The sequence below is a fragment of the Rhizobium rhizogenes NBRC 13257 genome, from assembly GCF_000696095.1.
Taxonomy (GTDB): Bacteria; Pseudomonadota; Alphaproteobacteria; order Rhizobiales; family Rhizobiaceae; genus Rhizobium; species Rhizobium rhizogenes.
Genome location: NZ_BAYX01000014.1, coordinates 113,982 through 170,146 on the forward strand (window position 1 = coordinate 113,982; position 56,165 = coordinate 170,146).

Here is a 56,165-nt window from a genome sequence, read left to right on the forward strand (position 1 = left end):
CAGGGCCTTGATGACCATGTCGTTGACAGAGAGCTTGTAGGCCGGAACGCCGTCCTTTGACTTCGGAGCGGCATCATTGAGCTGCGTGCGCAGCGCCAGCAATGCATCCAGCTCGCAATCGACAGTGACGTAGAAATGCGGGATGGTCTGCTTAGATTCCTGCAGGCGCTTGGCAATGGTCTTGCGCATGCCGTCATGCGGCACGAGTTCGTAGGAACCGGGCTCGAACAGCTTGAGAACGGCATCGTCCGACTGGCCCTTTGCCAAAGCGGGTGCCGGGGCAGCTGCAGGCTGGGCAGCCGGAGCGGCCTTGGCAACACCACCGCCGGCAGCAGCGGCTTCGATGTCCTTCTTGATCACCCGGCCGTGCGGGCCGGAGCCGACAAGCGCGGTCAGATCAATGCCGGCGTCCTTGGCAAGGCGACGGGCAAGCGGCGATGCGAAGGTGCGCTGACCATCCGTCGCTACCGGAGCCGATGCCACGGCAGGAGCGGCCGAGGCCACCGGAGCAGGCGTTGCCGCAGGAGCGACAGCAACAGGCGCAGCTTCTGCCTTTGGCGCCGCGGCCGGAGCCGCACCAGCGCCGGAAGCAGCCGCTGCAACATCCTCGCCTTCGCCGGCCAGAACCGCGATCAGCGCGTTGACCTTGACGCCTTCGGTCCCGGCGGGAACGAGGATCTTGGCAACTGTACCTTCATCCACGGCTTCGACTTCCATCGTCGCCTTGTCGGTCTCGATCTCGGCGATGACGTCACCGGACTTGACCTTGTCGCCTTCCTTGACCAGCCACTTGGCGAGGTTGCCCTCTTCCATGGTTGGTGAGAGGGCAGGCATGGTGATGTTGATAGGCATCGAAAAGCCCTCCCCTTATTTGTAGCAAACGGCTTTCACCGCATCGACCACTTCGCCGACATTCGGAAGCGCCAGCTTCTCGAGGTTGGCGGCGTAGGGCATGGGAACATCCTTGCCGGCAATCGTCAGGATCGGCGCATCGAGATAGTCGAAGGCCTGCTGCATGACGCGGGTCGCGATTTCCGTGCCGACGGAGGACTGCGGATAGCCTTCCTCGACGGTCACCAGACGGCCGGTCTTCTTGACGGATTCGATAACCGTCGGCAGGTCCATCGGGCGGATGGTGCGCAGATCGATCAGCTCGACATCGATGCCCAGGGCTTCCAGCTCGGCAACCGCCTTGATGGAATAGGACATGCCGATACCGAAGGAGACGATCGTCACGTCCTTGCCTGTCCGATGAATACGAGCCTTGCCGATCGGCAGAACGAAATTGTCGAGCTTCGGCACGTCGAAGTGCTGGCCGTAGAGAATTTCGTTTTCAAGGAAGACAACCGGGTTCGGATCGCGGATCGCCGCCTTCAGCAGGCCCTTGGCGTCGGCTGCCGAATAGGGCATCACGACCTTGAGACCGGGAATCTGGCTATACCATGCAGAATAATCCTGGCTGTGCTGAGCGCCGACGCGGGCTGCAGCACCATTCGGGCCGCGGAACACGATCGGAGCGCCCATCTGGCCGCCGGACATGTAGAGCGTCTTGGCAGCAGAGTTGATGATCTGGTCGATCGCCTGCATGGCGAAGTTGAAGGTCATGAACTCGATAATCGGACGAAGACCGGCCATGGCAGCGCCGACGCCGACACCGGCAAAGCCGTGTTCGGTGATCGGGGTATCGATGACGCGGCGAGGACCGAACTCCTGCAGCAGGCCCTGGGTGATCTTGTAGGCACCCTGGTATTCGGCGACTTCTTCACCCATGACGAAGACGTCTGGGTTGTCGCGCATTTCTTCGGCCATGGCGTCACGCAGTGCTTCGCGCACCGTCATCGACACCATTTCCGTGCCGGCCGGGATTTCCGGATCAGCAGGAGCAGCGGCCTTCGGCTGTGCCGGAACGGGCGCCGGAGCAGCAGCTGCTGCCGGTGCTTCGGTCTTGACCGGTTCGACAGCCGGAGCAGCCTTGGCGCTGGAGATGTCGGACGCGGATTCACCGTCCTGCAGCAGGATGGCGATCTTGGCGTTGACCTTGACGCCTTCGGTGCCGGCTTCGACCAGCAGCTTGCCGATGATGCCTTCGTCAACGGCTTCCACTTCCATGGTGGCCTTGTCGGTTTCGATTTCCGCAATGACGTCGCCGGATGTGACCTTGTCACCTTCCTGCTTCAGCCATTTGGAAAGAGTGCCCTCTTCCATCGTCGGAGAAAGGGCGGGCATGAGAATATCGATGGGCATGGTTCTTCCCTCCCCGATTTAGAGCAGAATGTCGGTGTAGAGCTCGGATGCATCCGGCTCCGGATCGGCCTGGGCGAAATCGGCACTGTCGGCGACGATGTCGCGGACGTCCTTGTCGATCACCTTCAGGTCGTCTTCCGACGCCCAACCCTTGTCCAGAAGACGGACACGAACCTGCTCAATCGGATCATGCTCGGAGCGCATCTTCTGCACTTCGTCCTTGGAGCGATACTTGGCCGGATCCGACATGGAATGGCCGCGGTAACGGTAGGTCAGCATTTCCAGGATGATCGGACCCTTGCCGGAACGGCAATATTCGACCGCTTCGTCTGCGGCTGCCTTGACGGCGCGAACGTCCATGGCATCAACCTGGATGCCGGGGATACCGAAGGAGGCGCCGCGCTTGGAGAAGTCGGGCTGCGCGGTGGCGCGCGCCGTCGACGTACCCATGGCGTAGCGGTTGTTCTCGATCACGTAGATCACCGGCAGCTTCCAGAGCTGCGCCATGTTGAAGCTTTCGTAGACCTGGCCCTGGTTGGCAGCGCCGTCGCCGAAATAGGCGACGCTGACGCTGTCATTGCCGCGATACCAGTTGGCAAAGCCGAGACCGGTGCCGAGCGAGACCTGCGCGCCGACGATGCCGTGGCCGCCGTAAAAATTCTTTTCCTTGGAGAACATGTGCATGGAGCCGCCCTTCCCTCGGGAATAGCCGCCCTTGCGTCCGGTGAGCTCGGCCATGACGCCACGGGCGCTCATGCCGGCTGCCAGCATGTGACCGTGGTCACGATAGCCGGTGATAACCTGGTCGCCATCCTTCAGGGCCATTTGCATGCCGACAACGACAGCTTCCTGGCCGATATAAAGGTGACAGAAACCGCCGATGAAGCCCATACCGTAGAGCTGGCCAGCCTTCTCTTCGAAGCGGCGGATCAGCAGCATCTCACGATAGGCACTCAGTTCCGCATCGCGGTCAAACTCTGCGATTGCGCCGCCATTGGTTTCTTTGGCAGGCCTCGATGCTGTCTTCCGGCTGGAAACGGACGCGGATTTGCGTGGCGCCATTCAACCCTCCCTGTGTGAGTAGCCTCGTTTTATAGTGTGGCGTAACATAGGGAAGATTGCCCGCCACAGCAATGCTATAATTGCATGGCTCATATTCATCGTAAGTCATTGTTATAACTTCGAAAAACTTAATTAACCTAAATTCGGTTAATTGCGGCTATTTGTTGAAAATGACGATCTCGTCAGCCCGAGAATAAGTCAGCTGATAGCGCGCATACTGATCAAGCATATCCTTGTCCAGCGAGCCATCGCTCAGCAGCGCCACGGCCTTTTCGAGGTGCTCGCGCTTGGCAACGAGATCGGCAAGCTCCTTGCCGCGATCGATCCGACGCTGCTCGAAAACCTCGGTGGCCTTCAGACCGTAATCGCCATGAATACAGTGATAGCCGAAATAGCTGACAAAGGCGATCGTGATGGCGGGAAGGACGAAACGACCGAATCTTCTCTTCTTATGATATTTTGTCCACATACTCGCCCGCTCGAAACGCCCTACGGAGTATGATCTCGAACCTTTGGTCCGCGCAGCGAAAATGCGAAGCGGTTTCCGGATAAGATCATGCCAAATCAAACATCTATCGCGACTCTATCCGGTAGAGATTAACCATCCGTTGACTCTAACGTTTCGCCAACGAAAAACCGCGCCCGAAGGCGCGGTTCAAGACGTCATAGGCTTTCAAGGTGGCCCGGATCATTGTCCGGGCCAAACCCTAATCAGCCGCGAAGAATGGAGCTGCCGGCATATTTTGCCTGCGGGCCGAGGCCTTCTTCGATGCGGATCAGCTGGTTGTACTTGGCAAGACGATCGGAGCGCGACAGCGAGCCGGTCTTGATCTGACCGCAGTTGGTGGCAACTGCCAGATCGGCGATGGTCGAGTCTTCGGTTTCGCCGGAACGGTGCGACATGACGGCCGTGTAGTTAGCCTTGTGCGCGGTTTCGACAGCGTCCAGCGTTTCCGTCAGCGTGCCGATCTGGTTGACCTTGACGAGGATCGAGTTGGCAACACCCATGCGGATGCCGTCGCGAAGACGAGCCGAATTGGTGACGAACAGGTCGTCGCCAACGAGCTGCGTCTTCTTGCCGATCAGATCGGTGAGTGCCTTCCAACCTTCCCAGTCGTCTTCAGCCATGCCGTCTTCGATCGAAACGATCGGGTACTTGGCGGCGAGTTCGGCAAGGTATTCAGCCATGGCGCCGGGTTCAAGCGTGCGGCCTTCGCCTTCCAGCACGTATTTTCCGTCCTTGAAGAACTCGGTCGAAGCGCAATCGAGGCCAAGAGCAACCTCTTCGCCTGGCTTGTAGCCGGCCTTTTCGATCGACTTCATGATGAAGTCGAGGGCAGCAGGAGCGCTGGAAAGGCCAGGTGCGAAACCGCCTTCGTCACCAACATTGGTGTTGTGGCCCTGGGATGCCAGTTCCTTCTTGAGGACGTGGAAGATTTCCGAGCCAATACGCACGGCGTCGCGGAAGGTTTCTGCGCCGATCGGCAGGATCATGAATTCCTGGAAATCGATCGGATTGTCGGCATGGGCGCCGCCGTTGATGATGTTCATCATCGGAACCGGCAGCAGGCGAGCGTGAGCACCGCCGACATAGCGGTAAAGTGGCAGGTTTGCGCTCTGGGCGGCGGCCTTGGCAACGGCAAGCGATACGCCGAGAATGGCATTGGCGCCGATGCGCGACTTGTTCGGCGTGCCGTCAAGTTCGATCATGATGTCGTCGATCTGGATCTGATTTTCAGCATCCATGCCGCCGATCGCGTCGAAGATCTCGGTATTGACGGCTTCGACGGCCTTTTCGACACCCTTGCCGTGATAGCGCTTGCCGCCGTCACGAAGCTCGACGGCTTCATGCGCGCCGGTCGAGGCACCCGACGGAACCGCTGCGCGGCCCAAGCTGCCATCTTCGAGGTAGACATCGACTTCAACAGTCGGATTGCCACGGCTGTCGAGAATCTCGCGGGCGATAATGTCGGTGATTGCGGTCATGATAGCTTCCTGCTCGCTGGGTTATAAATCGATTGAAATCGTCTTAATCGAAGTCGCGGAAATTACAATGCCGCTCCGCACCTCGATCTGGCGCTCCAACAGGCCGCGTATAGCAAGTTCATGTCAGCCTGTTGAATGCCGCTTTAAGTCTCAAGCCTTGGCGATGGCGTCGAAGGCCAGCAGCTTTTCCAGAAGTTGCGGCATGTCCTTCAGATAGACCATGTTCGGACCATCGGACGGCGCGTTATCCGGATCTTCATGCGTCTCGACGAAAACGCCGGCAACGCCAACGGCGACGGCGGCGCGTGCCAGCGTCTCGACGAATCGGCGGTCGCCGCCGGTCGAACCGCCCTGCCCGCCCGGCTGCTGCACGGAATGAGTCGCATCGAAAATCACCGGAGCACCCATGGCCGCCATGATCGGCAGCGAGCGCATGTCTGAGACCAGCGTGTTGTAGCCGAAGGAGGCACCACGCTCGCAGAGCATGATATTCAGATTGCCGCTGTCGTTCAGCTTGGCCAGCACGTTCTTCATGTCCCAGGGCGCCAGGAACTGACCCTTCTTGACGTTGACGACGCGGCCGGTCTTGGCGGCAGCAACGAGAAGGTCGGTCTGGCGCGACAGGAAGGCCGGGATCTGCAGGATATCTACCGTCTTGGCAACGACAGCGCACTGCTCCTCGGTGTGAATGTCGGACAGGACCGGAAAGCCATATTCCTTCTTCAGATCGGCAAAGACTTCCATGGCCTTTTCCAGGCCGATGCCGCGCTTGCCGGAGAGCGACGTACGGTTCGCCTTGTCATAGGAAGACTTGTAGACAAGGCCGATGCCGAGCTTACCGCAGAGCTCCTTCAGAACGCCTGCAACCATGAAGGCATGATCGCGGCTTTCCATCTGGCAAGGGCCGGCAATTAGCGACAGCTTGGCGGTGTTGGAAAACAGAACCTTGGATGCGCCCTCGCCGACGATCACTTCGGAATTGGTGCTCATGCTATCTCCTCGAAGGCGAACAACGCGCCCTGTCCGGGGGCGGGCTTTGCCAGAATACGATTGTTCTTACGCGTGTATGTGACGCCGTTAGCAGCCAAATGCGACGATGTCACGGAAAGATCGCGTGTCTTGAAAAGGATTGCGCGCGCCCGAAGGCCGGGATCGACCGTTGGTACCGGAAAATCGTAAAAGGCTTCCATGCCTTGCGGGGTCAAGACCTCGATCCTGGCGTTCGCCGTCTCGATCGTCAGCCCAAAGGAATGCTCCGATATCTTTGATCCGTCGGCAATCCGCTCGAAGAAGCCCCGGAACACGGCCGGCTTCGGCGTCGACAGGGCGACCCGCGCAATGCCGGTCACACCATTGGCATGCCGCTCCAGGGCGTCACGATCAGCCGGCAGGGGATTGATGCGCTGAGCGCAGAAAGCATAGAAATCCGGCGAGCGCAGATCGGCCGCGAAAGCGAGACGGAAGCCGGCGATCGTTTCAGAGCCATCCGGCATACGCATCGGCCGTTCGAAATTCAGCATGCGCCCGGCCGACATGGCGTTGGCCAGGAATCGCTTGTCATCGGCGGCGGCATCCTTCGTGCCGAGAACGATAGCCGAAAACCCTTCCCCACCGATACGAAAACGATATGCCTGGTCGCGAGCGACGAAAACATTGCCTTCCTCGATGCTTGTTTCGTATTGCTCCTGCGACGCGACGCCCAGGGGCTCCAGATAGGTCTTGTCGGAAAAGAACACGCAGGCATTCTCGGTGCCGAAGGGATGGCGGGCATCGGCAGCGACGGTAAAACCGAGCTTGCCCAGCCGCTCCCGCGCCATGGCAATATTGACAGTCGGCAGAACGAGATGATCCAGCGGATGCGGCGATGAAACCATGGTTTCCCCCTTGGTGCATGCCGCAGGTTTGCGCTCTTCCAACGCTCAATTCAAGATGAAAACGCAGTGTTTTAAACCAGGCAGATCGCAAATGGGAGGGCGCGTTGTCGAATGCTTTGCAACTGCGCGGAAGCCGGAATTGCTCCGGGTTTCAGTGGTCATGCAAAGATAGCCGGCTCCCATTCCCGCAGAATCGATCTTGGTCGATTTCCGCATATGTTTCATTGATCAGCGCTGAAATACTCCGCGGTTTCGCTCACTCGGGACTTGTTATGTTCTCCTTTATTTAATGCGCCGGCAAAACATTCATCGAAAATTAGGGACTTGCGGAACACATATGGAACATATAGTGTCCGTTCTGGATTTGTTTCACGACACCTTCACGATTCTGGGGTTCAAATACGATGTTGACACGCAAGCAGCAGGAACTGCTTCTCTTCATTCACGAACGGATGAAGGAGTCCGGCGTTCCACCTTCTTTCGATGAAATGAAGGATGCGCTGGACCTTGCGTCCAAGTCGGGCATTCATCGCTTGATCACCGCTTTGGAAGAGCGCGGTTTCATCCGCCGTCTGCCGAATCGGGCTCGAGCGCTTGAGGTCATCAAGCTGCCGGAAGCCTATAGTCCGAGCCTGCAGCCGCGCCGCGGCTTCTCGCCAAGCGTCATCGAGGGCAGCCTGGGCAAGCCCCAGCCCGTACAGCCCCCCGCCCCCGCCAAGCCGGCGAACGACGAGAACAACAGCGCCGTTTCCGTGCCGGTCATGGGCCGCATTGCTGCCGGTGTTCCGATCTCGGCCATTCAGAACAACACCCACGATATCACCGTCCCCGCCGACATGCTTGGCTCCGGCGAGCATTACGCGCTCGAGGTCAAGGGCGACTCGATGATCGATGCCGGTATCTTCGATGGCGACACTGTCATCATCCGCAACAGCACCACCGCCAATCCCGGCGATATTGTCGTCGCCCTGGTCGACGATGAGGAAGCAACATTGAAGCGCTTCCGCCGCAAGGGCGCCTCGATCGCACTCGAAGCGGCTAACCCCGCCTATGAGACCCGCATTTTTGGGCCGGATCGCGTCAAGGTGCAGGGCAAGCTCGTCGGCCTCATCCGCCGCTATCACTGACAGGTGACAAGGGCACAATCGGTACACCGAATGCGCCCGTTCGCCAATCATAGGCGCGATGCAAATTCCATGGCCGCGCCAGAGTATCAAAAGCGGTCGTGGCGATCGGCTTGTCGGTGCCGAGATCCATTTCGATGGATCCGGTCCGCCGGAGATTAGCTCCTGTGAAAAGCATTGCCCCTGAGCGGCAACGATCGAGCCGCAGCCGAACGGGGATGACCACAATATTGCCTGTGTCACAGGCCGGGCCAAGATAGGCGGCATTCTCGATGGTGACGAGTATGTCGCCATTGTCCGGCATCGCGACGCACCATGCCTGCTTCTGACAGGCAAAGCCGCCCTGCCCCGCATTGTCCAATGCCGCCTCCATTGACTTACGGACGGCATTCCGTTCCTCAGAGCTCAAACGGCGACGGATATCCGACTTACTGATTTTGGGTAGCTGGCTGTCGGATGCGAGTATCATCAGCGGTTTTTGGTCCGTCATCGACAATGCTCCTTTCCATTGATCGAAGATGAAACTGGGCGGCTTTTCGCGATTGGTCGCCAAGGCGCCGTCTCGTAGCAGCGCGACCAACGTCCCATCCTCGGAAATCATCAGGTCAGGCTTTCTGACATCCGGGCCGAGCGCGACGGCTGCGACGGAACCGATGATTACGAGCGCACCAGCATGTCGCAGCCGTGTTCGCAGCAATGTCATCAACAGGAAGCCGGCAATAACAGCCGGGAACATCCAGGCCGGCTGTCGTCCAAAAGGAATGTCGCCGCCCCAGGCGGCGACCGTCGTGGCGATACCGATGACGAGCTCCAGTCCCTTGCCGGTGACCTGCCAGAATGGAGCATCCAGGCCGAATGGCATCAGCAGCATCGCCGCCATGCCGAACGGCATGACGATGAAGGAGACGATCGGCACGGCCGCGAGATTGGCGGCGAGCCCATATGTCGCCAACCGGTGAAAATGCTCGATCGAGAAAATAGCCGTCGATGCGCCGCCTAGAAACGACGTCGACGCTATGCCGCCGAAAAAGCGCGAGATGAAGAACAACGGCCGCAATATCCGGAAGCGGGAGAAAACGGTTTCCCGATGTCGACGCCGCGTCCAGAGCGTATAACCGGACACCAATGCTAGGGTCGCCGCATAGGACATCTGGAAACTTGGTCCAAGCACTTGCGACGGCGACAGAACGAGAATGATGATCGCCGACAGCGCGACGTTTCGAAGGCTGATGGATGGCCGGTCGAACAGCACGGCAATCAGCATGATTGCCATCATGATGAAAGCGCGTTCGGCCGAAACGCCGAAACCGGAAATGAGGTAATAGGCGGTCACCGTCACCAGCGCACCAAAGGCTGCAATCTTCTTTGTCGGCCAAGCCTGCGCAACGCCGAAAAACAGGCTGAGAACATAACGCAGGCCGACATAGAAGATGCCGGCCGACAACGCCATATTCAGGCCTGAAATAGCGATGATGTGCGTAAGGCCCGCAGTCCGCAGTGCTTCGGTCGTCGCCTCGGAAATTGCCCGTCTCTCATCGGTGACAAGGGCCGCGGCAAAGGCGCCGGTATCGCCGGGCAGCGTCCTTCTGATCCGGTCGCCGATGCTGTTGCGCAAACCGGCAAGCCAGATATCCGCCTTGTCGAGAACCGACCCCTCAACGATATCAGCAGCCGATAGCAACTATGTCGGCGTCCCATAGGCGAAGCCATTCGCGCCGATGCCGTTGAAATAGGCGCTGAAGGCAAAGTCGTTCAAGCCTGGCAAGGCGGGTCCTGCCGGCGGCGTCAGCCGCGCCCTGGTCTGGATGAGATCTCCAAGTTCAAAGGGTTGCTGCTGCTTGCGCACGAAGACGGTCACTCGCTCCGGCGGCCTGCGAATGGTCGGGTTTTCCGTTGCGTCGAGGGCGACGACATAACGCCATCGCTCCTTGTCGCTGGACTCACGTCGTTCAACGCGCCCGGCTATCGTGGTCGTCACCGCTGTATCGAGCATCACCGTCGATGCGCGCCAAGCCTCTAATTGTGCCAAAGCCATCCCGAAACACACCAGCATGCCGGCCAGAAGAAGGTGCCGGAGCCTCGGCCCGGCGTCACGCTTGAGAAAGAAACCGACCGCGAAAATGATGAGAGCGGCAAAGACAGCTTGCGGCGGCGGATCGGCGCCAGCGGTAAACCAGAAAATTGCGCCGATACCGATATAGACCGGCACAAGCAGGATCCCGCGGCCATAATCCGCCTCTTCTTCGATCAAACGGGAAAGGCCGATTCTGATGCGGTCAGCCGCGAGCAGAAGACGTACCGCGGGGGTGGCTTGATCCTGTGTTCGTGCCGGCGGCGCTACTCCGACAAGAGAGGAGTCGTCGCAAAGCCGCCGTTGCGATCGATCAGCCACAACAGCGGGATTCAGGCCGTTCGACTGCCGATCCGGTGCCTCTAAATTAGGCATGCGCCCCCGCGCCCTACGCAAAACTACAGCTATAACGAGATATTTGCCGTCACCAGCTGGTGAATTCAACCGAAATCACGCGTGTGGCGGATAAATCACCTCAGCCGGCACGCGAGCGAGGCAATTTCATCTACCGCAGTGCCCAAAAGTTGATACCGCAATGCACAAATAGCTGTAAGGATAACTTGGCATTAGGCTCTGGATCATATAGCTAATCCCTAGTCGCTTAACCTTTTGGCGCTTTTTATGGCGTCAACCCCCCGCCAAATCTTGGAGGATCAGCATGACGGAACAAAGCGCGAAACTAACTTGGGGCGAAAAGACGGTGGATCTGCCGGTAAAATCCGGAACCATCGGCCCAAGTGTCATTGATATTGGTGCCCTTTATAAGAACACCTCCACTTTCACCTACGATCCTGGCTTCACCTCGACCGCGTCGTGCGAGTCCAGCATCACCTATATTGATGGCGACGAAGGCGTTCTGCTGCATCGCGGTTATCCGATCGACCAGCTGGCCGAACACGGCGATTTCCTCGAAGTCTGCTACCTGCTTCTCTACGGTGAACTTCCGACCGCTGCCCAGAAGAAGGATTTCGATCATCGCGTGACCATGCACACGATGGTGCATGAGCAGATGAGCCGTTTCTTCACCGGCTTCCGCCGAGACGCGCATCCGATGGCCGTCATGTGCGGCTGCGTCGGCGCTCTGTCGGCCTTCTATCACGACTCGACCGACATCACCGATCCGCACCAGCGCATGGTCGCTAGCCTGCGCATGATCGCCAAGATGCCGACGCTTGCCGCCATGGCCTACAAGTACCATATCGGCCAGCCCTTCGTTTATCCGAAGAACGATCTCGATTATGCGTCGAATTTCCTGCGCATGTGCTTTGCCGTTCCTTGCGAGGAATATGTGGTCAATCCGGTGCTCGCTCGCGCCATGGACCGCATCTTCATCCTGCATGCCGATCACGAGCAGAATGCCTCGACCTCGACGGTCCGCCTCGCCGGCTCCTCCGGCGCCAATCCGTTCGCCTGTATCGCCGCTGGCATTGCCTGCCTCTGGGGCCCCGCCCATGGCGGCGCCAATGAGGCTGCATTGAACATGCTGACGGAAATCGGCTCGGTCGACCGCATTCCGGAATTTATCGCCCGCGCCAAGGACAAGAACGATCCGTTCCGCCTGATGGGCTTCGGCCACCGCGTTTACAAGAATTACGATCCGCGCGCCAAGATCATGCAGAAGACGGCGCACGAGGTTCTCGGCGAACTCGGCATCAAGGACGATCCGTTGCTCGACATCGCGATCGAACTGGAGCGCATCGCGCTGACCGATGAATACTTCATCGAGAAGAAGCTCTATCCGAATGTCGACTTCTATTCCGGCATCACGCTGAAGGCCCTGGGCTTCCCCACGACCATGTTCACCGTGCTCTTCGCGCTTGCTCGTACCGTCGGCTGGATCGCCCAGTGGAACGAGATGATCGAGGACCCACAGCAGCGCATCGGCCGTCCGCGCCAGCTCTACACCGGCGAACCGCCGCGCGAATACGTTCCGGTTTCCAAGCGTTAAGCCAAAAGACAGAACAACAAAAAACCCGGTCAGAAATGGCCGGGTTTTTTGTTGACTAAAACCTCAAGGAGGATCGCCGCCGCCTTCTCGCCGGGCGGCTCTTCCGTCTGCATTCGCTCCCAGACCAGATCGTAGCCCTCCAGCATGGCCGCCCGCTCCAGCGTATCGTTCGACAGGCGTTCCATATAGCGCGCCACTTTGCCGGCCCGCAGCACATCGTTGAGGAGCTCGGGCACGACGACGTAATCCGCAATCAGGTTCGGCAACGCGGCCGTCCAGACCTTGATGCGCGACATCACAAACCGGGCAAGCCACTCCGTTTTATACGTCGAGAGGACAGGCACGCCGGCAAGACCCAGCTCCAGGATCACGGTGCCTGAGGCGGCAACAGCCGCATCCGCTTCCGCGAAAACCTTCCATTTGGCCTCCTGGCCGACAAAGACATCCGGCTTTACGCTCCAGTTTTCAACAAGGGAGCGCACCAATGCTTCCTGCCGTGGGACGGTCGGCAGCAGATAGCGAATGCGATCGTTTCGCCGGCTAAGTTCCATCACTGCCTGCTCGAAAACTGGCATGAGTTGGCGGATTTCCGAGGAACGCGAGCCGGGAAGCAGCAGGATCGTCTTTTCGCTATCGGCGGTGCTCACGGTCCGGAGCGCACGCTGGCGGCGGGCCTCGACCAGGCTCGGATCCACCGTCAGGCGATGACCGACATAGGTCGTCGCCGGTCCCGCCAGCCGCTGCATTGCCGTCGGCTCGAACGGCAGGATGGCCAGGACATGATCGACATAGGCGAGCATTTTCTGCGCGCGATATTCCTTCCACGCCCAGACACTGGGGCAGACGTAATTGACCACCGGCAGGTCAGGCAAAGCCGCCCGCACCTTTTTCGCGACGCGATGGGTGAAATCCGGGCTGTCGATGATCAGCAGCACGTCCGGCTTGGCCGCGATGATGGCATTCGCCGTCTGCCTGATGCGGGCAAGCAGCTTCGGTAGCTGCTTGATCACCTGTGCAAACCCCATGATCGACAGTTCGGAATAGTCGAACAGCGATCGCAGGCCTTGCGCCTCCAGCGCTTCACCGCCGACACCGATCAATTCCACCGGGCCGTCATAACGACGCTTCAATGCGGCGACCAGATCGCCGCCGAGCAGATCGCCCGAGACTTCACCGGCGATCACAGCGAGTTTCAGCGGTCTGCTGCTCACATGAACCCCTCCGCGCTGAGGCCGCGGTCGATGCCGCAGATGAAAAGTCCGGCTTCGTCGGCGGCCGCAATCACCGCATCGCGCTCCAGCACCAGCGCCCTGCCCGCCTCCACCGCCACACCGGCAAGGCCGGCCTTCTTGGCGTTCAGCACGGTCGACACGCCGATTGACGGCAAGTCGGCGCGTACATCCTGCTGCGGCTTGCAAAGCTTGACCAGCACGCCGCGGCGGCGCGTCGATATACGCCCTTCGGCACGCAGGCCGGCGACACGCTCGATCATCTGGTCCGTGCCTTCAGCACCTTCCAGCGCCACGACGCGGCCACCGACACTGACAGCGCCTTGCCCGACATCCAGCAGCCCGAGCGCATCGGCAGCTTTCGCACCCTGAGCAATGTCTCTCAAATCCTCTTTAGAAGGAGAAAGCTTGCCTAGCGGCCCGGTAGTCGCCAGCAGGTCCGGTGCTATCTCATGGGCGCCGACAACACGGACACCGCCAGCCTCGATCAGCCGGATAACCATTTGCAAAACGGCATTGTCGCCGCCGGACAAAAGCGTGCGAATGGTCGAGGGCAATTCCTTGATCACCCGCCAGGTCGGATGTATCTCCCGCCAGGCTGGACGGCGCGCGACACCGCCGGACATGACGACCCTGTCGATGCCATAGCGGCGGAACACGGCTTCAAGACCGGCAAAATTGCCGACGCCAAGAGTGGCGTGATCGAAAGCGGACCAATCGCGGTCCGCCTCGTTGGTCAATGCAAGAATGACGGGATCTTCGCCGGCCTGACGGGCGGCTTCGGCGACATAGGCGGGCAAAAAACCACTGCCTGCGATGATCGCCAGCCTGCCCTTGTTGTCCTGACCGCTCGCGGCCACTTCAGCCCTTGCCGCGATTGGGCGACGATAGTGCGCGATCGCTATCGGCGGCGATGAAATCGAGAATCTCCATCGCTTCCTTGCAATCGGCATACTCCTCGCGGATCGCCGTCGCATTGTCGCGGATCGAGCCTTCGCCCTCAAAAATGCTCTTATAGGCGCGGCGGACCCGGTGGATCACCGAACGCTCGATGCCGGCGCGGGTCATGCCGACAATATTCAGGCCCGACAGGACACCCGGATTGCCGTTCAACATGCCGTAGGGAATGACATCGTAACTCGCAGCCGAAAGGCCGCCGACGAAGGCTTGACGGCCGATGCGGGTGAACTGATGCACCGCGCAGCCGCCGCCGAGAATGGCGCGGTCTTCAACGGTGACGTGCCCGGCCAGCATGACGTTGTTCGACATGATGACATTGTTGCCAACGCGGCAATCATGGGCGACATGCGAATTGGCGAGGAACAGGTTGTTGTTGCCAACGACCGTCTTGCCGCCGTAATCAGCCGTGCCAGTGTTAATCGTCACGCCTTCACGGATCGTGCAATTTTCGCCGATATCCAGCGTCGTCTCTTCGCCACCGTGATGCACGCTCTGCGGATCGCCGCCAACGACGGCCATGGGGAATATCTTCGTACCCTTGCCGATCGTCGTCCGGCCGGTCACGACCACATGCGTCAACAGCTGGACAGAATCATGCAGCACGACCTTCGGACCGACATGGCAGAACGGACCGACGACAACATTCTCGCCGATGACCGCCCCGTCTTCAACGACCGCGAGCTTATGAATGCGCGCGCTTTTTGCAATGCTGCTCATGCCTGATCCGGGTCCTTCCGTACAATCATCGCACCGATATCGGCCTCGGCAACCACCGAACCATCGACCTTGGCATCGCAGTGGAACTTCCAGATCGTGCCGCGCTGCTTTTGCTTGACGACATGGAACTCCACCCGGTCGCCAGGAACGACCGGCTTGCGGAAGCGAGCATTGTCGATCGTCATGAAGTAGACGAGGTTGCCGCCAATACCATCCTTGCGAGCGCAGATCGCACCTGCCGTCTGCGCCATGCCTTCGATCAACAAAACACCCGGCATAATCGGCGAGCCCGGAAAGTGCCCAGTGAATTGCGGCTCGTTGGCCGTGACGTTCTTGATACCGATAGCGGAGTTGTCGCTATCGATCTCGATGATCCTGTCGACCATCAGGAACGGATAGCGATGCGGCAACAGCTTCATAATCTCGATGATATCAGCCGACGACAGCGACGTCTTGGCGTCTTCAGTCATGCTCCGCACTCCCATCCTTCTTCTCTCTGGCTCCGGATCGCTTCGCGACCTCGGCCGCCTCTCTCAGAAAATCCCACAAAGGTCGTGCCGGAATACCCGCAAAGCGTTCTCCCGCCGGGATACTGTTCATGACACCGCTCATAGCACCGATCTGAACACCATCACCGATCTGGATATGACCGTTGATGCCTGTATGGCCGCCGATCTGCACGCCATCGCCGATCACCGCACTGCCAGCTATGCCGACCTGGCTGACGATAGCGCAATAACGGCCGATCCGGACGTTATGTCCGATCTGCACCTGATTGTCGATCTTGGTGCCTTCACCAATCACCGTATCATCCATGGTACCGCGATCGATCGTCGTGTTGGCGCCAATCTCGACGTTATCCTGAATGATGACGCGGCCGATCTGTACGATCTTGATCATGCCGCGCGGGCTTGGCGCATAGCCGAATCCATCCTGGCCGATACGCGCGCCATTGTGGATGATGACGCCGTTGCCGAGATAGGAGCACAGAACGCTGGCGCCGCCGCCGATCGTGCAGTGGCGCCCGATCTTGACACCGGGGCCGATAATGGCGCCGGCTCCGATACGGGTTCCCTCGCCGATCTCGGCACCCGGTCCGACGACGGCGCCCGGTTCCACGCCGACATCAGCTTCGAGCTTGGCTGTCGGATCGACGAAAGCGGTTGGCGAAATCAGTGTCGGTGTCGACGTCAACGCAACCGGACGCATGGCTTGCGGATGCAGCAATGCACCGGCCAGCGCGAAATCCGTATGTGGCTTCTTGGAAAGAAGAACCGGAATGTGTTCCGGGACCAAAGAACTCAAGGTCGGCAAACAAATGATCGCCGAAGCCTTGCAGGTCTCCAGTTCCGCACGATTCTTCCGGGAAAGAAGGTAGCAAACGTCGCCATCGCCAGCCCGATAGACCGGCGCAATGGACTTGATGATGACACCCGCGAAGGCCTCATCAGCAAGTTCCGCCCCAAGATGCTCGGCCAGCGCACGGAGGCTGACGCCATCATGGGGCGGGAAAAAACCGATATGTTCCATAAGCACCAGCTCCAGAACGGTGTTAAGCCCGCAGTTCTGGGCTGCCGATATCAGAACTGGTTGGCGATGCCAAACCGGAAATTCTCAACCTTGTCGTAGTCTTCCTTGAGAACCGGTACGGCATAGTCAACACGGATAACACCGAAGGGCGACGACCAGATCAGGCCTGCACCGAGCGAGGCACGGATCGAGCTGTCATTATGCAAGACATCGCCGAACAGATTAGCCTTGTTGCCATAGAGCGTACCCGCATCAGCAAAGGCTGCGAGACGCAGACCGATATCCTGCGGAACACCCGGCATCGGCATGCTTGCCTCAGCCGAGGCCGTGACATAGGTCGTGCCGCCCAACGGATCGCCATTCGACGTGCGCGGACCGATACCGGCATTCTCAAAGCCACGGATTTCACGGCCACCGAGAGTGAACTGGTCGAAGACGTTCAGCTTGCCATCCGTCGGCATGACGTAGCCGGCACCAACCGTCAGCGAGCCGATGATATCAGCCTCATCGCTGATCATCTTGTAATAACGCGCCTTGCCGCTCAGCTTGTAGAAGTCGGAGTCGCCGCCCAGGCCCGCATATTCATGCGTAAACTTGGCGATGATACCTTCACGCGGCAGATTCTGGTCATCCAGCGTGTTGTAAGTGAAGGTCTGCGAAATCGTCGACTGGATCCAAGGACCGTTCAAGACAAGATTCTGATACGGAGCCGACAGGTTGTCTTCCCAATCGTTCGTACCATCGTAGGTGAGGCGCTTGTAGTTGTAACGCAGCGTCGTCGCGAGGTTCTCGGTAATCGGAGCCGTCACGCGCAGCGAGAAGCCCTCTTCCGAGTAATCATAATAGTCGTCGCTCGACGTCTGGTTCTTGAAGATGTCGAAGCCGGCGGCCAGACGATAACCGAGGAAATAGGGCTCGGTGAACGAGATGTTATAGGTACGATTGCCTTCCGTGCCGGCGCCCGCCGCAATACGGATGTACTGACCGCGACCGAGGAAGTTCTTTTCTTCAACCGAAGCTTCGAGCAGCAGACCACCATTGTTGCCGACAGCGTAACCAGCACCGATACCGAACGAGCCGGTCGGCTGATCTTCGACGTTGACGACAACGACAACGCGGTCCGGAGCGCTGCCCGGTGCCGTGCTGATATCAACCTTCGTGAAGTAGCCGAGCGCGTCAAGGCGACGCTTGGCGCGGCTGATCATTTCCTGGTTGAACGCATCGCCTTCGTTGATATCGAATTCACGACGGATAACGTAGTCGCGCGTGCGGGTGTTGCCGCGGATTTCGATGCGCTCGACATAGGCGCGCTCGCCCTGGTCGACCAGATATTCGATACCGATCGTGTGGCCACTGAGGTCACGGTTACCACGCGGCGTGATGCGGGCAAACGGATAGCCGGCCGAAGCGACGCGCTTGGAAATGTTCTCGATCGAGGTCTGGATATCCTTGGCGCTGTAGACATTACCCTTCTGAGTAATGACCAGGCTCTTCAGGTCCTCGGCATTGACGCCATCAACCGTCGAAACGACGTTGATGTCACCATAGGTATAGCGCGGACCTTCATCGACGCTGAAGTTCAGCGTATATTCGTTGTTCTGCTCGTTCAACGTCGCATCGGCGCTGACGATACGGAAATCGGCATAACCGTGATTGTAGTAGAACTGACGCAGCGCATCCTGGTCCGCCTGCTGGCGATCGGCGCTGTAGACGTCCTTACGGGTCAGGAACGACATGAAGTTCGTCTTCTTGGTGCTGATCACCGAAGCGAGACGACCGCTGTTGTAAGCCTGGTTGCCGGAGAAGTTGATCTTGTCGATCTTGGTGCGATCACCTTCGTTGATGACGAAGGCAACGTTGATGCGGCCCTGCGCGACCGGAACGGTCTGCGTCGTCACCTGAACATCATTACGACCGATCGCCGCATAGGCGTCCTTGATCGTCTTGATGTCGGCCTGAACCTGGGTTTCGCTGTAGGGACCAGCGGCATGGGTCTGTACGACACCCTGCAGTTTGTCGTCCTTGATCTTGCGGTTGCCGTTGAAAACCACGGCATTGATCAGCTGGTTTTCCTTGACGGAAACGACCAGCGTGCCGCCGGAAACGGTCACATGTACATCGGAGAAGTATCCGGTGGCATAAAGCTGCTTCACCGAATTATCGATGTCACCGGGCGAGAAGCTCTTGCCGGGCTTGATCGTGAGATTGTCGCGAACAGCATCAACGCCAACACGCTCCGCCCCCCTGACATCGATCCGTTGTATGACAGCGGCTTCTGCGACCGAGGCAGAAGCAAGGGTGATAACACCAGCGCCCGACGCAACAACACCAGCAGACAGCGCTACCGCCGACACTGCGTTCAAAAATCTTGAACCAGCCTTCATTTCACTTCTTACCTTTTTTCAGTCGTCCCCAGCCCCGGGAAGAACCCGATTCCGGCCACGTGTGTCGTTTTACCCGCTTTTGACATACAAGCAAGGGAGCAAGTTAATTTCTGTTTACTTCATTTCAAAGCGTGGCTCATTCGCCACTACAGCTTTGAAACATCGTAAATAAATCGTAATTCTTCCCTTGCTCCCCCATCAGCCTATCCTGGAGCTGATGTCGTTCCATGTCGCAAATACCATGAGTGACAAAACCATTGCGAACCCAATCCGGAAAGCAATGTCCTGCGCTCGGGCACCTAGCGGTTTTCCCCTTACTGCTTCAATCGCATAGAACATCAGATGGCCGCCATCAAGTACCGGGACCGGCATCAAATTTAATAAACCAATTGAAACAGAAAGTATGGCGGCGAATTGGAGCACTGCGGAGAAGCCCAGAGTTGCCATTTGACCGGAGAGTTGCGCCACGCGAATCGGGCCGCCGAGCTGGTCCGCCTTCATGTAGCCGCCGATGACATTGCCGAGATATTCAAAGGTGCCGGAAATGATGTTGCCAGTCTGCTTCACGCCTTCGCTGAGCGCCTGCAGCGGCCCGTATGCCTGATAACGCAGCTTGATAGGCTTCTGTCCATCGCTGATTCCGATGCTGCCGGTCTCCGTCTCGTTGCCGAAGGCATCAGGTTCTGCGGCCATCTTGGGCGTGACTTTGACGTCCCGCGTCACGCCGTCATGCTGGACGGACAATACCACTGCCTTGTCCGCTCGGGAGGCAACATAACGCTGCACCTCACCGATGGAGCCGATGGCGCGTCCATCCACAGAAAGAATGCGATCTCCGAGCGTGATACCCGCGCCTGCGGCAGGACTATCCTGCGCAATGGTGGCCACGAGCGGATCGACCGGCGAAATGCCGACGCTGCCAACATCCTTCTTGTTGCCGGAAGAATCGGTCTCAGCCAGCGCCGCCGGCACCATCGGAAAATCGCGGATCTGGCCATTACGCTCGACGGTCAGGACCACGCTCTTGCCGGGGCGGTCACCGATATAGCGAACGATATCGTAATAGGTCGCGACATTGTTGCCATCGACCGCGACCAAACGGTCGCCGGCCTGTATGCCCGCCCGTGCCGCCGGCCCGCCCGGCTCCACCGCCGTTACCTGTGGGTCGACGAGCGCGATACCGATGCGGCCCATCTCCATCTTGTTGCCGAACTGATCCGTGTCTTCCGCAAGCTTCGGCATGATGTTGAAATCTCGCTTCTGGCCATCGCGCTCGACGCTCAGCACGATATTGCGGCCGGGCCGCATGCCGACATAGCGCTGCACTTCATCGAAGGTCGCGATCTTGTTGCCGTCGATGGCGACGAGACGGTCGCCAGGCTCGATCCCTGCTTCGGCGGCGGCACCGCCGCGCGTGACCATGGCAACGACGGGATCCGCAACCGTGCGGCCATAGGCGCCGAACAGCACGGCGAAAATTGCGATGGCGAGAATGAAATTAGCAATCGGGCCGGCGGCAACGGTTGCAGCGCGCTTCCAGAGCTTGGCACCCGCGAAGGATTGGGCGCGCTCTTCCTCGGTCATGGCCGCGAGCTGATCTGTGTCGGTCTTGCTCGAAGCGTCCTCATCACCGAAGAAACGGACATAGCCGCCGAGCGGAATGAGCGACAGTTTCCAGCGCGTGCCATGACGGTCGGTGAAACCGGCGATCTCGGGACCAAAGCCGATCGAGAAGGCCATGATGCGGATGCCAGACCAGCGCCCGACCAGATAATGACCCATCTCGTGCACGAAAACGAGCAGTGACAGGACGAAAACAAACGTGATGACGTTGTTCGTCAAGAAGCCGATGATGCCTGCCACGCTACCCATGTATTGATCCTGTTCGCGTTGATTTCATACACCGAGCAGGACACTGCCCAATGACATGGTCTCGCCGCTCATTGTCAGCGATATCACGATAGCCAACATAAACGCCGCAAAACAAGCAAAAATTAGTCCATCGACCCGATCCATGACGCCGCCATGGCCGGGAATCAGATGGCTGGAGTCCTTGACGCCGAAACGGCGCTTCATGAAAGACTCGAATAAATCGCCGATTTGGCTGCAAATCGACAGGATCAGCGCGAGCACCGGAATCCATAAACCATCTGCGGAGAAATAGCTCCAGACCACCGCCGTTCCGGCAATCACGGCGGCGATTGCACCGCCGATGGCGCCCGACCAGGTCTTGCCCGGCGATATGCGTGGCGCAAGCTTTGGTCCGCCGATGGCGCGGCCGACAAAATAGGCGAAAATATCGGTCGCCCATACCGTGGCGAAGATGAACAGCATCAGCACGAGGCCGCGCAGATCATCGTCGCGGATCTCGGCAAGGGCGATGGCGGTCAATCCGGCATAAAATATTCCGCCGGGCAGCCACCAGCTTTTGCCACGCATGGCGACCATGATCGCTGTCACCGCAACGAAAGCAAGCAGCACCTCGATGGAGTAGACCGATTCTTCCATCAGCGTTGAGCTGGAAATCAGCACCAGACCCAGCCAGGCAAGCGCATTGCCCTGCGGATCACGGCCATGAAGATCCGATATTGTCGACCACTCATAATAGACGAGCAGACCGATCGCCACCGCCAGCAGGCGGAAGCTCAGCCCGCCGTACCAAGTGGCGACGAGAACGATTGCGGCAAGAATGATGCCGGAGATAATGCGCAGCCGGAGTTCGCGACTCATCAGGACCCCACGGCCGCCTGCTTGGCGGAAAGACCGCCAAAACGCCGATCGCGCGCGGCATATTTTTCCAGCGCGGAGAAGAAAAGGTCCCGGCTGAAGTCAGGCCAGTATTCCGGCATGAACATGAATTCCGAATAGGCGGCCTGCCAGAGCAGGAAATTCGACAACCGCTCTTCACCGCTGGTGCGAATGATCAGATCGGGATCAGGAATTCCGGCCGTATCCAATCGCGCGCCGACCAGTTCGGGGCTGATATCCTGCGGGCGCAGCCGCCCGGCCTCGACGTCCCTCGCGAGGCTGACGAGGGCGCGGGAAATTTCATCGCGCGAGCCATAGTTGAAGGCGATGACCAGCGTCAGGGCCGTATTGTCCCTGGTGGTCTCCTCCGCCTCGATCAACAATGGCAGGATGTCGCCGCGCAGATTGTTGCGATCACCGATCACGCGGATGCGGACATTCTGGCGATGCAGCTCGGCAAGGTCTCGCCGGATGAAGGCCTTGAGCAGACCGAGGAGATCGCTCACCTCCGTCTCCGGTCGACGCCAGTTCTCCGACGAAAAAGCAAAGAGGGTCAGGTATTTTACGCCGATGTCGCCGGCAGCCCGCACGGTCTCGCGCACCGCCTCCACGCCCTTACGATGGCCCATGGTTCGCGGCAGGCCGCGTGCATTGGCCCAGCGCCCGTTGCCATCCATGATGATGGCAACGTGTTCGGGTATGGCAGAGAAGGTCGGAAGTGACATATGGGTCCAGTTTTGTTCGGCGGGAAAGGTTCTGGCCTCTTAATCTAGCGCACCCTTGCCGCTTTCAATATCTCGTGATCGAAAGCGCGATGCCCTAGCGTGAAATCAGACCTGCATGATTTCCTTTTCCTTGTCGACTAGCAAGCGGTCGATGTCCGAAATCGTCTCATCCGTCATCTTCTGCACACGCTCTGACAAGGAGCGGCCCTCATCCTGACCGATGTCACCGTCCTTTTCGGCCTTTTTGAGACCGTCCATGCCATCACGGCGAACATGGCGAATCGCCACCTTTGCCTTCTCGGCATATTCGTGGGCGACCTTCACCAGAGAGCGGCGACGCTCCTCGTTGAGTTCCGGCAACGGAATTCGCAGGTTCTGCCCGTCGATAATCGGGTTGAGACCGAGATTGGATTCGCGGATCCCACGCTCGACGGCACCGACCATCGACTTGTCCCAAACCGAGACCGACAGCATGCGCGGCTCGGGAACCGTGATATTGGCCACCTGGTTCAGCGGCATGCGCGAACCGTAGGCTTCAATCGTCACCGGGTCGAGAATATTGGCGGACGCACGCCCGGTGCGCAGCGAGGCGATGTCGCTCTTGAATGCCGCAATGGCGCCGTCCATGCGGCGCTTCAATTCCTTGAGGTCAGTGCCTTCACTCATGTTTATACTCCCGTCTAATAGGCGACGCCGGGAAGGTCCGGCGCCACAGGAACGTCAATTGTCTGATACGATGGTCTTGCGGCCGCCGCCGGTCAAGATTTCCGCGAAGCCGCCCTTTTCATGGATGGAAAAGACGATGATCGGAATGGAGTTCTCCCGTGCCAGCGCCACAGCGGCAACGTCCATGACGGCGAGGCCCTTTTCGAGCACCTGGCTATGGGTCAATTGCTCGAAGCGGGTCGCATCCGGGAATTTCTTCGGATCGGCGGAATAGATGCCGTCGACCTGCGTGCCCTTGAAGATCGCCTGGGCGCCCATTTCGGCGGCGCGCAGGGCAGCGGCTGAATCAGTGGTGAAAAATGGATTGCCGGTGCCGCCGGCAAAGATCACCACACGGCCAAGCGAGAGGTGATAGAGCGTGGCGCGTTGCGAGAAGCTCTCACAGATCTCCGGCATGGAAATGGCGGAGAGGACCACCGTGTCGATATCGAGCTTGCGCAGCGAGGTCGCCAGCGCCAGGGCGTTGATGATGGTTCCAAGCATGCCCATGTGATCGCCGGTCACACGGTCGCCGCCCTTGGAGGCCACAGCGACGCCACGGAAAATGTTGCCGCCACCGACAACGACGCCGACTTCGACGCCCATTGCGCGCGCCTCTGCAATATCGGAGGCAATCCGGTCGGCGACGGTCACGTCGATACCGAACCCTTGGCTGCCCATCAGAGCTTCGCCGGAGGCCTTGAGCAATACACGCTTGTAGATCGGCTGAGTCATCATGGCTCCTTGAAGTGATCGCGGGGAAGATTGTGAAAGCCGGATACACGAAGGGCATCGCGTTGTCACGCGATGCCCACGGGTTTTCCCGGATATGGTTTCACCTATCTGGGGTATGGTTTCGTTTCGTCAACAGACGAAACGAATTCGATGATCAGCCCTTGGCCACGGCAGCGACTTCAGCAGCGAAGTCGGCCTCTTCCTTCTCGACGCCTTCGCCGAGGAGCAGACGGGCCATGCCAACGACTTCGATCGCAGCGCCAGCGGTCTTTTCAGCTTCCTTGATGGCAGCACCGACCGTCAGGTCCGGGTTGATGACGAAGGCCTGCGAGAGAAGAGCAACTTCCTCGAAGAACTTGCGCATGCGGCCTTCCACCATTTTTTCGATGATGGCTTCCGGCTTTCCGGATTCGCGGGACTGCTCGATGAAGACGTTGCGTTCGCGCTCGGCGACTGCGGCATCGACTTCTTCGGCGCGGATAGCCAGCGGGTTGGTAGCAGCAATGTGCATGGCAACCTGGCGGCCGATCGACGTCAGAACGGCCTTGTCACCAACCGACTTCAGGGCAACCAGAACGCCGAGCTTGCCGATACCGTCACCGGCAGCATTGTGGATGTAGGTCGCCACGACGCCGTGCTCGACTTCAAGCTTGGCCGCACGACGAAGCGTCATGTTCTCGCCGATGGTTGCAATCGCGTCCTTGATGGTGTCGGCGACCGGCTTGCCGGATGCGGGATAGGTCGCAGCCGAAATGGCTTCGACCGTGCCATCGGTGGACAGCGCGACTTCGGCGATGCCGCGAACGAGCTCCTGGAAGGCATCGTTACGGGCAACAAAGTCGGTTTCGGAATTGAGCTCGACGACAACGGCCTTGTGACCGGCGCCGGCAATGGCGACCAAGCCTTCAGCGGCGGTACGGCCGGACTTCTTGTCGGCCTTGGAGATGCCCTTGGCGCGCAGCCAGTCGATCGCGGCTTCGATATCGCCGTTGGTTTCGATAAGCGCCTTCTTGCAGTCCATCATGCCTGCGCCAGACTTTTCGCGCAGTTCCTTCACCAATGCAGCCGTAATCTCGGTCATAAGCTTCCTCTTGTCGGTTCATACGGTGCGGCAAGCGGCTTTGAGCCGAGGCGGCACCGATTTGAGGGACGAAATGTACCCGTAAGTATGACAGCGTTATGAAGCTGCGTCATACTCTGGAATTCTTGATTGGAACATGCCTGGATCTACCGCCCAGGCCATGCGTTCCCTGAAACAGAACAAGGCCGCTCGAACTCCTTGAAGTCGCAAACGGCCTTGTCCCGGATGTCAATACGCTCGGGCGGACAAGCGTCTGTCCGCCGCGGGGCGTGATCAGGCTTCGGTGCCGCCTTCGACCAGGGTCGGCTCGACCGGAGCTTCGATGGAAGCGCCGAGGTCGCGGCCGGATGCGCTCTGCTGGCGAGCGATGCCGTCGATGGCAGCGCGTGCGATCAGGTCGCAGTAGAGAGCGATGGCGCGCGAAGCGTCGTCGTTGCCCGGGATCGGATAGTCGATCAGGTCCGGATCGCAGTTCGAGTCGATGATAGCGACGACCGGGATGCCGAGGCGCTTGGCTTCGTCGATCGCGATCTTTTCCTTGTTGGTGTCGATGATGAACATCAGGTCCGGAGTGCCGCCCATATCGCGGATACCGCCGAGAGCCTTGTCCAGCTTTTCGCGCTCGCGCTCAAGGTTCAGACGTTCCTTCTTGGTGAAGCCCTGGGCGTCGCCGTTGAGGATTTCGTCGAGCTTGCGCAGACGCTGGATGGAGTTCGAAATCGTCTTCCAGTTGGTCATCATGCCGCCGAGCCAGCGAGCGTTGACGTAGTACTGAGCCGAACGCTTGGCGCTGTCGGCGATCAGTTCAGAGGCCTGACGCTTGGTGCCGACGAACAGAACGCGGCCGCCACGGGCAACGGTGTCGCTGACGACCTGCAGAGCGCGGCTCAGCAACGGAACCGTCTGGGCGAGGTCGATGATGTGGATGTTGTTACGATCGCCGAAGATGTACGGCTTCATCTTCGGGTTCCAGCGATGCGTCTGGTGGCCGAAGTGAACGCCAGCTTCCAGAAGCTGACGCATAGAAAAATCGGGCAATGCCATGCCTTTGTATCCTTTTCCGGTTGAACCTCCGCAAGGCGAACAGCATCCTCTTCGAGAATGCCACCGGGCGGAACCATCCGGATTTCTCCCGGACAATCCCATGCCTTACGTGTGGAATGCGGCTGGCCATACATTCGATTCACCGGGAATGCAAGGGCACGGCGGAAAAAAGAGCGATTTGGGCAGCTTTGGCCCGACGCTTTACTGGCAAGCCTTGGCGTCGAGCACTTCCAGCTTGGAAAGTTTGCCGGTGAGCACGAAGTCGCCGTAGTCCATGGTGAGGTCGCGGGTGATACCGTTTTCATAGAGTTTGAACGACATGCGGTAGACCGGTATGGCGTCGCCCTTGGACTTCTCGTTGAAATAGGCGACCGTCACCGGCCAGAACGGTGTCTTGGCAAAGACGCCTGCCTTGTCGGCATCGGGATCGTCGGTGGCCGGCGTCTCCGACTTGCCGACGACGGTGGTTGCGAGCAACGGCTTGTCGCCATCGTCCGAACCGTCGAAAACCTGGGCCTCAAAGAAGTTTTTGCCCAGCTTGGCATTGTGGATGATGTCGAGCATGTGCTCCGTCGGGAAGCGGCTCTGAATGAGTTCGATCTGCCTGGGCTTGGGCTGGGTCAGGTCGACCTTGATGCCCTTCTGATCGTCCGCCGCAGCGCCACGCACGTCCTTGTCGAGCTGATCGTCGGTGTAGGACTTGGTCTCGAAGCGGAATGTCCGTTTGGCGAGATCCTCGAACGTCGTGGTCTGCTGGTCGCTGAGGCGGGTGGTGTCGCCCGTGTCGATCTGCGTGACGAAGCGGAAATTGGTGGTGAATCCGGTGCAATCGGAACCGTCGAACTCATAGACCATGCGGCCGAACATGCCGGCAATGCCGGAGCGATCGGTGGCGTCCTTGAGTTCGAGATCGTAGACGGCGCGATGCGCGATCAGCCCGCTCGGACCAGCCGCATAGGCTACTGGTGCGCCCAGAGATGCGATGCCCAAACTCGAAACAATAACGGCGGCAAGACTCGAGCGGAACATTCATTATCTCCTGTTGGACTCGCACGCGATGTTATAAGAACGCTTTCGGCTAAAACGAGGCCGCCGGTCCCTTATATGGGAATTTAATCTTGATGCCGGATTTTTGAAGGTTTTACAACAAAACGGGAGATGAAAATGTCCAACGCTATCGAGGGTCGTCTGAAGGAGCTTGGCATCGTCCTGCCGCAAGCCGCTGCACCGGCTGCGAATTATGTTCCCTATGTCATCAGCGGCAACCTTCTTTATCTCTCGGGACAGCTGCCGACGGAAAACGGCAAGGTCGGCGTTACCGGCCATCTTGGCAAGGATGTCGACGTTGCCGGTGGCCAGCGCGCCGCTGAGCTTTGCGCCATCAATATCCTCGCCCAGGCGAAAGCCGCCCTGGACGGCGATCTCAGCCGCATCAAGCGCCTGATCAAGCTGAACGGCTTCGTCGCTTCGGTGCCCGAGTTCGTCGAACAACATCTTGTGATCAACGGCGCCTCTAATCTTCTGGCAAATGTACTCGGCGAGGCCGGCAAGCACGCACGCGCCGCCGTCGGCATGGCCGCGCTGCCGCTGAACGCCGCCGTCGAGATCGATGCCATTCTGGAAATCGCATAATGAGCAAAATTGCCTGGCTGACTGAACGTCCCGTCGCCCATCGCGGCTATCACGACATGAACAAGCAGGTCTGGGAAAACACGCTATCGGCCTTCTCCCGGGCGATCGAGGCGGGTTTTGCCATCGAATGCGATCTGCACTATGCCTCGGACGGCGTCCCGGTCGTCTTTCACGATGACGACCTGCAGCGCGTCTGTAATCTTCCCGTCGAAGTGCGCGACCGCACGTCGGGCGAACTCGGCCTGCTGTCGATCGGCGGCACCAAGGACAAGATCCCGACGCTGAAGCAGCTCCTGCGGCTCTGCGACGGCAAGGTGCCGCTGGTGCTGGAACTGAAAGGCCGTGAAGGCGACGATGAGGGCTTTGCAGAAACCGTGCTCGAGGTGCTGGAAGGTTATAAGGGCCATGTGGCGCTGATGAGCTTCGACCATTGGCTGCTCAAGGACCTGAAGGCGCTCGACGCGCCCTACCCGGTCGGCCTGACGGCGGAGGGAAATCAGCCCGAGACGTTTTTTAAGCATGACGAAGCCATGCAGCTTGGGCTAGACTTCATCTCGTATTTCTATGGCCATCTGCCGAACCCATTCATCACGGCGCAGCGCCAGCGCGGCATTCCGGTTATCACCTGGACCGTGCGCGACGAAGCAGCCCGTCAACACACATTTGCCAACGCAGACCAGATGACCTTCGAAGGTTTTGATCCCAGGGAGAGCCCTGCCCTCATTTCATGACAGACGAATTATCCATTCGCGTAGAACGTTCCTTCAAAAATATCGCTCCGGAGGGCTGGTCCAGGCTCGCCGGAGCATCGAGAACGGGTACGCTGCTGCCGTACAACCCGTTCGTCTCGCATGCTTTCCTGTCATCGCTGGAGGAGTCCGGCTCCGCCACCGACAGGACGGGCTGGCTTGGCAACCATCTGCTGCTCGAGACCGATAGCGGCGAGCTCATCGGCGCCGTACCCGGCTATCTCAAGAACCACAGCCAGGGCGAATATGTCTTCGATCATGGCTGGGCCGATGCCTTCGAGCGGGCCGGCGGGCGTTATTATCCAAAATTGCAATGCTCCATCCCCTTCACGCCAGCCACCGGCCCGCGGCTGCTGGTGGCTGAAGGTCAAGATCGCACCGCGATCCAGCCGGCGCTGGCCGAAAGCCTGAAGGAAGTGACCCGGCAGATCGGCGTCTCCTCCGCCCACATCACCTTCCTGCCGGAAGACGAGATCTCCGTCTTCGAGACGGATGGCTATCTGCACCGCACCGACCAGCAATTCCATTTCATCAATGATGGCTACGCCAATCACGATGCCTTTCTGGACACGCTGGCGTCACGCAAGCGCAAGGCACTGAAAAAGGAACGCCGCGCCGCTCTCGAGGGCGGCATCAGCATTGACTGGCTGACCGGCAGCGATCTGACCGAAAGCATCTGGGACCAGTTCTTCACCTTCTATATGGATACCGGCAGCCGCAAATGGGGCCGGCCCTACCTCACCCGCAAATTCTATTCGCTGATCGGCGAGCGCATGGCCGATGACATCCTGCTTGTCATGGCCAAGCGCGAGGGCCGCTATGTCGCCGGCGCCATCAATTTCATCGGCGGCGACGCGCTCTATGGCCGGCATTGGGGCTGCATCGAGGACCATCCCTTCCTGCATTTCGAGGTCTGCTATCATCAGGCGATCGATTTCGCGCTTAGCAAAGGGCTGAATCGGGTCGAGGCCGGCGCGCAGGGAGAACACAAGCTCGCCCGCGGCTATCTGCCGGTCATAACGCATTCGGCGCATTATATCGGCCACCAGGGCCTGCGCCGCGCCGTTGCCGACTATCTCAAGCAGGAGCGCGAACAGGTGGAAGAGATGAGCGAGATCCTGACGGAACACAGCCCCTTCCGCAAAGGCGAGCGGCAGGATAACTAGGGCAATTCCAGGAAAAGTGTGCTGCGGTTTTCCGTCCAGGATTGCGTAAAAACAAAGAGCTAGACAACCATAATCGGAAGACGAGGAGACCCTTCATGACCAGCCCGGCCTATGACACCAACAACATCTTCGCAAAGATCCTGAAGGGCGAAATTCCCTCTGTCCGTGTCTACGAGGACGAGCACACAGTCGCCCTCATGGATGTCATGCCGCAGTCGCCCGGCCACACGCTGGTGCTCCCGAAATCCCCGTCGCGCAACCTGCTCGACGCCGATCCGACCGCCCTTCAGCATCTGATCACGACTGTCCAGAAAGTCGCCGTCGCGGTTCAGGAGGCTTTCGATGCCGATGGCGTCTATATCGCCCAGTTCAACGAGCCGGCCGCCGGGCAAACGGTGTTTCATTTGCACTTCCACGTCATTCCGCGCCACGAGGGCATCGCGCTGAAGCCGCATTCGGGCAAGATGGAAGATGGCGCGGTCCTGGCGGAGAATGCCAAGAAGATCGTCGAGGCTCTGGGCTGAATTTCAGCCGAAGACGATTACAGCTGTTAAATTCCTTCATAAGAAATACAACATAAACATATGAAAACGGCTGCATTGTTGCCAATGCAGCCGTTCTGTTTTCTCAAGCAGTCGATCGGCCTACTTGCGCGGCACTTTTGGTACCGTGCCGCCTTTGCGCGGCGACTTGCCTTCCTGCACATCGCTGGCAGGTGCGGTCGTCTTCGGCGAGCGGCGAGCCTCAGAGGTGCTGCCGGCCTTACCGACGCGGCTTCTGGTCTTGACGGTATCGCCGTCATCCTCTTCCACTTCGACTACGGCATCGACCACCTCGGCCTCCGGCTTTGGCCGGATCCGCGCGGTCTCGGCGACGGATTCGAGCACGATACCGGTCGTGCCATCTTCCTTCTTGCCGACGGTGACCGTGACGACGCCACCCTTCTTCAGCTTGCCGAAGAGGATTTCGTTCGCCAGCGGCTTCTTGATGTTTTCCTGGATGACACGCGCCAGCGGACGGGCGCCCATCTTTTCATCGTAGCCCTTTTCAGACAGCCATGCGATCGCATCTTCGTGCAGATCGAAGGTAACGTTCCGTTCGGAAAGCTGAGCTTCCAGCTGCATGATGAACTTCTGCACGACCTTGTGGATGACGACGGTCGGCAGCGGCGCGAACGGAATGGTCGCATCCAGACGGTTGCGGAATTCCGGGGTGAAGAGCCGGTTGAGAGCCTCTTCATCCTCGCCCGTGCGCTTGGCAGAGCCGAAGCCAATAGCAGCCTTGGCCATTTCCGATGCGCCCGCATTGGTCGTCATGATCAGGATGACGTTGCGGAAATCGATCTTCTTGCCGTTGTGGTCGGTCAGCGAGCCATGGTCCATGACCTGCAGCAGGATGTTGAAGATATCCGGATGCGCCTTCTCGATTTCGTCGAGCAGGACGACGCTGTGCGGATGCTGGTCGACACCGTCGGTCAGCAGCCCGCCCTGATCGAAGCCGACATAGCCGGGAGGTGCGCCGAGCAGACGGGAAACCGTGTGACGCTCCATATATTCCGACATGTCGAAGCGCAGCAATTCGACGCCGAGCGACGAAGCAAGCTGCTTGGCGACTTCCGTCTTGCCGACGCCCGTGGGACCCGAGAAGATGTAGCAGCCGATCGGCTTGTTCGGTTCGCGCAGACCCGCACGAGCAAGCTTGATCGCCGTCGACAGAGCCTCGATCGCGGTGTCCTGACCGTAAACGACGGAGCGCAGTTCCTGTTCGAGATTGGCAAGGACCATCTCGTCGTCCTTGGAAACCGTCTTCGCCGGAATGCGCGCCATCGTCGCGATGGTGACCTCGATCTCCTTCTCGGTGATCAGCTTGCGACGCTTCGACGGTGGCAGCAGCATTTGCGCCGCACCGGTTTCGTCGATGACGTCGATCGCCTTGTCCGGCAGCTTACGGTCCGAGATATAACGGGCCGACAGTTCGACCGCCGACTTGATGGCGTCGTTCGTGTAGCGCAGGTGATGATACTCTTCGAAATAGGGCTTCAGGCCCTTCATGATTTCGATGGCATCTTCGATGCTCGGCTCGTTGACGTCGATCTTCTGGAAGCGGCGGACGAGTGCCCGGTCCTTCTCGAAGAACTGACGATATTCCTTGTAGGTGGTCGAACCGATGCAGCGGATCGCACCCGAAGACAGGGCTGGCTTCAGCAAGTTCGACGCATCCATCGCGCCGCCGGAGGTCGCGCCGGCACCGATGACGGTATGGATCTCATCGATGAACAGCACGGCGCCGGGATATTCTTCCAACTCCTTGACGACCTGCTTCAGCCGCTCTTCGAAATCGCCGCGATAACGGGTGCCGGCGAGCAGCGTGCCCATGTCGAGCGAAAAGATCGTGGCATCGGCCAGGGCTTCCGGAACCTTGCCCTCGACGATGCGCTTGGCAAGACCTTCGGCAATCGCCGTCTTGCCGACGCCGGGATCGCCGACATAGAGCGGATTGTTCTTCGAACGGCGGCACAGCACCTGGATGGTGCGGTTAACCTCCGAATGACGACCGATCAACGGATCGATCTTGCCGTTCTTGGCCTTCTCGTTGAGATTAACGCAATAGGCCTTCAGCGCATCCTGCTGTTTCTTGTTACCGCTCTCCTCCTGCTCGCCGCGGGAGGTCGGCTTGCTCTCCGATTCGCTATCTTCGGCGCCGCGCGGCGTACGGGTCTGGGAGGCCCCTGGACGCTTGCCGATGCCGTGAGAAATGTAGTTGACCGCGTCGTAGCGGGTCATTTCCTGCTCCTGCAGGAAGAAGGCCGCATGGCTTTCCCGTTCCGCGAAAATCGCGACGAGAACGTTGGCGCCCGTCACTTCCTCACGGCCCGAGGATTGGACATGGATGACGGCGCGCTGGATGACGCGCTGGAAGCCGGAGGTCGGCTTCGAGTCCTCGTCATAACCAGTGATCAGGTTTGAAAGTTCATTATCGACGTATTCAGTCAGCGTCTTACGGAGCGCGTCGAGATCAACATTGCACGCGCCCATGACAGCTGCGGCATCGGCATCGTCAACCAAGGCCAATAGCAGATGTTCCAGCGTGGCATATTCGTGATGCCGCTCATTCGCGTAGGTCAGTGCCTGATGCAGCGCCTTCTCAAGACTAGGCGAAAATGTTGGCACGTTCAGATCCTCACTTCTTTTCCATAACACATTGCAGCGGATGCTGGTGTTGCCGGGCAAAATCCATCACCTGGCTTACCTTCGTTTCAGCTACTTCATATGTGAATATCCCGCATTCGCCGACGCCGTGGTTGTGGACATGAAGCATAATGCGGGTGGCACTCTCGAGATCCTTTTGGAAGAAACGCTCCAGGATGTGGATCACAAATTCCATGGGCGTGTAGTCGTCGTTCAAAAGCAGCACGCGGTAGAGATTGGGTTTCTTGGTTTTAGCCTTGGTGCGCGTGATCACCGAGGTTCCGCGATTGCCGTTATCCCCGTTCCTTTCGCTGTCTTTTTGCATCCGGATCGGCTCAGCGATCATTTCATTCATTCCTCAAATCATCCGGCAGAAGCTATCGCATTCCGACTTGGTAAACTGGATTGGGTAACTGACTCGGCCGGGCCGGATATCCGAACCTCTAACGTAGTTCATATTGGCGCGATTTTAAGCCCCCTGCCGAACACTGCAATCACTATTCGTTGCCAAAACGGGCAATGATCAAAAAAGTCGTGGCCGCAGTCCAACCGAAACCGATAATCGAAAACGTAAAAGACCGGCCGCGCGTCGCGCAACCGGTCTTTCCTGAAATTGCCAGCGATAAGCGAAACGCTTATGCGGAAGGCGCAACCGAAGAGGCAGCCTTGCCTGCAGCCTTCGTGGCAGCGGCAATCGGCGCTTCGAAAGGCTTATAAGCGGACTTGGCGAGATCGGCGTACATTTCGCCCAGCTTGGTCGCCTCGGCGACGAAGCTTTCATAAGAGGACTTCACGAAGCTGGTCTGCAACTCGAAAGCCGCTTCGAAGCTCTTGACGCCAGCGAGCGTCTCGAAATGAGAAACGCCGTCCTGGAACGACTTCTTGGAATATTCGGCGGTTTCAGCGGCAATCGCCTGAAAGCCTTTGTTGACATCGGTATAGTTCTTCAGCGCCGTGTCGATCGCTTCCTTGCCCTTTTTATTGGCTTCATCGAAATTGAACATGTTTTCTCCGTCCCTTTGCTGATTGGCCGATAGTCGGTCTAGCGAGGGAAAACTTAAATGCAGCGCACAAATAGTCAAGTAGTCTTGTGCGTCGCAATATCTATTTAAGATTGCATTTCCGACAGAGACGCAGCAATGGCTGAGGAGACCGCGGGGCATCCTTCTGATTTTGCTAAAATATATCAAGCAAGTTGCAACTGCAGGCTTTGGGAGAAAAATTCTTCCTTGCCGGAAAAATCCAGACTCCAGCCAAAATCACGCCGAATTCGGTTCGAAATGACGAGCATTTGGATTGTTTTCGAGCGATTACTCAAAAAAAGAGCCGCATTTCAATGAAAATGCGACTCTCTGCGAGATCGGTACACTATCGGAAACCTAGGTATGGACTAGAGATCCATATCCAGGATTGCCATGGAGAAGTTGTAGGAACGGTCGCCGTCTTCGTCATCGATATAGACAACGCCCAGGAACTCTTCACCGAGATAGACTTCCGCGGAATCGTTCTTGCGCGGACGGGCCTTGACCACCATCTGCGGGTTGAACGTGCGTTTGAAATAGGCGTCGAGCTTCTTGATTTCGTCAGGCTTCACAATTTATCTCCGCGAGGAATCTCAGGTTGGCCGCTTCTTGCATAGGAAAAGCGGCAGTGTAAAGACCGGAAGCGCGCCTTCCACTCTGGCCGGCGCCGCAAAATCCTGAACGTTAAACAGGATTTTCCTTAGATTCCGGCGCCCATGATCTGGTCGACGATGATCTTTTCGGCAAGGAGCTGATCCATGGAGCGGGAGGGCTCAGAACAGCCTGCTTCCCCAACCACCTTGGCCGGCACGCCGGCGACCGTCGTCTTCGGCGGCACTTCCTTCAGCACCACCGAGCCCGCGGCGATGCGCGAGCAATGGCCGATCTGGATATTACCGAGAATTTTCGCGCCAGCGCCGATCAGCACGCCGTGGGCGATCTTCGGGTGACGGTCGCTGCCTTCCTTTCCGGTGCCACCAAGGGTAACGCCATGCAGGATCGAGACATTGTCGCCGATGACAGCGGTTTCGCCAACGACCAGACCGGTCGCGTGATCGAGGAAGATGCCCTTGCCGATGCGCGCAGCCGGGTTGATGTCGGTCTGGAAAACGCTTGAAGAGCGGCTCTGCAGATAAAGCGCGAAATCGCGGCGGCCGCGATTGAGCAGCCAATGCGCCAGACGATGGGTCTGGAGCGCATGGAAACCCTTGAAGTAAAGGACCGGCTCCAGAAAACGCAGGCAGGCAGGATCGCGATCATAAATGGCCTGGATATCGACACGCAGGATCGAGCCCCATTCCGGCCAGTCGGACAGCATTTCCTCGAAAGTCTGGCGCAGCAGAATGCCCTGCATGTCCGGATGGTCCAGACGCTCGCAGATCCGATAGATGACGCATTCCTCCAACGACCTATGATTGATGATCGTGGAATAGAGGAAGGCGGCCAGAAGCGGATCCCGATCGGCGGCTGCGCGGGCTTCCTCGCGCATGCTGTCCCAGATGGGGTCGACGACCTTGAGTGAGCCTAAGCCTTCGACCGGGCGAATGTCCGTTGCTGCGACCATTGGCGGTCTCCTGATTTCCTATTGGTAGGACATTATATAGAGTAAAAGTCCGACAACATAAATGGGTTAGGCACGTATGAGTTTCGAGCGTGATTTTGCCGGCGGTCTCCTGCGCATAAGCTGCAGCGATGCGATCGGAACGCTTACCCTCGACAATCCCGGCCGCAAGAATGCCGTCACCGCGGCGATGTGGCGTGCCATTCCCCAGGCCATCCGCGCCTTGAGCGATGAAGCCCATGCACATGTGATCGTCATTCGCGGTGGGGGCCAGGATTTTTCCGCCGGCGCCGACATCAGCGAATTCGATAGTCTGCGCAAGAATGCGGAAACTGCCATCGCCTATGAGGCGCTAAACAGCGACGCCTTCACCGCCATCCGCCATTGCAGGGTGCCGACGATCGCAGCGATCCGCGGCATCTGCTACGGCGGCGGCTTCGGCATCGCGGCCGCCTGCGACCTGCGCGTCGCCGAGGAAGGCGCGCGCTTCTCTGTGCCCGCCGTCCGTCTCGGCATCGCCTACCCCGCCGATGCGGTGCAGGATATCGTCAATGCGCTCGGACCGCAGATGGCCAAGGTCGCCCTGTTCACCGGCGCACCGATGCCGGCCGGCAAGATGGTTACGGCCGGTTTCCTGCTGGAAGAGGTCGCAGCCGATGCCTTCGACAGCGAGGTCGCGGCGCTTGCCCATGCGATCGCCGCCAATGCGCCGATCGCACTGCATGCCTCGAAGCTGGCGGTGCGGGCCGTCGTCGAACAGGATAGCGACCTTCTGCGGGAAGCGGAGGTTATCGGCGCCGAGACTTTCGATAGCGCCGACTATGCCGAAGGCCGCGCCGCCTTCGCCGCAAGGCGCAAACCGCATTTCACCGGCAAGTGACTTGACCTATCAATCGGCCAGCCGCTCGTAGAACTCCAGGACGGCCTTCTTGAACAGCTTGTCGCCGACGGCGAGCATGTGGTCGCGGTTCGGGATATCCAGGACTTCGGCATGCGGCATCAGCGCGGCAAGTTCCTGCGCCGAGCCGGCAATGTCGTCCTTGGTGCCGACGGCGATCAGGGTCGGCTGTTCCACCTTCGCGACATCTTCCCTGGCAGCGAGATCGCGCGAGCCCTTGATGCAGGCAGCCAGCGCCTGGCGGTCGCTCTTGGTCTGGTCGGCAAAGGCGCGGAACATGCGGCCGCGCTCGTGCGTGACATCGTCCAGCGACGGCGCCAGCAGCGCATCGGCGATCGGATCCCAATCGCCGACACCATCGACCATGCCGATGCCGAGACCGCCGAGGACCAGCGAGCGGACGCGGTCTGGATGCGCCATCGCCAGGAATGTCGAGACACGCGCGCCCATCGAATAGCCCATGACATGGGCTTCGGGAATGCCGAGATGGTCGAGCAGAGCGACGGCATCCTCGGCCATGATCCAGGGATGGTAGGCATCGGCATCGTAGGATTTGTCGCTTGCTCCATGACCGCGATTGTCGATGGCGATGACACGATAGCCCGCATCGCCCAGCGTCTTCAGCCAACCCGGATTGACCCAGTTGGCAATCGCGGTCGAGGCAAATCCGTGAATCAGCAGCACCGGCGGGCCGTTCGGATCGCCCTCGTCGAAATAGGCGAGCTTCAGGCCATCATGGGTGAAGTGAGAAAAGGCGGGGACATTCAGATTCATGGCAAGGTCTTTGCAAACATCGTCTCTTTAGCGCCAGACCTTATTTTATCGGCGATATCAGGTGAACCCCGGCCCCACGAAAATCTGTGCGCCGAGCCGGACTTTCGCACTACACAATCGCCAAGAAGGATTATAAAGAAGGGCTACCAAGTCTGGCGCAACATTCATGCCATCCAGGGCAAGACGTATTCGGAGATCATCATGGCCGGCCACAATATTCCCCATTTCCAGAACGACGGCGGTCACCGCGTTATCGAGATCGGCGTGAAGGAATTCATGTGCACCGGCGCCTCGGTCCCCTACGACCATCCACACATCTTCATCGATCTGGGTGACGAGAGCGAGAAGGTCTGTTCCTATTGCTCGACACTCTATCGCTACAATCCGTCGCTGAAGGCGGATCAGACCAATCCGGCCGGCTGCGTTTTCCAGTTCAAGGCCGCCTGATTCTACGAGACCGGATCGGACATAGCTGAATGCCGATCAAGAGCGCCGCGATCATCGGTGCCGGGATAGCCGGCCTCACGGCGGCGCTGGCGCTGGCAAGGCACGGCATTCGCTCTGAGATTTTCGAACAGGCCGAAGCGCTGACCGAGGTCGGCGCCGGCCTGCAAATCTCTCCCAATGCCTCCCGCATTCTCGACACCCTCGGCATACTCGATGCGCTCCTGCCTGTCTGGTTGGAGCCGAAGGAAGTGCGGCTGGTCTCCGGCTCGTCTCTCCGGCTGATCGCATCCGTTCCCTGCGGCAACTTTGCCAGGGAACGTTGGGGCTCGCCCTATGGAGCGGTGCATCGCGCCACATTGCAAAAGGCGCTGCTCGATGCCGTGACCGCCAATCCGCTCTGCACGCTGCATCTCGGTCGGCAAGTCGACGCAACGAACCGGCAGGCGCTTGATGCGGCCATCGGCGATAAGGTGGATCTGATCATCGGCGCCGATGGCGTCTGGTCGAAGGTGCGGGCGCTGGTACCCGGCGGCCCCTCGCCGCTTTTCTCCGGCAACATCGCCTGGCGCTTCACCATCCCCGAGGCCCTGGCTCCGTCCATCCTCGACAGAGCAAGCGTTACCGCATTTCTAGGCGCTTCGGCGCATCTGGTCTGCTATCCGATCCGTGAAAAATCCTCCTTCAATATCGTCGCAAACACGCCTGGAAGCAGCGCCAGCCACGGCTGGGACGCCACCGGCACCAAAGCGCAGCGCGACCATTTACTGCAGCGCTTCTCTGGCTGGAACGGCGCGATTACACGGATGTTGGAACAGCAGGAGCAAACAAGCTTCTGGCCGCTCTACGAAGCGAGCGTCGGGCGCTGGCACAATGGCAAGGATGTCGTCCTGATCGGCGATGCCGCGCATGCGATGATGCCGTTTGCGGCCCAGGGTGCTGCGATGGCGATAGAGGATGCCTTCGAGCTTGCCGGTATGGTGGCTTCACGCCCCATTGGCGAAGCGCTCGATCTTTTTGAAAGGCATCGCGCGCCACGAATCGCACGCCTGCGCCAGCGCGCCACCTTCAATCAATTTGCCTATCACGCCCGCGGCCCCGTGCGGCTGGCACGGGATCTGGTTCTATCCATGCGTCCGCCGCAAAGTCTCGCGGCGGACATGGACTGGATCTATGGCTATCGCGCCATCGGCTGATCAAACCTCTTTCGCGGCAGCAAAGCCCTTTTCAATATCGGCCTTGATATCGGCGACGTCTTCGAGCCCAATCTGCAGGCGTAATACCGGGCCTTCCGTCGGCGCCTTGGCGACGCGCCGGTCATTGAGCTTGACGTGCAACGCGAGGCTTTCGAAGCCGCCCCAGGAATAGCCGAGACCGAAAATCCTGAGCGCATCGAGGAAGGCATGCGCCTTGGCCTTGAATTTCTCCGGACTGTCGACCGCCAGCACAAAGGAGAAGATGCCGCTCGACCCCTTGAAATCCCGTTTCCAAAGCGCGTGGCTGGGGAAGCTCGGCAGGGCCGGATGCAGGACGCGCGCAACCTCCTCCCGGCCCTCGAGCCATTGCGCGATCGCAAGCGCACTTTCCTGATGCCGCTCCAGCCGCACACCCATGGTGCGCAAACCGCGCAGCACCTGATAGGCGTCATCCGGCGCGCCGCAGATGCCGAGCTGACCGTGGGCGTCCAGCAGTTGCTTCCAATGTGTGGCGTTGGCGGAGACTGTTCCCATCAGAATATCGGAGTGGCCGGCCGGATATTTCGTTGCGGCGTGGATCGAGATGTCGACGCCATGATCGAGCGGCTTGAAATAGAGTGGCGTCGCCCAGGTATTGTCCATGGTGACAACGCAGCCGTGCCTGTGAGCGGCAGTCGAAATCGCGGAAATATCCTGCATTTCAAAGGTGTTGGAGCCCGGCGCTTCAGTATGCACCAATTTGGTATTCGGCCTGATCATCTGCTCGATGCCGACGCCGATCTGCGGATCATAATACTCGACCTCGACGCCGAGACGCTTCAGCATGGTGTCGCAGAAGAAGCGCGTCGGCCCGTAGACCGAATCAACGACCAATGCATGATCGCCGGCGGACGAAAAGGCCAGGAACGGCACGGTGACCGCCGCAAGCCCCGACGGCACGAGGACCGTGCCTGCCGATCCCTCCAGCGCATCGATCGCTTCGCAAAGCGCATCCGTCGTCGGCGTGCCGCGCGTGCCGTAGGTATATTTCTGGTCGTGCGCCTCCATCGTCCGCGCATCGCGGAAGAGCACCGTGGACGCATGAACGACCGGTGGATTGACGAAGCCGTGATAGTCGGAGGGCGAATAACCGATGTGGGCCAAACGGGTATTGATGCCGGCGTTTTGCAGCGGTGTGTCTTTGTCTTTCATGCTTGGATATGCCTTTGGCGCTGTGGGATTTCGATTTGTGGCGACCAAGTCTGGCGGGGTCAACCCCGAATGGTTCAGCAGTCCCTACTATTACCACCTGCAGAAATACCAAAACGACAGAATTTTACGCCGTTTTCGCGCATTTTTTGACAAAACGCTGCCTAAACTGAAGCCAATTGCCCATTTTAAAGCCGTACCGAGCAAAAATGCCGGAATATTCCTCAATAATTCGGGCAATGTCTTGACCCGAAATGCATTTACGAATGAGATAGGACCACTCGCACCGGGAGGGTGAGGAACACGGTTCTCCGAGAACCTGCTTCGGGAGCGATACATTTTAAATATAAAACAAGAGACAAAGGTTGGGAAAGATGAAAAAGATTGCTCTGTCCGCATTCCTCGGAGCGGCAGCATTGGCATACAGCGTTTCTGGCGCGTCGGCATCGACGCTGAGCGATGTGAAGGCCAAGGGCTTCGTCCAATGCGGCGTGAATACCGCCCTTCTTGGGTTCTCACAGCCCGATGCCTCTGGCAACTATTCCGGTTTTGACGTCGACATGTGCAAGGCTGTCGCTGCGGCTGTCTTCGGAGACGTGACCAAGGTCAAGTACACTGCCCTCAGCTCAAAGGATCGCTTCACCGCCTTGCAGTCCGGCGAAATCGACCTCTTGTCGCGTAACACGACCTGGACCCTCAACCGCGATACGGCGCTCGGTCTCAACTTCCGCCCGGTCACCTATTATGACGGTCAGGGCTTCATGGTCCGCAAGGAACTGAACGTGAAGTCGGCTCTGGAACTCTCCGGTGCCGCCGTCTGCGTGCAGTCGGGAACCACGACGGAGCTCAACCTCGCCGACTACTTCAAGTCCAATAACCTTCAGTACAATCCGGTGGTCTTCGACAAGCTTGAAGAAGTCAATGCGGCCTACGACTCCGGTCGTTGCGACGTCTACACCACCGACCAGTCCGGCCTCTATTCGTTGCGCCTGACGTTGAAGAACCCCGACGACAACGTCGTTCTGCCGGAGATCATCTCCAAGGAGCCGCTCGGCCCGGCCGTACGCCAGGGTGACGACCAGTGGTTCGATATCGTCACCTGGACCGCCTATGCTCTGATCAACGCCGAAGAATTCGGCATCACGCAGAAGAACGTCGATGAGATGAAGAGCTCGGCGAACCCGGACATCAAGCGCTTCCTCGGTGCAGAACAGGGCTCGACCCTCGGCACGGATATGGGCCTGACCAACGACTGGGCCTACAACGTCATCAAGGGCGTCGGCAACTACGGTGAAGTCTTCGACCGCAACATCGGCGCAGGCAGCCCACTGAAGATCGCTCGCGGCCTGAACGCGCTCTGGAACAAGGGTGGCATCCAGTACGCACCGCCGGTCCGCTAAGCCAGCGACCTGATTATTCGAGGAAGGCGGGAGCCGCCTTCCTCATCTAATATAACAAGCCCGAACGGGCACACCGGGGAAAAGCTCTGCATGGCAATAACCACGAATTCGCCCGAGGGCGAACGCTCTTTCGCATCGGCGATATATAATCCCAAAGTCCGCGGCCTGTTCTATCAGGTCCTTACTGTTATCATTCTGGTGGCGGCGGCTTGGTTCATCGTCCAAAACATCATCGACAATCTGCGTGCATCGAACCAGTCTTTCGGCTTCAGCTTCCTCACGGGGCGCGCCGGCTTCAATCTCGGGCAAGCGCTGCTTCCTTTTTCGAGTGATTCTACCAATACCCAAGCGCTGATTGTCGGCCTGCTCAATACGATCGTCATTTCGATATGCGGCATCATCGCTGCGACAATCATCGGTTTCCTCATCGGCATCGGGCGGCTTTCGAAAAACTGGTTGATTGCCAAGCTTTGCCAGGCCTATGTCGAGCTTTTCCGCAACATCCCACCGCTGCTGGTCATCTTCTTCTGGTACAGTGGCGTTCTGGTATTGTTGCCTCAGGCACGCGACGCCCTGCACCTGCCGTTTTCCAGCTACCTCAGCAATCGCGGCCTCGCCTTTCCGAGCCCGATCTTCGGCGCTGGGATGTGGGCTGTCGGCGCGGCCATCGTCATCGCCATCGTCGCCGTCTTCTTCCTGGCACGCTGGGCACACAGACGCCAGGCAGCCACCGGCCAGCAGTTCCACACCATCTGGGTGTCGATCGCCCTCATCGTCGGCTTGCCACTTCTGACTTTCCTCGTCTCCGGCAGACCGCTCTCCTTCGATTACCCCGTTGCCGGAAAGTTCAATCTGACGGGTGGCTTCGTCGTCGGCCCGGAATTCATTTCCCTGTTCCTTGCGCTTTCCTTCTATACCGCCTCCTTCATCGCCGAAATCGTGCGCGGCGGCATTCGCGGCGTAGCAAAGGGACAATCGGAAGCAGCCAGCGCACTCGGTTTGCGTTCTTCCGCCATCACCCGGCTTATCGTCATTCCGCAGGCGCTTCGCATCATCATTCCGCCGTTGACCAGCCAATATCTGAACCTGACGAAGAACTCGTCGCTCGCGATCGCCATCGGCTATGCTGATCTCGTTGCCGTCGGCGGCGTCATTCTCAATCAGTCCGGCCGCGCCATCGAGGTCGTCATCATCTGGATGATCGTCTACCTCACATTGAGCATCGTCACCTCGCTGTTCATGAACTGGTTCAACGCCAAGATGGCTCTGGTGGAGAGATAATATGTCCAATACGAACCATAGTTTTGTAAGCAAAACCCTTCTTCCGCCGCAGCAGGCTCCGGCCAACGAGAAGGGTGTTGGGCACTGGATCAAAAAGAACCTGCTGGCGACGCCGAAGGACATGGTGTTGACCGTCCTCGCCATCGCCTTCCTCGCATGGGCCATTCCGCATATCGTCAACTGGCTATTCATCCAGGCGGCCTGGACCGGTGCCGATCGCACTTTCTGCGCAACGACGATACAGGGCGGCACCCAGCCAGACGGCTGGAGCGGCGCATGCTGGGCTTTCGTTAGTGCGAAAATCAACGTCTTCCTGTTCGGTCTTTATCCGCCCGAGGAACGCTGGCGGCCAATACTCGTCATCATTCTTGCCGTTCTTACTATCGCGCCATTGCTGATACCGTCGGTTCCGAGAAAAGGGCTGAATGTCCTCTTGGCGTTCATCGTGCTCCCGATCATGTCGTTCTTCCTGCTTTACGGCGGGTTCGGCCTCGATGTCGTGGAAACCCAGAGATGGGGCGGCCTGATGGTGACGCTGATAGTCTCCTTCGTCGCGATCGCAGTGTCAGTTCCGTTCGGCATCGTACTTGCGCTCGGACGCCGCTCCCAAATGCCGGTCATCCGCATGTTGTGCGTGCTCTTCATCGAGGTCATTCGTGGCATTCCACTGATCACAGTGCTGTTCATGGCCAGCGTCATGCTGCCGCTTTTCCTGCCGCAGGGCTGGACGATCGACAAGCTGCTGCGCGCCGTGATCGGTGTCTCGATCTTCACCTCGGCCTATATGGCTGAAGTCATCCGCGGCGGCTTGCAGGCGGTTCCGAAGGGCCAGTTTGAAGGAGCCGATTCGCTCGGCCTCGGCTATTGGCAGAAAATGCGGCTGATCGTTCTGCCGCAGGCGATCAAGCTGGTCATCCCCGGCATCGTCAACACCTTCATAGGCATGTTCAAGGACACGTCGCTGATCTCGATCATCAACATGTTCGATCTGCTCGGCATCGTCCGCCAGAATTTCTCCGATCCGAATTGGGCAAGTCCGGTGACACCGGTCACCGGTCTCATTTTTGCCGGCTTCGTATTCTGGCTTTTCTGCTTCGCTATGTCGCGTTATTCAGGTTTCATGGAACGCCATCTCGACACTGGCCACAAACGATAAAAACTGAGGGAAAATAATATGGCTGATGCCCAACCGAAAAAACTGACCATTTCCGATACGGAAGTCGCGGTTGAAATGATCAACATGAACAAGTGGTACGGCGATTTTCACGTACTGCGCGACATCAACCTCAAGGTCATGCGCGGCGAGCGCATCGTCATAGCCGGCCCGTCGGGCTCGGGCAAATCGACGATGATCCGCTGCATCAACCGGCTGGAAGAGCACCAGAAGGGCAACATCTTCGTCGACGGCACCGAGCTCACCAACGATCTGAAGAAGATCGACGAAGTGCGCCGCGAAGTCGGCATGGTGTTCCAGCACTTCAACCTCTTCCCGCATCTGACGATCCTGGAAAATTGCACGCTGGCACCGATCTGGGTGCGCAAGATGCCGAAGAAGCAGGCGGAAGAAATCGCCATGCACTTCCTCACCCGCGTCAAGATCCCGGAACAGGCGAAGAAATATCCGGGCCAGCTTTCCGGCGGTCAGCAGCAGCGCGTGGCGATCGCCCGCTCGCTGTGCATGAACCCGAAGATCATGCTGTTCGATGAGCCGACCTCGGCGCTCGACCCGGAAATGATCAAGGAAGTGCTCGACACCATGGTGGGCCTCGCCGAAGAAGGCATGACCATGCTCTGCGTCACCCACGAAATGGGCTTTGCCCGCCAGGTCGCCAACCGCGTAATCTTCATGGACCAGGGCCAGATCGTTGAGCAGAACTCCCCGAAGGAGTTCTTCGACAATCCGCAGCATGAACGCACCAAGCTGTTCCTCAGCCAGATCCTGCACTGATCAAGCAATTATCGGGCAAACAGAACCCACCGACTGTGACGCAGCCGGTGGGTTTTCTATTTGATGCGGCTTATCCGGCCATCGTCGCCATTAACCATCTTGACACCCGGAACGAACCGGAACATTGTGCGAACAAATGAGGACAAGCACGATGGCATCCGGCGAAAAATTCATCATCCTTCCCTACAAGAAGAACCGTGGAAACCTGGTTCCAGGCGAAATGCGCCAAGCCTCCAGCGCCGCCGGCGCCGAGAAGATCGCCTCCTCCATGTCCGCCCGCTTCATTGGCGTCGCAGCTTATGCAGTCATGGTCGACGAAGAGACCGGCGACATGACCGCCCCTCGCCTGCTGGCCCGGCACGGCGAGATCGCGGATCTGAATGCTGCTTGATATTGCTCACCAGCCAAGACGGATATAGCCTTTAGCGCAAAGGCAATGCATAGGTCTGCTTGACGATCTGGCTCGGCACATCCGTCTTGACGTTCTGGATGCCGTTGACCTTCGTTAGATGGATTGACTGGAATTGCCGATAGTCATCGAGGTCGGAGACGACGACGCGCAGCAGCGCATCGCTTTCGCCCAGCATGATGTAGCACTCCATCACCTGCGGCAGCCTCTTCATCGCTGCCATGAAGTGACCGATGGTCTCAGCATCCTGGGCTGTGAGCCAGACGCGGGCAAACATCGAGAGGGGCAGGCCCGCCTTGACTGGATCGACCACCGCCACGTAGCGGTCGATGATGCCGGCCTCCTCAAGCAGCTTGACCCGTCGCAGACAGGGTGAAGGTGACAAGCCCACTTCCTTTGCCAGTTCGATATTCTGGAGACGCCCATCGCGCTGCAGGGCACGCAAGATACGCTTGTCGATATCATCCAACCGCATTGGCATTCCCTACCAATAATCTGACCAATCGGAATTCTGATGCCAATTAATCAGCAAAAATTGGCGTCTTCGCAACCCGGTTGCGCGCCTTTACTCCTACGATGCCAATCATGGAGAACACAAATCTGCTTTTCTTCGCAGCCACCGTGCTGCCGCTCATCTGCACTCCCGGGCCGGATATGCTGTTCGTGGCATCGCAAACCTTGTCGGGCGGTGCCGTGGCCGGGTTGCGGGCAACGGCCGGCGTCTGCATCGGCTATGTGGTGCACTCTGCTCTCGTGGCACTCGGCGTGGCCGCCATCATCGCCGCCTCGCCGGCGCTCTTTACCGCTCTTCGCTGGATGGGCATCATCTATTTGGTTTATCTTGCAGCCCGGCTGATCGGCTCATCGATGACATCCGGCAAAATCACGCTATCGGCAGTGGCAAGCGCAAACCAGCTTCAACGAGGTTTCATAACGGCCGTCCTCAACCCCAAAGGCATGATGATCTACTTCGCCATCCTGCCGCAATTCATGCAGCACCAGGGCAACGTCGCGCTGCAGGCATCCATCCTCTCTGCGATCTTCATCGGACTATGCGCCGCCGTCTACACGATCCTCAGTTTTACGATCGCCACAGTCGGCGCACGCGCCCGCTTCAATGATCGCCGCCGGCGATGGATCGATGGAATAGCTGGCGGTCTTTTACTTGTCGCAGCCGGCAGGCTGGCCGCCTGAAAAGGCATATAGCGCACCGCCACGAACGCGATATACTGTCGACGGCTGCGCAGGACGCAGTTTTCACGAGGCGTTGGGGAACGGGGCGTGAAGAAGAGCGACAGGATAATCATGACACTTGCGCTTCTGGGCGCGGCGATCATCGTCATAAAAATGATCGGGGCGATGTCCGGATACGATCTGATCGAGATGGCTGTCAATGCGACCAGGCCAGCGGATAGCCGCGGCTGGCTCGCGGCGACACGCTGACGCGTGTCACCTATGTCTCCGGTATGGACCCAGCTAGAAATGGCGACCCCTGCAGGATTCGAACCTGCGACCACCTGCTTAGAAGGCAGGTGCTCTATCCAGCTGAGCTAAGGGGCCTTGAAGCCAAATCGCCGCGAGCTGGTCGCGGCGGGCATTACATGCCTGAAACTGCCACCAAACTCAATGGGCGGCGAATTTAATCAGCGCCGGCCTCAGTGAGTCCAGGGCTGGATGCGGCTGAAGCGGAAATTATCGGTGTAGGAGACCACCTGACGGTTGGCGTCCTTCGGAGCGATGACGCGGTATTCGATGCCCTCGCGCTGAGCATAGGCTTCGGCCTGTTCCTGCGTGTCGAAGGTCAGCTTGAGCTGCTGGCGCGTATCGGCCGAGGAGGTGTAGCCCATGATCGGATCGATCTTACGCGGGATTTCCTGGTCGAATTCCAGAACCCAGAGGTGGGTCTTGGCCTTGCCGGACTGCATGGCGGTCTTTGCGGGACGGTAAATCTTGGCAGGCATTGCTGCAGCGCCTCCGAATAAGCGGGACAGCCCGCTTCCTTGCTTCTCTTGTCTTCGCCCAGCCCTTTCGGACAGAGCGCATATGGGATTCTGCTTAGCCGCGAATCCCTTTGTTATCAAGCGAAAAGGCGGTTCAGCCTCATCTCAATCCATCGATAGTTCTAGGGGATTTAAAATGGTCGGAGTGGAGAGATTCGAACTCCCGACCCTCTGGTCCCAAACCAGATGCGCTACCAGACTGCGCTACACTCCGTACCCTTCCGCAATCTTGAGAAGATCGCGTCGCTCTGCTTGGCAGAACGAGTGGGGAGATACACGGTTCGCCCCGATGCTGCAACAGCTAAAATGGCGTTGAAGCAACGATCGCCGGGGATAAAGCTATTTGCCGTGCTTGGCGGAAAGGGCGGCGCTCGTTGCTTTATCGCCGACGGCAAGGCCAAGTTTCTTCACGACGCCGCCATTCAATTCGATGACGTAATCCACCGGACCGCCGGAACTGATGATCGCTTCCGAATAGGGTACGGCATTTTCCTGGATATGGGTGATGACGCCGTTCCTGTCCAGGAAGAGCATGTCCAGCGCCAGTTTGGTGTTTTTCATCCACATCATCACAGGGCGCGTTGTGCCGAAATCGAACAGCATGCCGTGATCGGCCGGCATCGTGTCGCGATACATCAGGCCATATTCCAGCTGCGGTTCGGTCAGCGCCAATTCCACCGTGAACTTGAGCGTCTCACCCTTCGCGGTCTTGATCGACAAAGGTTCGGATTCAAACTTGACCGTTTGCTCGCTCGCAGTCTGCGCGGCAAAGGTGGTCGGGACGGCGCCGCAAACAAGAAAAAGCGCCAAAGCGGCGCTTTTCAAAACGGTAAAAGACAGTCTTCCGGTCATCTCAATGCGGCCGCGTTGCCGGGCTCGGCGCATCCGGATGGATTTCCGCCGCCATCAAGCCCTTTTCGCCCGGTCCGAAGCGAACGAGAACCACCTGCCCCGGCCGCAGTTCTGCCAGGCCGAAACGACGCAGCGTTTCCATATGCACGAAGATATCCTCGGTGCCCTCGCCGCGCGTCAGGAAGCCGAAACCCTTGGTGCGGTTGAACCACTTGACCAAGGCGCGCTCAAGGCCGCTCGTCGCGGTCACCTGGACATGCGTGCGTACCGGCGGCATCTGCGACGGGTGCACGGCGGTCGACTGATCCATGGAGAGGATCTTGAAAGCCTGATAGCCACGCTCGCGGCGCTGGATCAGCGCGACGATGCGCGTTCCCTCGAGAATGGTCTGATAACCGTCGCGACGCAGGCAAGTCACATGCAACAAAACGTCCTGCATGCCGTTATCCGGTACGATGAAGCCAAAACCCTTGGCAACGTCGAACCATTTTACGACGCCCGAGATCTCAATGAGATCGACGGCTTCGCCCGATAACTCTCCGAAGTCGGCTATTCCCTTCGATGAAATTCTGTCACTCATCCTGGCCAGCCCTCGATTACGCGTCACACTGTTACGGTTAACTGATTCCTTGAAATCAAGTTTAACATCTTGGTAACGGAAATGCGCAAGTCCTAGTTTTGTTTATTCCCACTCTTGATTATCAAGCCAAAGTCTTGCCTGAAGCTGGTGTCCCGTTTCATGATCGGTCCAGCACAACATTAGAGAGGAAATAGAATGCGTTATCTCCACACCATGGTCCGCGTGACGGATCTCGAGGCGTCACTGCATTTTTATAGCACTCTATTCGGCCTCACAGAAACCCGCCGCTATGAAAACGAGAAAGGCCGATTCACGCTCGTTTTCCTCGCCGCCAGCGACGATGTCGAATCATCACGCAACAGCGGCGCGCCCAGTCTCGAGCTGACTTACAACTGGGATCCGGAGGAGTATACCGGAGGACGCAACTTCGGTCACCTCGCCTATGAGGTCGACGACATCTACGCGACCTGTCAGAAGCTCCAGGACAACGGCATCACGATCAACCGGCCGCCGCGCGACGGTCACATGGCCTTCGTGCGCTCGCCGGACGGCATTTCCATCGAGATTCTCCAGAAAGGCGCCAACCTTGCGCCTGCCGAGCCCTGGGCTTCGATGCAAAATACCGGCGCCTGGTAAAAGCAAGCTTTCGCGAGGCTTACGGCACGCGCGGAACCATCGGTTTCGCGCTTGCCAGCCATACCCGCTCTCCTGCATGCTTGGACGACTCGAAGCATCATGCATCGGATTTCGCGGGGTCCCATCGTTCCCAGTCAGCGTCGCGCGACATCATCGTCCCTCGCAAGAGGCCGTTCCGGTGCACACTCTTTAAAGCGGGGAACGTCCTTTGTGCGATCGGCAGATTCTATCCGGCAATGAGACGCGCGCAAGCGCTATTGCAATCGCCCTATCGTTTCTGATGCTCTCCGGCTGCGCGACGACAGCCGACAAGCCAAAGCTGGCGGCGGAGACCGCACCACCACCAAGCGCCGCCGAGCAGCTTGCCGATTCTCTCAACAGCAGCGCCGAGGCCAAGCGGCTGAAAGGCGACGCCGCCTATCGTGATCCGCTGGTTCGCAGCGTGCATGATGTGCGCCGGCAGATCGTCACCGAACAGGCAAACAATCAATCCGGCTACCCGCCGGCTCCCGCCACCGACGCGCCAGCCGGCATTGCCGGGCTGGTGACGCAACCGACGGCGGTAAACGCCAGCAGGAGCAGCATCTATGCAGCCCCCGCCCCCATCGCCGTCAATCCGGACGGAACACTCGCCAAGACGCAGCCGGACGCCGGGCAGCAGGGAATCACACCATTCATGCGCAGCGTCTATACCTTGCCGCCGGGTGCCGCACAGAACGTCGCACCGCCGCAGAATGATGGTGGCATGCCGGTAGGCCGGACCTCCGAATCCGTGCTTCCCCCACCCGTTATCCGCAATGCCGCCCCCCCATCGACAAGCCCGATGAAGCCGACAGCGGACGCCACCCCCTCGAAAATCATGCCCGCCCCCGGCTCTTCGGCCCACACGATCGACAGCAAGGAAGCGCTGATGCTCGCGCATATCGCCGCGTCGAAGGGCCAAGGCCCGGGCGCCAAGTCGCTGATCACGCCAACGCAAGGCGCATCGGGGCTTTGAGCCGCCCCTCCGCAGATCTCCACAACGTCCTGTTAAGGCAGGCTTATTCAAATTTCGCTGTCGCTTCATGCACCTGTCATTTTTTCGAAGAAAAAGCGAAATAGGCGCTTGCGGGAATGAAATCACCCCGCTATAAGCGCGCCACACAACAGCACGCGCCCTTCGTCTATCGGTTAGGACGACAGATTTTCATTCTGTAAAGAGGGGTTCGACTCCCCTAGGGCGTGCCACTGTTGTTCTCCCCTCCTCACAAGAATGCTTGTTCCGCTTGCGGCGGCTTTGCGCTATTCCTATATGCGAGCGAGCGCATCATGCGCCCTTCGTCTATCGGTTAGGACAACAGATTCTCATTCTGTAAAGAGGGGTTCGACTCCCCTAGGGCGTACCACTTAGGTTCAAAACTATGAACCGGAGAGGCTGGTCTTTTTGGGCTGCTTATGACCCTCTCGATTGTGCTTTTTTCCAACTATCCTAATAGCTGCGCCACCCCTGCTCGATCGAGTCGTACAATCGTTTAAGACGCGCCTCGTATTCGGTTACCTGTTTGAGTAATCCGCTCGCTCTAACGTCAACCTCCTTCGCTTTGATTGCCCTCTTACTCGACACCTCAGCAATAATTTGCTGCAAACGCTCGCCGGTAAACAGGCGCTGGGTCAAGTAGTCGGTCACCAATTCATCAAGGCTGTCCATCGGTATTTTTTGACCCTCACAAGCAACAGGTCCTTTTTTCATAAACGAGACGCAACAGTAGTAGCGATGCACTTTACCGGTGTGCGAAGTACCTGTGCCAATAGTCATAGTGCCGCCGCATCTGTTGCGTCGCGTCAGTCCGGTTAGAAGTATAGGCCCGTTGACGACGCGCGGCGGCGTGTTTGCTGGCGCTCGAGATTTCAGCAGGCCTGGACCTCATTAAACTCCGAGCGGTCAATGATCGCCTCGACTTGCACAATGATGCGGTCCCCTGGCGTCGGGCATCGGCGGTTACCCTCATACAGCAAGCAGCCACCAAAGCAGCCCGGTCAAATTCCACTGTATTTCGACCAGGACGCGCTACGCTTGAGCGACGCACCATGTTCTATGCTGCATCTTGTCGGTTCGTCGGCATGGAAAGGAACCGATCAGCGCGCTTACCTTCGTACAATTTTAAGCTGTTTATTATACGGATATATTAGAATGCTTTTTGCTGCCGTTGACCTGTAGAAATTTTCGAAAATAATTTACAATAATAGATAGTTATCGTCTTATAATAAGGCGAAATCAAAGACTCTGAGCCGAAATTTATTTTCAAATGAAAACTTCAACTTTAAGGGGAACTCACGTAAGCGTGAATGCGTTGCATCCGCTGTTAGTTTCGATTCCAAAGATTTTTCTCAGGTCAGCGCTGGGCTTCGAGAAGCCGATATAGAAGCCTCCTCACGTCCGGCGATCCAGCGCCCTCAAACTCCCTGGGGATTCCGACCAGCGTCCGTATTGAACGAGGGCGTGGAAAACATGGCGATGATCTACAAGTAACTGGCCTGTCATGGAAAGGCGACCATAGATTAGGGCGGCGAGGACAACGTGGGACCAGAGCACCGGTTACTGTCCATCACTCGAAAATCCGAATACCCTCTAGTTTCCACTCGATGAGAAATCGAATAACCTCTCTCTCTATTACAGATGGTCAAAGAGAGCATTAGAGATGTCTATGCAACCGATCTACTACGGGCTCACGAGGGCGGTTGCCTTGGGCATTCTGATTATTTTTCCCGCTGTTTTCTTTGTTTCCTGCTCGACGGTCGGCGGAACTCGCGGTCAATCTGGTCCCGCAACCGCGAGCAAATCGGCAGATTCCACCAACGCCAAAGACAAAGCAGCCGAGCGTCGGCGATGGTCTGAGAGAGTCGAACGCGATAATCAGCTAGATCCTAGCGGGTCGGCACCGGGCTCCTATGGCTCTTTCGGTCCTCGTTTCACTTGGTGAGCGATAGGTTTTTCAAACTGCTCTGTTGATGTCCAAACCCGATTGAACGGATTTCGTTCAACAATGAGTGGATACTCGTGCCGTGGTGGATAGACTTCGCGCAGCACGGGCGAAGAACCGTAATGGGAGGCGTCACGAGGCGTTGAATTTCACCGTCACGCCACGCTGCCGAAAGTAAGCCTGCAGTAGCTTCCTGCCAGAACGATTGTTATGCGCGAGCCTAGCCGGGTCGAATACGGCTTCCTTCAAACCTGCCCGCGTCAAGGCTGCCTTGAGATTCGCGATATATAAGTCGATGTCGGCATTGTCCGCCTGGAGCGATTCATAAATGCGGTTGATTGCATCTGCTACGGTCGGCTCGCTCACTATTACACTCCTGTTGTTGTTTCGGTGGCGCTTACCACATTTTTCGGCTTGACCTTATTGTGGTTAAGCATGTCCACGTCAATGAGTGACGATGGCGTGAAACGCCGCATTCGCTGTAGGAGGTGGGGCACCACAAGTCGACGAGCGGCCTGGCCTGGCCCCGCGTTTCACACGTCACGACTGCTTCGCGCCAGAAGCGGTCACCAGCTTGCTAGGTTAAACAACCTGTCCGGAAACATGGGGCAAGCCCACTCATGCCGTGCGATGGGAATGTTATGATCTCATCTGCGTCAACATGGCTGATGTTGTATGCAGCAGTTTTGAGGTAGTGCTCCCTCACGATAGATAGTGTCAATTAATAGCCTGGAAATATCCGAAATGTGGGATTGGTTCCCTATAGTCTTCTTTCCGCTCAAGCTTCTCGTGTTAGGCACGGGGATGTTCTTCGCCATCAAGTGGCATCGCGATCAAGAGAAGAAGAAATAACGAAACCAGCGGACCGTAAGCGCGCGCCGATTAGAGAAGCGCCGCCCATTTAGTCCGCTTAGGGCCAAGGGCGGACGAACGTCTCGACGGCTGCGGACGGCAACTGCCATCAGACCAGTTTGCCATACATCTCCAGCAAAGCGTTGAACGAGGGAGCAATCGGCATGAAGAAGCCATGCTCGATGAACGTGCTAATCAGCGCATCGGGCGTATTGGTCCAATCGGTATCGGCCTCTTCGAAATAGCCCCAATACATCTCGCCGTCCGTGTACATGATCTCGCCAACCCGTGAACCCTCCGTGATTTCTACAAAGGTACAAAAGTCGCCTCCGACGGCGATGGGCGGCGCGAAGTCGAGCAATTCTCTTCCAGATGCGTCCATCTTCGGAATAATGGTCAGAAGATCAGCGTAGTCGCGCCCATTTTCGACGCCATAGAAGGTATTGATGTCCGCCAAAGCCATACTCAGGCCAAGCTGCTTTACCCCATCGAAGTCGAACGTCGTGCGCAAACCGTTGCAGCGGGTCAGAAAGTGTATGTAGTCCTGTGAAAGATATACGCCGTGTTCATTCACCAAGCGTTCCAGAGCTGCTGAGGTTGCTTTCCCGAAAGATTCGACCCTGCCGGATCGGAGAATTGCATCCAGTGTTGTCATAAGCTCTCCTTTGGGCGGTTATCTCGAATTTTGTCAGACTTTTGCACTTGATCAAAGCATCGACGCAAAATCAGGAGCGTTGTGATTGCATCTTGTGCCGTACCCAGATGGCGCTCTTCATTCGCCGATCAACCGCCCACGCTGAGCCAATGCATCCGCTACTTCGTTGCCCTCAACACCGACGTGACCCTTGCACCACTTAACTTTGATAGTCGGGTTCTGATTGAGCAGCACGTCAATCGCTCGCCAGTATGCAGCATCTGCGACAGATCGACTGCGACCCTGCCCGTTCGGCGTCCGCTTTCGCCATTTGTTTGAACGCCAGATGTGCCGCCATCGAATGCAGCCGTTCACGGCATATGCGGAGTCGGTGTGGATGACTGCCTCCTCCCCGGCCGCATTATCGGCGAGCCATTCACACGCCTGCAAGATCGCCAGAAGCTCCATTGCATTGTTTGCCGTTCGCGCCTCGCTTCCAAACGCCGCAAAGACCTGAGCGGATCCGCGAAAAACCGCAAATGCCCAGCCGCCAGTTTTGGACACGGGATCGAACGAGCCATCCGTAAATACGTGGAGGAGTAACCCGAGGTCGGTGTAATCCAGGGTATCGCTCATGGCTGCTTCCGCATTCGTCAAAATTGTATAAATCTCGCTCAGGTGATGTGAAGATACCGTTTGATGCACCGCGAGAGGCCTCGTGTACTGCAAGTTGACGTCATCACGGCTGAACTCTGCAAGCCAAATCGAGATTGTATTCGAGTGCGAGCAGCATGGTTGCCCGAACTGCTGGGGCCGATCGCGTCTCGTTGCCGTTGAAAACGTTGCCGTGCTCTCCCATGAGGTCCAACAGGAGGACAGTTGTGTAAAGCCGAAAAAGCCAGTCGTCGGCCTGTCCGGCATGTCGAAGCCATGCAGACACGTAGCTCACGGGGCCACCATACGCCATCAAGGCGGCCAAGGTTAAAGCCGCTGGATAACGTGGATCGCCAAAGCCAAGGTCATCCACATCTACAATACCGCTGAACGCGCCCTCTCGCGTCACAATCACGTTCTTTGTCGTCGTATCGTGCAGGAAGGGTGTGGCTTCAATCCGGTCAATTTCGCCGCGTCTGGCAGTGACCTCGTGTCGCACGGCATCAACCAACCCGACGTCAAACAGTCCAGCAGATCCGATCCGCTCTCGCGAACGCGCAAGATTGGCAAGCAACACCTGCGACCATGCATCATTTGGCGCATGCTCTGGTCGTGCGGCATAGCCATATCGTCCTGCCGAGGCGGTCCTTCCTGCTATGGCCTGAGCATGTGCCACGCTTGAAGCAATTTTATCCAGCTTCTCTTCCGTGAGATCTGAGATGACCGAACCCAGATCCGAACCAGGAAAACGCTCAAGCAGAAGCCAAGGAAATTCCGCGTCGAGATCTTGGGCTAGAATTGCTGGAAGCGGCACACCTCCGGGACGTAGCAGGTGCGAAAGATAGACCGCCCCAGCCATCTCCACCCGGGCCGACGGATCGCCGATGCGCACAACAGCGGGAGATCGTTCAGCAAACTGAAGATCGAAAACGTAGTGCCTTGCGCCCGTCGTGAATCGTCGAACGGCGGCCGGGGCGCAACCTATGGCCTTTGATGCGATTGCGGCGGCAAGTTGGGCATCCGGTGCCTGCCGCATTGGGGTCTCCCATTCCATCCGTGGACGACTTATACAGCGGCATGAGAGCCGGCGTCGAACGCAATGCGCATTCGGCGTTATGCCTGATGAACTCGTTTCAGGAGGTGGACACACTAAGAGCGGCCGTGCCGCCCTTAGTAGCAATCCATCTCGACCTACCAAGCCTTTCGGCACACCGGCGTAACCGTGTGACTGGAGTTTCCTCCAGCGGGCTAGCGCTATCCGCAGTCAACTGCGTCAGTCGCTCAATCGCTAGCTGCCGTCCGTATCCCCACGGAACGACTGAGATAACAACACTCACAGTTCAAGAGTTCTTTCTACGCGGAATTTCGGTGATCCCGAGTTAAAAATCAAGGGGCCATGGGGTGTACACTGCCGATCTGAATATCAGGGCAGCGAGCTCCCAGCCCCGTGATAGGTGGCTTGCCGAGGAAACCCGGAAAATTTCGGTCTGCTGTGCTCCGGCGTCCCAGCAAAACCCGTGCTGCGGCGCTTAGGCATCAGCAATGATGTCGAGCTTTCGATCCAGAACTATCGGAAATCTCGGGCTTTCGGGAACGGGTCCGGCAGAGTAGCGGGTTCGAGACAATGGGACGCGGATATCTCTCAGCTTTACAGTGCGCTTTGGTTACTCGAATGGCAAGCAAGCGTCCCTATGCTACGAGTTAACAGAGGATCCAATTTTTCAGATGCAGATTAGGCTTCGCGCCCGACCAAGTGTCTGTCACGAGCGTCACCAAGAAAGCGACTGGAATCTTCATCCCACAGCAGACGTGGAATTGGGCTAGCGCAAAACCCACTCCTCCTTCGTCTGAGTCTTGATATCGAACTGGTCACGCGTCCTGGCGTAGGTGTGACCACCCATCCTCCCTACCGCATCCATCAACTGCTGATCGATATGCAGATTCGACGGGTCAATAGCATCGCTGCGAACATAA

At 58.3% G+C, this 56,165-nt stretch carries 59 protein-coding genes and 4 tRNA genes (2 of these 63 cut by a window edge); 21 read left to right on the forward strand and 42 right to left on the reverse strand.

The genetic code is table 11. From position 1 onward, the window contains the following. The 7 genes from RRH01S_RS27085 to RRH01S_RS27115 form a co-directional block, all read right to left on the reverse strand. Positions 1-852: the 5' portion of a pyruvate dehydrogenase complex dihydrolipoamide acetyltransferase gene (locus RRH01S_RS27085; RefSeq protein WP_012651370.1), read on the reverse strand. Its footprint begins 486 nt before the window's first position; 852 of the gene's 1,338 nt are visible here — the first part of the coding sequence; it begins with the start codon at positions 850-852; the stop codon falls past the left edge of the window. A gap of 15 nt (positions 853-867) precedes the next feature. Further along, positions 868-2,244 carry a pyruvate dehydrogenase complex E1 component subunit beta gene (locus tag RRH01S_RS27090; RefSeq protein ID WP_012651369.1) on the reverse strand — a complete coding sequence of 459 codons (1,377 nt, stop codon included), beginning with the start codon at positions 2,242-2,244 and terminating at the stop codon, positions 868-870. Positions 2,245-2,262: 18 nt separating this feature from the next. Further along, positions 2,263-3,306 carry a pyruvate dehydrogenase (acetyl-transferring) E1 component subunit alpha gene (gene pdhA, locus RRH01S_RS27095; protein ID WP_007693451.1) on the reverse strand — a complete coding sequence of 348 codons (1,044 nt, stop codon included), beginning with the start codon at positions 3,304-3,306 and terminating at the stop codon, positions 2,263-2,265. 157 nt (positions 3,307-3,463) lie between these two features. Further along, on the reverse strand, positions 3,464-3,775 hold the full coding sequence (locus RRH01S_RS27100) for an FtsB family cell division protein (RefSeq protein ID WP_012651368.1): 312 nt from the start codon (positions 3,773-3,775) through the stop codon (positions 3,464-3,466). A 242-nt stretch (positions 3,776-4,017) separates the two neighbouring features. Then, the gene (eno, locus tag RRH01S_RS27105) at positions 4,018-5,292 is read right to left on the reverse strand and encodes a phosphopyruvate hydratase (protein WP_012651367.1); all 1,275 of its coding nucleotides are present in this window, start codon (positions 5,290-5,292) and stop codon (positions 4,018-4,020) included. 150 nt (positions 5,293-5,442) lie between these two features. Beyond that, positions 5,443-6,282 carry a 3-deoxy-8-phosphooctulonate synthase gene (gene kdsA, locus RRH01S_RS27110; protein ID WP_012651366.1) on the reverse strand — a complete coding sequence of 280 codons (840 nt, stop codon included), beginning with the start codon at positions 6,280-6,282 and terminating at the stop codon, positions 5,443-5,445. After that, positions 6,279-7,166, reverse strand: a complete 888-nt coding sequence (locus tag RRH01S_RS27115; protein WP_012651365.1) for a VOC family protein — start codon at positions 7,164-7,166, stop codon at positions 6,279-6,281. The genes kdsA and RRH01S_RS27115 overlap by 4 nt, the downstream gene beginning before the upstream one ends. Positions 7,167-7,570: 404 nt before the next feature. On the opposite strand from RRH01S_RS27115, the gene lexA reads away from it, so the two are divergent. Continuing rightward, complete coding sequence (gene lexA, locus RRH01S_RS27120) at positions 7,571-8,293, forward strand: transcriptional repressor LexA (RefSeq protein ID WP_007693442.1); 723 nt, start codon at positions 7,571-7,573, stop codon at positions 8,291-8,293. Here lexA and RRH01S_RS27125 read toward each other — a convergent pair. Next, the gene (locus RRH01S_RS27125) at positions 8,274-9,971 is read right to left on the reverse strand and encodes a ComEC/Rec2 family competence protein (RefSeq protein WP_234711754.1); all 1,698 of its coding nucleotides are present in this window, start codon (positions 9,969-9,971) and stop codon (positions 8,274-8,276) included. The genes lexA and RRH01S_RS27125 overlap by 20 nt on opposite strands. Further along, a complete protein-coding gene (locus tag RRH01S_RS34935) occupies positions 9,972-10,736 on the reverse strand; it encodes a DUF4131 domain-containing protein (RefSeq protein ID WP_234711755.1) in 765 nt (254 codons plus the stop codon). 283 nt (positions 10,737-11,019) lie between these two features. Between RRH01S_RS34935 and gltA the strand changes: the two genes are divergently transcribed. Continuing rightward, positions 11,020-12,309, forward strand: coding sequence for a citrate synthase (gene gltA, locus RRH01S_RS27130; RefSeq protein WP_007693439.1), 1,290 nt, complete (start codon positions 11,020-11,022; stop codon positions 12,307-12,309). 29 nt (positions 12,310-12,338) lie between these two features. Here gltA and lpxB read toward each other — a convergent pair whose 3' ends face one another. The 14 genes from lpxB to RRH01S_RS27200 all read right to left on the reverse strand — a co-directional run bounded on the left by lpxB (position 12,339) and on the right by RRH01S_RS27200 (position 27,196). Continuing rightward, positions 12,339-13,520: a lipid-A-disaccharide synthase gene (gene lpxB, locus RRH01S_RS27135; RefSeq protein WP_012651364.1), complete on the reverse strand. Its 1,182-nt coding sequence runs from the start codon at positions 13,518-13,520 to the stop codon at positions 12,339-12,341. After that, on the reverse strand, positions 13,517-14,398 hold the full coding sequence (locus RRH01S_RS27140) for an LpxI family protein (protein WP_012651363.1): 882 nt from the start codon (positions 14,396-14,398) through the stop codon (positions 13,517-13,519). Before RRH01S_RS27140 ends, lpxB begins: the two co-directional genes overlap by 4 nt. A gap of 1 nt (position 14,399) precedes the next feature. After that, entirely contained in the window at positions 14,400-15,215 is an 816-nt protein-coding gene (gene lpxA, locus RRH01S_RS27145; protein ID WP_007693431.1) for an acyl-ACP--UDP-N-acetylglucosamine O-acyltransferase, read from the reverse strand. Then, positions 15,212-15,685 (reverse strand): 3-hydroxyacyl-ACP dehydratase FabZ, encoded by a 474-nt coding sequence (gene fabZ, locus RRH01S_RS27150; protein WP_007693429.1) that lies wholly within the window; start codon positions 15,683-15,685, stop codon positions 15,212-15,214. The genes lpxA and fabZ overlap by 4 nt, the downstream gene beginning before the upstream one ends. Then, positions 15,678-16,745, reverse strand: a complete 1,068-nt coding sequence (lpxD, locus tag RRH01S_RS27155) for a UDP-3-O-(3-hydroxymyristoyl)glucosamine N-acyltransferase (protein WP_012651362.1) — start codon at positions 16,743-16,745, stop codon at positions 15,678-15,680. Before lpxD ends, fabZ begins: the two co-directional genes overlap by 8 nt. A gap of 50 nt (positions 16,746-16,795) precedes the next feature. Next, positions 16,796-19,129, reverse strand: coding sequence for an outer membrane protein assembly factor BamA (gene bamA, locus RRH01S_RS27160; RefSeq protein WP_007693425.1), 2,334 nt, complete (start codon positions 19,127-19,129; stop codon positions 16,796-16,798). Between the two features lie 198 nt (positions 19,130-19,327). Next, positions 19,328-21,001: an RIP metalloprotease RseP gene (gene rseP / locus RRH01S_RS35275; RefSeq protein WP_012651361.1), complete on the reverse strand. Its 1,674-nt coding sequence runs from the start codon at positions 20,999-21,001 to the stop codon at positions 19,328-19,330. 24 nt (positions 21,002-21,025) lie between these two features. Next, positions 21,026-21,859: a phosphatidate cytidylyltransferase gene (locus RRH01S_RS27170; RefSeq protein WP_042475563.1), complete on the reverse strand. Its 834-nt coding sequence runs from the start codon at positions 21,857-21,859 to the stop codon at positions 21,026-21,028. Then, on the reverse strand, positions 21,859-22,602 hold the full coding sequence (locus tag RRH01S_RS27175; protein WP_007693415.1) for an isoprenyl transferase: 744 nt from the start codon (positions 22,600-22,602) through the stop codon (positions 21,859-21,861). Before RRH01S_RS27175 ends, RRH01S_RS27170 begins: the two co-directional genes overlap by 1 nt. A 105-nt stretch (positions 22,603-22,707) precedes the next feature. Then, a complete protein-coding gene (gene frr, locus RRH01S_RS27180; RefSeq protein WP_007693413.1) occupies positions 22,708-23,268 on the reverse strand; it encodes a ribosome recycling factor in 561 nt (186 codons plus the stop codon). A 54-nt stretch (positions 23,269-23,322) separates the two neighbouring features. Further along, positions 23,323-24,045 (reverse strand): UMP kinase, encoded by a 723-nt coding sequence (pyrH, locus tag RRH01S_RS27185; protein ID WP_034518329.1) that lies wholly within the window; start codon positions 24,043-24,045, stop codon positions 23,323-23,325. A 151-nt stretch (positions 24,046-24,196) separates the two neighbouring features. Further along, positions 24,197-25,123 carry a translation elongation factor Ts gene (tsf, locus tag RRH01S_RS27190; protein WP_007693408.1) on the reverse strand — a complete coding sequence of 309 codons (927 nt, stop codon included), beginning with the start codon at positions 25,121-25,123 and terminating at the stop codon, positions 24,197-24,199. A 273-nt stretch (positions 25,124-25,396) separates the two neighbouring features. Next, positions 25,397-26,167 carry a 30S ribosomal protein S2 gene (gene rpsB / locus RRH01S_RS27195; RefSeq protein WP_007693406.1) on the reverse strand — a complete coding sequence of 257 codons (771 nt, stop codon included), beginning with the start codon at positions 26,165-26,167 and terminating at the stop codon, positions 25,397-25,399. Positions 26,168-26,368: 201 nt separating this feature from the next. Further along, on the reverse strand, positions 26,369-27,196 hold the full coding sequence (locus tag RRH01S_RS27200; protein ID WP_012651359.1) for a cell envelope integrity EipB family protein: 828 nt from the start codon (positions 27,194-27,196) through the stop codon (positions 26,369-26,371). 135 nt (positions 27,197-27,331) lie between these two features. Between RRH01S_RS27200 and RRH01S_RS27205 the strand changes: the two genes are divergently transcribed. From RRH01S_RS27205 to RRH01S_RS27220, 4 genes are all read left to right on the forward strand, one after another. After that, positions 27,332-27,799 (forward strand): RidA family protein, encoded by a 468-nt coding sequence (locus RRH01S_RS27205; protein ID WP_041722504.1) that lies wholly within the window; start codon positions 27,332-27,334, stop codon positions 27,797-27,799. Beyond that, positions 27,799-28,530 (forward strand): glycerophosphodiester phosphodiesterase, encoded by a 732-nt coding sequence (locus tag RRH01S_RS27210; protein WP_012651357.1) that lies wholly within the window; start codon positions 27,799-27,801, stop codon positions 28,528-28,530. The genes RRH01S_RS27205 and RRH01S_RS27210 overlap by 1 nt, the downstream gene beginning before the upstream one ends. Continuing rightward, on the forward strand, positions 28,527-29,714 hold the full coding sequence (locus tag RRH01S_RS27215; protein WP_042475568.1) for a GNAT family N-acetyltransferase: 1,188 nt from the start codon (positions 28,527-28,529) through the stop codon (positions 29,712-29,714). The genes RRH01S_RS27210 and RRH01S_RS27215 overlap by 4 nt, the downstream gene beginning before the upstream one ends. 95 nt (positions 29,715-29,809) lie before the next feature. Further along, positions 29,810-30,238 (forward strand): HIT family protein, encoded by a 429-nt coding sequence (locus RRH01S_RS27220; protein ID WP_012651355.1) that lies wholly within the window; start codon positions 29,810-29,812, stop codon positions 30,236-30,238. A 120-nt stretch (positions 30,239-30,358) separates the two neighbouring features. Here RRH01S_RS27220 and clpA read toward each other — a convergent pair whose 3' ends face one another. The 5 genes from clpA to cysE all read right to left on the reverse strand — a co-directional run bounded on the left by clpA (position 30,359) and on the right by cysE (position 35,488). Continuing rightward, the gene (gene clpA / locus RRH01S_RS27225) at positions 30,359-32,884 is read right to left on the reverse strand and encodes an ATP-dependent Clp protease ATP-binding subunit ClpA (protein WP_034518335.1); all 2,526 of its coding nucleotides are present in this window, start codon (positions 32,882-32,884) and stop codon (positions 30,359-30,361) included. Positions 32,885-32,894: 10 nt separating this feature from the next. Further along, entirely contained in the window at positions 32,895-33,248 is a 354-nt protein-coding gene (gene clpS / locus RRH01S_RS27230; RefSeq protein WP_007693397.1) for an ATP-dependent Clp protease adapter ClpS, read from the reverse strand. A gap of 289 nt (positions 33,249-33,537) precedes the next feature. Continuing rightward, a complete protein-coding gene (locus tag RRH01S_RS27235) occupies positions 33,538-33,906 on the reverse strand; it encodes a phasin family protein (protein WP_007693396.1) in 369 nt (122 codons plus the stop codon). 386 nt (positions 33,907-34,292) lie between these two features. Further along, a complete protein-coding gene (locus RRH01S_RS27240) occupies positions 34,293-34,496 on the reverse strand; it encodes a DUF3126 family protein (protein ID WP_007693395.1) in 204 nt (67 codons plus the stop codon). A 128-nt stretch (positions 34,497-34,624) separates the two neighbouring features. Next, entirely contained in the window at positions 34,625-35,488 is an 864-nt protein-coding gene (cysE, locus tag RRH01S_RS27245) for a serine O-acetyltransferase (RefSeq protein ID WP_007693393.1), read from the reverse strand. A 76-nt stretch (positions 35,489-35,564) separates the two neighbouring features. On the opposite strand from cysE, the gene RRH01S_RS27250 reads away from it, so the two are divergent. Continuing rightward, positions 35,565-36,365 (forward strand): enoyl-CoA hydratase-related protein, encoded by an 801-nt coding sequence (locus RRH01S_RS27250; RefSeq protein ID WP_012651352.1) that lies wholly within the window; start codon positions 35,565-35,567, stop codon positions 36,363-36,365. A 9-nt stretch (positions 36,366-36,374) separates the two neighbouring features. Here RRH01S_RS27250 and RRH01S_RS27255 read toward each other — a convergent pair whose 3' ends face one another. Further along, positions 36,375-37,157, reverse strand: a complete 783-nt coding sequence (locus RRH01S_RS27255) for an alpha/beta fold hydrolase (RefSeq protein ID WP_012651351.1) — start codon at positions 37,155-37,157, stop codon at positions 36,375-36,377. A gap of 201 nt (positions 37,158-37,358) precedes the next feature. Here RRH01S_RS27255 and RRH01S_RS27260 point away from each other — a divergent pair, with 201 nt between their 5' ends. Continuing rightward, entirely contained in the window at positions 37,359-37,604 is a 246-nt protein-coding gene (locus RRH01S_RS27260; RefSeq protein ID WP_007693387.1) for a zinc-finger domain-containing protein, read from the forward strand. A gap of 29 nt (positions 37,605-37,633) precedes the next feature. Next, positions 37,634-38,797: an FAD-dependent monooxygenase gene (locus RRH01S_RS27265; RefSeq protein ID WP_042475571.1), complete on the forward strand. Its 1,164-nt coding sequence runs from the start codon at positions 37,634-37,636 to the stop codon at positions 38,795-38,797. On the opposite strand, the gene RRH01S_RS27270 is transcribed toward RRH01S_RS27265, so the two are convergent. Then, a complete protein-coding gene (locus tag RRH01S_RS27270) occupies positions 38,798-39,988 on the reverse strand; it encodes a cystathionine beta-lyase (protein WP_012651349.1) in 1,191 nt (396 codons plus the stop codon). 37 nt (positions 39,989-40,025) lie between these two features. On the opposite strand from RRH01S_RS27270, the gene RRH01S_RS34225 reads away from it, so the two are divergent. The 6 genes from RRH01S_RS34225 (at position 40,026) to RRH01S_RS27295 (ending at position 45,005) form a co-directional block, all read left to right on the forward strand. Next, positions 40,026-40,283, forward strand: coding sequence for a hypothetical protein (locus tag RRH01S_RS34225; protein WP_131597870.1), 258 nt, complete (start codon positions 40,026-40,028; stop codon positions 40,281-40,283). A 76-nt stretch (positions 40,284-40,359) separates the two neighbouring features. Beyond that, on the forward strand, positions 40,360-41,385 hold the full coding sequence (locus RRH01S_RS27275; RefSeq protein WP_007693382.1) for an amino acid ABC transporter substrate-binding protein: 1,026 nt from the start codon (positions 40,360-40,362) through the stop codon (positions 41,383-41,385). 90 nt (positions 41,386-41,475) lie between these two features. Further along, a complete protein-coding gene (locus tag RRH01S_RS27280; protein ID WP_007693379.1) occupies positions 41,476-42,666 on the forward strand; it encodes an amino acid ABC transporter permease in 1,191 nt (396 codons plus the stop codon). A 1-nt stretch (position 42,667) separates the two neighbouring features. Continuing rightward, positions 42,668-43,822, forward strand: a complete 1,155-nt coding sequence (locus RRH01S_RS27285; protein WP_012651347.1) for an amino acid ABC transporter permease — start codon at positions 42,668-42,670, stop codon at positions 43,820-43,822. Positions 43,823-43,840: 18 nt separating this feature from the next. Further along, on the forward strand, positions 43,841-44,614 hold the full coding sequence (locus tag RRH01S_RS27290; protein ID WP_007693375.1) for an amino acid ABC transporter ATP-binding protein: 774 nt from the start codon (positions 43,841-43,843) through the stop codon (positions 44,612-44,614). A 151-nt stretch (positions 44,615-44,765) separates the two neighbouring features. Further along, entirely contained in the window at positions 44,766-45,005 is a 240-nt protein-coding gene (locus tag RRH01S_RS27295) for a hypothetical protein (protein ID WP_012651345.1), read from the forward strand. Positions 45,006-45,036: 31 nt separating this feature from the next. On the opposite strand, the gene RRH01S_RS27300 is transcribed toward RRH01S_RS27295, so the two are convergent. Further along, complete coding sequence (locus RRH01S_RS27300; protein WP_202033042.1) at positions 45,037-45,504, reverse strand: Lrp/AsnC family transcriptional regulator; 468 nt, start codon at positions 45,502-45,504, stop codon at positions 45,037-45,039. A gap of 104 nt (positions 45,505-45,608) precedes the next feature. Here RRH01S_RS27300 and RRH01S_RS27305 point away from each other — a divergent pair, with 104 nt between their 5' ends. Both RRH01S_RS27305 and RRH01S_RS34540 read left to right on the forward strand, forming a co-directional pair. Continuing rightward, positions 45,609-46,217 carry a LysE family translocator gene (locus RRH01S_RS27305; RefSeq protein ID WP_042475580.1) on the forward strand — a complete coding sequence of 203 codons (609 nt, stop codon included), beginning with the start codon at positions 45,609-45,611 and terminating at the stop codon, positions 46,215-46,217. A gap of 87 nt (positions 46,218-46,304) precedes the next feature. Next, positions 46,305-46,466: a hypothetical protein gene (locus tag RRH01S_RS34540; RefSeq protein ID WP_155293906.1), complete on the forward strand. Its 162-nt coding sequence runs from the start codon at positions 46,305-46,307 to the stop codon at positions 46,464-46,466. Between the two features lie 40 nt (positions 46,467-46,506). Here RRH01S_RS34540 and RRH01S_RS27310 read toward each other — a convergent pair. The 5 genes from RRH01S_RS27310 to RRH01S_RS27330 form a co-directional block, all read right to left on the reverse strand. After that, positions 46,507-46,583 (reverse strand) — tRNA-Arg (locus RRH01S_RS27310). A 95-nt stretch (positions 46,584-46,678) separates the two neighbouring features. After that, positions 46,679-46,984 (reverse strand): ETC complex I subunit, encoded by a 306-nt coding sequence (locus tag RRH01S_RS27315; RefSeq protein WP_007691017.1) that lies wholly within the window; start codon positions 46,982-46,984, stop codon positions 46,679-46,681. A 176-nt stretch (positions 46,985-47,160) separates the two neighbouring features. Further along, a tRNA-Pro gene (locus tag RRH01S_RS27320) sits at positions 47,161-47,237 on the reverse strand. A gap of 125 nt (positions 47,238-47,362) precedes the next feature. Then, positions 47,363-47,875, reverse strand: a complete 513-nt coding sequence (locus RRH01S_RS27325) for a DUF192 domain-containing protein (RefSeq protein WP_012651341.1) — start codon at positions 47,873-47,875, stop codon at positions 47,363-47,365. Position 47,876: 1 nt separating this feature from the next. Continuing rightward, entirely contained in the window at positions 47,877-48,455 is a 579-nt protein-coding gene (locus RRH01S_RS27330) for a cold-shock protein (RefSeq protein WP_007691013.1), read from the reverse strand. 195 nt (positions 48,456-48,650) lie between these two features. Here RRH01S_RS27330 and RRH01S_RS27335 point away from each other — a divergent pair, with 195 nt between their 5' ends. From RRH01S_RS27335 to RRH01S_RS27350, 4 genes are all read left to right on the forward strand, one after another. Continuing rightward, positions 48,651-49,091, forward strand: a complete 441-nt coding sequence (locus RRH01S_RS27335) for a VOC family protein (RefSeq protein ID WP_007691012.1) — start codon at positions 48,651-48,653, stop codon at positions 49,089-49,091. 208 nt (positions 49,092-49,299) lie between these two features. Further along, positions 49,300-50,088, forward strand: coding sequence for a hypothetical protein (locus RRH01S_RS27340; RefSeq protein WP_042475582.1), 789 nt, complete (start codon positions 49,300-49,302; stop codon positions 50,086-50,088). A gap of 155 nt (positions 50,089-50,243) precedes the next feature. Continuing rightward, positions 50,244-50,318: transfer RNA gene (locus RRH01S_RS27345), tRNA-Glu, on the forward strand. An 83-nt stretch (positions 50,319-50,401) separates the two neighbouring features. Then, positions 50,402-50,476, forward strand: a tRNA-Glu gene (locus tag RRH01S_RS27350). Between the two features lie 83 nt (positions 50,477-50,559). On the opposite strand, the gene RRH01S_RS27355 is transcribed toward RRH01S_RS27350, so the two are convergent. From RRH01S_RS27355 to RRH01S_RS27380, 6 genes are all read right to left on the reverse strand, one after another. Beyond that, positions 50,560-50,985, reverse strand: coding sequence for a recombinase zinc beta ribbon domain-containing protein (locus RRH01S_RS27355; protein ID WP_174018439.1), 426 nt, complete (start codon positions 50,983-50,985; stop codon positions 50,560-50,562). A 1,198-nt stretch (positions 50,986-52,183) separates the two neighbouring features. Beyond that, positions 52,184-52,420: a hypothetical protein gene (locus tag RRH01S_RS27360; RefSeq protein WP_085946425.1), complete on the reverse strand. Its 237-nt coding sequence runs from the start codon at positions 52,418-52,420 to the stop codon at positions 52,184-52,186. 592 nt (positions 52,421-53,012) lie between these two features. Further along, positions 53,013-53,558 (reverse strand): SMI1/KNR4 family protein, encoded by a 546-nt coding sequence (locus RRH01S_RS27365; RefSeq protein WP_012651339.1) that lies wholly within the window; start codon positions 53,556-53,558, stop codon positions 53,013-53,015. Between the two features lie 117 nt (positions 53,559-53,675). After that, a complete protein-coding gene (locus RRH01S_RS27370; protein ID WP_012651338.1) occupies positions 53,676-54,173 on the reverse strand; it encodes a ribonuclease H family protein in 498 nt (165 codons plus the stop codon). 103 nt (positions 54,174-54,276) lie between these two features. Next, positions 54,277-55,227, reverse strand: a complete 951-nt coding sequence (locus RRH01S_RS27375) for a phosphotransferase family protein (protein ID WP_041722496.1) — start codon at positions 55,225-55,227, stop codon at positions 54,277-54,279. 784 nt (positions 55,228-56,011) lie between these two features. After that, positions 56,012-56,165, reverse strand: the 3' end of a protein-coding gene (locus tag RRH01S_RS27380; RefSeq protein ID WP_012651336.1) for a flavin reductase family protein. Its footprint extends 491 nt past the window's final position; 154 of the gene's 645 nt are visible here — the last part of the coding sequence; the start codon falls outside the window, past its right edge — the gene reads right to left on this strand; the stop codon is at positions 56,012-56,014.

Bases quoted from the DNA above. Each gene is read 5' to 3' on its own strand.
- RRH01S_RS27090 (WP_012651369.1), bottom strand. From the start codon at position 2,244: ATGCCCATCGATATTCTCATGCCCGCCCTTTCTCCGACGATGGAAGAG.
- pdhA (WP_007693451.1), bottom strand. From the start codon at position 3,306: ATGGCGCCACGCAAATCCGCGTCCGTTTCCAGCCGGAAGACAGCATCG.
- RRH01S_RS27100 (WP_012651368.1), bottom strand. From the start codon at position 3,775: ATGTGGACAAAATATCATAAGAAGAGAAGATTCGGTCGTTTCGTCCTT.
- eno (WP_012651367.1), bottom strand. From the start codon at position 5,292: ATGACCGCAATCACCGACATTATCGCCCGCGAGATTCTCGACAGCCGT.
- kdsA (WP_012651366.1), bottom strand. From the start codon at position 6,282: ATGAGCACCAATTCCGAAGTGATCGTCGGCGAGGGCGCATCCAAGGTT.
- RRH01S_RS27115 (WP_012651365.1), bottom strand. From the start codon at position 7,166: ATGGTTTCATCGCCGCATCCGCTGGATCATCTCGTTCTGCCGACTGTC.
- lexA (WP_007693442.1), top strand. From the start codon at position 7,571: ATGTTGACACGCAAGCAGCAGGAACTGCTTCTCTTCATTCACGAACGG.
- RRH01S_RS34935 (WP_234711755.1), bottom strand. From the start codon at position 10,736: ATGCCTAATTTAGAGGCACCGGATCGGCAGTCGAACGGCCTGAATCCC.
- gltA (WP_007693439.1), top strand. From the start codon at position 11,020: ATGACGGAACAAAGCGCGAAACTAACTTGGGGCGAAAAGACGGTGGAT.
- lpxA (WP_007693431.1), bottom strand. From the start codon at position 15,215: ATGAGCAGCATTGCAAAAAGCGCGCGCATTCATAAGCTCGCGGTCGTT.
- fabZ (WP_007693429.1), bottom strand. From the start codon at position 15,685: ATGACTGAAGACGCCAAGACGTCGCTGTCGTCGGCTGATATCATCGAG.
- lpxD (WP_012651362.1), bottom strand. From the start codon at position 16,745: ATGGAACATATCGGTTTTTTCCCGCCCCATGATGGCGTCAGCCTCCGT.
- bamA (WP_007693425.1), bottom strand. From the start codon at position 19,129: ATGAAGGCTGGTTCAAGATTTTTGAACGCAGTGTCGGCGGTAGCGCTG.
- rseP (WP_012651361.1), bottom strand. From the start codon at position 21,001: ATGGGTAGCGTGGCAGGCATCATCGGCTTCTTGACGAACAACGTCATC.
- RRH01S_RS27170 (WP_042475563.1), bottom strand. From the start codon at position 21,859: ATGAGTCGCGAACTCCGGCTGCGCATTATCTCCGGCATCATTCTTGCC.
- RRH01S_RS27175 (WP_007693415.1), bottom strand. From the start codon at position 22,602: ATGTCACTTCCGACCTTCTCTGCCATACCCGAACACGTTGCCATCATC.
- frr (WP_007693413.1), bottom strand. From the start codon at position 23,268: ATGAGTGAAGGCACTGACCTCAAGGAATTGAAGCGCCGCATGGACGGC.
- pyrH (WP_034518329.1), bottom strand. From the start codon at position 24,045: ATGATGACTCAGCCGATCTACAAGCGTGTATTGCTCAAGGCCTCCGGC.
- tsf (WP_007693408.1), bottom strand. From the start codon at position 25,123: ATGACCGAGATTACGGCTGCATTGGTGAAGGAACTGCGCGAAAAGTCT.
- rpsB (WP_007693406.1), bottom strand. From the start codon at position 26,167: ATGGCATTGCCCGATTTTTCTATGCGTCAGCTTCTGGAAGCTGGCGTT.
- RRH01S_RS27200 (WP_012651359.1), bottom strand. From the start codon at position 27,196: ATGTTCCGCTCGAGTCTTGCCGCCGTTATTGTTTCGAGTTTGGGCATC.
- RRH01S_RS27205 (WP_041722504.1), top strand. From the start codon at position 27,332: ATGTCCAACGCTATCGAGGGTCGTCTGAAGGAGCTTGGCATCGTCCTG.
- RRH01S_RS27210 (WP_012651357.1), top strand. From the start codon at position 27,799: ATGAGCAAAATTGCCTGGCTGACTGAACGTCCCGTCGCCCATCGCGGC.
- RRH01S_RS27215 (WP_042475568.1), top strand. From the start codon at position 28,527: ATGACAGACGAATTATCCATTCGCGTAGAACGTTCCTTCAAAAATATC.
- RRH01S_RS27220 (WP_012651355.1), top strand. From the start codon at position 29,810: ATGACCAGCCCGGCCTATGACACCAACAACATCTTCGCAAAGATCCTG.
- clpS (WP_007693397.1), bottom strand. From the start codon at position 33,248: ATGATCGCTGAGCCGATCCGGATGCAAAAAGACAGCGAAAGGAACGGG.
- RRH01S_RS27235 (WP_007693396.1), bottom strand. From the start codon at position 33,906: ATGTTCAATTTCGATGAAGCCAATAAAAAGGGCAAGGAAGCGATCGAC.
- cysE (WP_007693393.1), bottom strand. From the start codon at position 35,488: ATGGTCGCAGCAACGGACATTCGCCCGGTCGAAGGCTTAGGCTCACTC.
- RRH01S_RS27250 (WP_012651352.1), top strand. From the start codon at position 35,565: ATGAGTTTCGAGCGTGATTTTGCCGGCGGTCTCCTGCGCATAAGCTGC.
- RRH01S_RS27255 (WP_012651351.1), bottom strand. From the start codon at position 37,157: ATGAATCTGAATGTCCCCGCCTTTTCTCACTTCACCCATGATGGCCTG.
- RRH01S_RS27260 (WP_007693387.1), top strand. From the start codon at position 37,359: ATGGCCGGCCACAATATTCCCCATTTCCAGAACGACGGCGGTCACCGC.
- RRH01S_RS27265 (WP_042475571.1), top strand. From the start codon at position 37,634: ATGCCGATCAAGAGCGCCGCGATCATCGGTGCCGGGATAGCCGGCCTC.
- RRH01S_RS27270 (WP_012651349.1), bottom strand. From the start codon at position 39,988: ATGAAAGACAAAGACACACCGCTGCAAAACGCCGGCATCAATACCCGT.
- RRH01S_RS27275 (WP_007693382.1), top strand. From the start codon at position 40,360: ATGAAAAAGATTGCTCTGTCCGCATTCCTCGGAGCGGCAGCATTGGCA.
- RRH01S_RS27280 (WP_007693379.1), top strand. From the start codon at position 41,476: ATGGCAATAACCACGAATTCGCCCGAGGGCGAACGCTCTTTCGCATCG.
- RRH01S_RS27285 (WP_012651347.1), top strand. From the start codon at position 42,668: ATGTCCAATACGAACCATAGTTTTGTAAGCAAAACCCTTCTTCCGCCG.
- RRH01S_RS27290 (WP_007693375.1), top strand. From the start codon at position 43,841: ATGGCTGATGCCCAACCGAAAAAACTGACCATTTCCGATACGGAAGTC.
- RRH01S_RS27295 (WP_012651345.1), top strand. From the start codon at position 44,766: ATGGCATCCGGCGAAAAATTCATCATCCTTCCCTACAAGAAGAACCGT.
- RRH01S_RS27300 (WP_202033042.1), bottom strand. From the start codon at position 45,504: ATGCCAATGCGGTTGGATGATATCGACAAGCGTATCTTGCGTGCCCTG.
- RRH01S_RS27305 (WP_042475580.1), top strand. From the start codon at position 45,609: ATGGAGAACACAAATCTGCTTTTCTTCGCAGCCACCGTGCTGCCGCTC.
- RRH01S_RS27315 (WP_007691017.1), bottom strand. From the start codon at position 46,984: ATGCCTGCCAAGATTTACCGTCCCGCAAAGACCGCCATGCAGTCCGGC.
- RRH01S_RS27325 (WP_012651341.1), bottom strand. From the start codon at position 47,875: ATGACCGGAAGACTGTCTTTTACCGTTTTGAAAAGCGCCGCTTTGGCG.
- RRH01S_RS27330 (WP_007691013.1), bottom strand. From the start codon at position 48,455: ATGAGTGACAGAATTTCATCGAAGGGAATAGCCGACTTCGGAGAGTTA.
- RRH01S_RS27335 (WP_007691012.1), top strand. From the start codon at position 48,651: ATGCGTTATCTCCACACCATGGTCCGCGTGACGGATCTCGAGGCGTCA.
- RRH01S_RS27365 (WP_012651339.1), bottom strand. From the start codon at position 53,558: ATGACAACACTGGATGCAATTCTCCGATCCGGCAGGGTCGAATCTTTC.
- RRH01S_RS27370 (WP_012651338.1), bottom strand. From the start codon at position 54,173: ATGAGCGATACCCTGGATTACACCGACCTCGGGTTACTCCTCCACGTA.
- RRH01S_RS27375 (WP_041722496.1), bottom strand. From the start codon at position 55,227: ATGCGGCAGGCACCGGATGCCCAACTTGCCGCCGCAATCGCATCAAAG.